This window comes from Paenisporosarcina sp. HGH0030, from assembly GCF_000411295.1.
GTDB lineage: Bacteria > Bacillota > Bacilli > Bacillales_A > Planococcaceae > Paenisporosarcina.
The window spans coordinates 1-57,184 of the sequence record NZ_KE150422.1; the positions used below are offsets into that span (position 1 = coordinate 1).

Below are 57,184 nucleotides of genomic sequence, written 5' to 3' on the forward strand. Positions count from 1 at the left end.
TTGGTATTAGCCCCGGTTTCCCGGAGTTATCCCAATCTACAAGGTAGGTTGCCCACGTGTTACTCACCCGTCCGCCGCTAAAATCAGAAGAAGCAAGCTTCTTCATCATTCCGCTCGACTTGCATGTATTAGGCACGCCGCCAGCGTTCGTCCTGAGCCAGGATCAAACTCTCCATAATAGGTGAGTCGATTAGCTCGACTTTGTTGCTGGCGTCAAATTAATGACGTTCTTTATTGCTCCGGTCGCAAGCGACCATCGCAGAAATTCATTCTCGCGCTAAGCGCTCGTAATGAATTTTGTTGACGTTTTGCTGTTCAGTTTTCAAGGTTCATTTCGTTGGTCACTCTCGCGACAGCAACTTTTATATCTTAGCAAATCCAGATTGTCATGTCAACAAAAAGTTTTGCTTTTTCTTTTTTTGTTTGCCGCTTGTTTTGGCGACTTTATTAATATACCTTCATTCGAAATCAAAGTCAATAACTATTTTGAAATATTTTTCTTCGCTTCCGAAGGACAAGTATTAATATACAACCTCTTGATTTATAAATCAAGAGGTTTTTTACTAAAAAGTTTAAATATCTTCTTAAAGTCCACTACAAACAGCACTATACCTGCAATAACGATGATTCCTCCGATGATCTGAGTCGTGATTAAATATTCATCAAAGATATAAAATGCTAAAATTGCTGCACCCACAGGCTCAAATAAAATTGCGATTGATATAACATTTGTTGAAACATATTTTAAAGACCAATTAAATAATGTATGTCCCAGTAGATTCGGTACGATTGCTAATAAGATAAACCATAACCAATCATCAGCTGGATAAGGTCCAAATGATTCTCCTTTAATTAATACATAGAAAAATAGCGTAATCGTACTAATTCCATACACCACAAATGTATATGTAACGAGAGACAGTCTTTGACGTACATCCTGGCCGAATAAAAGATAGGCAGTAACAAGTGCACAAGCGATGAGCGCCAATACATCTCCATATAATGCACTCCCACTGATTCGGAAGTCTCCCCAGCTTATTAAAATCGAGCCTCCTAATGCAATGACTCCAGATACGATGGTTTTTAATGATAAGCGTTCTTTAAAAAAGAAGTATGTACCCGCGAAAGCAAAAATAGGTTGTAACGTCACTAGAACCGTTGAGCTGGCCACCGATGTGTAATTTAGTGATTCAAACCATAAGATAAAGTGAAATGCCAAAAAGATTCCGGCAACTAACGAAAATGTCCAATCTCTCTTTGTTAATTGTTTAATTTCTGACGTGTATTTCCAAAAGAAAATGGGTGCCATGATCAATACTGAAAATAACATACGATAAAATGCTATGACCCCTGCATCCGCATTTGCAAGTTTAACAAATATTGCCGACAAGGCAACTGCGAGAACGCCAACAGCAATTGGAATTAAAGGGTGAATTGTTGGTTTTTCCATTAAGTTCACTTCTCTCTGTACCCTTTGAAACAATTGATAATACTATTCGATTAAAGGTACTATATAGATAATCCTTCATATTGTTTCATGTCTTATCCAGCATTGCAAGTTCGTTTTTATCTTATTAAATAGGAGGATGCTTATGGGCTCAATAATTGTTGACGGATTTATACATACTGAAATATTGATGAAATTAGGATTAGCCGCATTATTAAGTTTAATTATTGGTCTTGAGAGGGAACTTAAAAAGAAACCAGTTGGTTTGAAGACAAGTTTGGTTATTGCCACTTTCAGCTGTCTTCTTACATACATCTCTATTGAGTCAGCTTATATGGCAGATGCTAGAGACGGTGTGAATATAACCATGGACCCTTTAAGGCTGGCAGCCCAAATCGTTAGTGGAATTGGTTTTCTAGGAGCGGGTGTAATACTACGAAAAGGTAACGACAGTATTACCGGATTAACAACAGCTGCAATGATTTGGGGTGCTGGTGCTATCGGTATTGCTGTCGGAGCAGGTTTTTATGTAGAGGCGACGAGTTGTGTACTGATTGTTTTGGTTGGGATTGAGGTTCTTCCTCCACTTCTTTCTAAAATTGGTCCTAAGCGTCTTCGAATGAAGGAAGTATATATGAAGGTTCTCCTTTCTGAATCGGGTTCGATCGAACATTTGGTTTCTTTTCTTAAATCAGAAGAGATGGTCATTGAAAGTCTTCGTATCAAAGATATCCCACTTTCCGATCAACGACTGAAGCATGAAATTGAATTACGTTTTTCCACTTTACCAAAGCATAATTCGTTAACTATTTATGACAGTGTCCATTCTCTTTCATACATTGATCGAGTCGAACTAGAAATTTTATCCTAATAGGAGGATTATATGAAAGAATTTTTCGGATTACTTAAAGAAGGAAATAAACCTTCATTGTTAGCGGCTATCGTCAATTCAGTAATCGCAATACTAAAAGGTGTAGCATTCTTCTTCACAGGAAATGTAGCTATGTTTGCAGAAATGATGCACTCTATTGGGGATGCTGCAAACCAATTCTTTGTTTTCATCGGTTCAGCTCTTTCCAAGAAAGCTCCTACATCTCGTTTTCCAAATGGTTTCGGAAGAGTCGTCAATTTAGTTTGTCTAGGAGCAGTTCTAATTGTTGGGATATTGTCTTATGAGACTGTTATAGAAGGATGGCATCATATACAACATCCAGCTAAATCAGGTGGTTTATTCATTACTCTCGGTGTATTAGCTATTGCAATCATATTAGAAACTTTCGTACTTTATAAAGCGGCAAAAGAAGTACTACACGAAGCTGGTGTGCCTAAGGCAACAGGATTGGCACCTTTAACACTCGCTTTTAGTCATTTAAATCGAGCGAAACCCGCAACAAAATTAGTCTTTATGGAAGATTTAGTGGCAACAAGCGGAGGAGTTCTGGCATTTATCGCAGTGTTAATCGCTCATTTCACAGGCTTTTTACAAGCAGAAGGTATCGCTTCCATCATGATTGGTTTAATGATGTTCTACGTTGTTGGTCGCGTTTTCCTGGAAAATGCACGTGGAGCAATCGGGGAAACGGACGAACAAATGTTGAACCATATTGCGCATCTCGTATTTGAACATAAAGACGTTAAAGATATTCAAAAGCTTGCAGTAATTAAAGAAGGCGAGTTTTTACATGTTGAACTAGTTGCTGAAGTGGACCCTTCAATCTCTTTTGCAGAGGCTGATGACATTCGAGATCATCTTGTAGATTTAATTCTTCATCAACAAGGTGTTCAAGATGTAACTATTTCATTCGATGAAGACGATGGGGTCACTCACTGGAAGCATGTCAGTAATCGACCGGAAATTTTACCTCCACAATGATTTATATGAAGAAAGCCCCGTTCAATGTTGCTCATTGAACGGGGCTTTCCTATTGTAAACGACTATCTAGAGTTTTTAGTAATTCCACGCCCTGAACGACAAGTTTATTGCTGATCGGTGCATCTTTATTGGTCGGTTTTTGGAATTGATTCATTACTCCTCCGCCAACTCCAAAAAGGGCATCTTTTTCGTCATCAATGCCATACTGATAACAATGTCTTAATAAGAAAGGAACTCCACATTCCAATTTGGCCGATGCCTGTTCAAAATCTCCACTTTTCACAGTTACCGGAATTCGTAAGACATCGTAATATGGTGTCTTTTGAAAAACATAATCAAAATAGGCATGGTCGTAATCCCAACCTCCACCTACCGTAAATCCATGACTTGTTAAAAACTCTTCTAGGTGACCTTTTTCAAAACGTCTTCCTTCTATTGAAGAATTAAGTTCTATCAAATAAAAAACCTCCCGTCTTCTATTAGAATGGACAGGAGGAGTATGGTTTTATTCGTAACTGGAAAAGAAAACATCAATCACGAGTGCAGTTTACTTCATTTATTAAAGTGAAGCTTTTAAAATGGCGCGTACATCGCCTGCTTCTAATGGTACGAAGTTTCCGAATGGACCGTAAACCATAGCTTTTTCAACCATAGATTCAATTTTAGAATCGTCGATGTTATAGTCGGCAAGTGTCTCGGGTGCTCCTAGTGAAGTCCAAAAAGCACGCAAGTTATCGATTCCTTCATTTGCTATTTCATCAACCGTCTTGCCTTCAGGCTCTACGCCAAATACATAAACCGCCAATCTGGCAAAACGTTCTGGATCAACTTTGATATTATGACGCATCCAATGTGGGAATAGAATTGCTAGTCCACCTGCATGGGGAATATCATAAATTGCTGATACTGCATGCTCAATATTGTGAGTTGCCCAGTCTCCTTGGTACCCCATTTGCAACATGCCGTTTAAAGCAATTGTTCCGGAGAAAAGAATGGTTTCACGATGTTCATACGAGTGTAAATTGTTCAGTAGTTTTGGTGCAGTTTCCATAATGGCACGCAATACGCCTTCACACATTTCATCTTGAACCGGTGTACTCGTAGCGTTATTGAAATATTGCTCAAAAATATGAGACATCATATCCACAATTCCATAAACAGTTTGATCTTGCGGAACTGAGAAAGTGTATGTAGGATCTAATATAGAGAATTTAGGGTATACCAATGGGCTACCCCATCCGTATTTTTCCTGTGTCTCTTCATTAGTAATAACCGATCCCGCATTCATTTCAGAACCAGTTGCAGCCAATGTCAATACTGTACCAAAAGGCAATGCCGTTTCAGGTACTGCTTTACGACTGACAAAGTCCCAAGCATCCCCATCATATTTTGCACCAGCAGCAATTAGCTTCGTACAATCAATGACAGAGCCGCCCCCTACCGCAAGTAAAACGTCGATATTTTCGTTCTTACAAATTTCTACGCCTCTTCGGACGCTTGAGATTCGTGGATTCGGGTCCACTCCACTCAATTCAAATACTTCCAAATCCGCCGCTTTTAAAGTGGTCATTACTTCTTCATAGAGACCATTTTTCTTAATACTTCCGCCACCATAAACGAGCAGTACTTTTTTGCCGTATGTAGGTAATTCTTGTTTGATCTGTTCAAGTTGGCCTTTACCAAAAATCAATTTAACAGGGTTATAAAATGAAAATGCATTCATTTTTATCACGCTCCTCTATTGAGTATTATGTACATAATCGCCCGTGAAATCAAAGGAAAAAGTCTAAAATAAATAAAAAAACGCCTTGTCCCTAAAGAGACAAGACGCGTTTATTTTTATACCCAGCCACGGAAGCGAGAAGCTTCTGCAGTTTTACGAACACCAACCATATATGCTGCTAATCGCATATTGATGTTGCGTGTTGTTGAAACAGTGTAAACATTTTCAAATGCGTCCACCATTTTTTTATAAAGTTTTTCGTTTACTTCTTCTTCTGTCCAGTAATAACCTTGATTATTTTGAACCCATTCAAAATAAGATACTGTAACACCACCTGCGCTAGCAAGTACGTCAGGAACAAGTAAAATGCCTCGATCAGTTAGTATTTTTGTAGCTTCAGTAGTAGTCGGGCCATTTGCAGCTTCTACTACGATGCTCGCACGAATGTTGTGTGCATTTTCAGAAGTAATTTGATTTTCAATTGCTGCCGGTACTAAAATATCGCAATCTAATTCAAGTAATTCTTTATTAGAGATTGTATTTTCGAACAATGTTGTTACCGTTCCAAAACTATCACGGCGATCCAGTAAATAATCAATATCTAAACCATTCGGATCATGTAAAGCTCCGTATGCATCTGAGATTCCGATTACTTTAGCTCCTGCATCACTCATAAACTTAGCTAAGAAACTACCAGCATTACCGAAACCTTGAATGACCACACGTGCCCCATTCATATCGATGCCGCGTTTTTTTGCAGCTTCTTCCACACAGATTGTTACACCTTGGGCAGTAGCGCGTTCACGTCCTTGAGAACCTCCAAGAACAATTGGTTTACCAGTAATGAAACCTGGTGAGTTAAATTCATCAATACGGCTATATTCATCCATCATCCAAGCCATAATTTGTGAATTTGTAAATACATCTGGAGCTGGAATATCTTTAGTTGGTCCCACAAATTGACTAATCGCGCGAACATAGCCACGACTAAGTTTTTCAATTTCGTTCATTGACATTTTTCGAGGGTCGCAAATAATTCCGCCCTTACCACCACCATAAGGTAAATCAACGATTCCGCATTTCAATGTCATCCACATTGATAATGCTTTCACTTCATCTTCAGAAACCTCCGGGTGGAAACGTACGCCACCTTTAGTAGGTCCTACAGCGTCGTTATGTTGAGCACGATAACCCGTGAATACTTTTACTTTACCATCATCCATTTTAATTGGAATACGCACTTCAAGCATACGCAATGGTTCTTTTAAAAGTTCAAACATTCCTTCATCATATCCAAGTTTGTTAAGAGCGTCCTGAATAACATCTTGTGTTGATGTGAACAGGTTTAGATTTTCAGCCATTTTTTAGTTTCGCCTCTTTATTCATAATGATTACGTCGCAATCATTGTAACATAATTATTTTTATTTTTTAACACTAAATATTATTTATTGAATACTTTTTGAATTTTTTCGATTGCCCAGTCCAATTCTTCTTTTGTAATAACCAATGGAGGAGCAAAACGAATGACCGTATCATGCGTTTCTTTACATAAAAGTCCAAGCTCTTTCAATTCCTCACAATAAGGACGAGCTTCTGTATTTAGTTCCATTCCGATAAATAATCCGCGACCACGTACTTCTTTAATAGAAGAATGTTCGATTTTTGACAGTGCATCTTTGAAATAGTTTCCTAGTTCTTCAGAGCGTTCTGCTAACTTCTCTTCTGTCAATACGTTCAAAGAAGCAATCGATACTGCACAAGCCATTGGGTTCCCACCAAAAGTTGAACCATGAGATCCAGGGTTAAATACTTCAAGAATTTCTTTGTTGGCTACTACGCAAGAGATTGGGAATACTCCTCCTCCAAGTGCTTTACCCAAAATGTACATATCTGGATCAACATCTTCCCATTCACATGCGAACATTTTACCAGTACGGCATAGTCCTGCTTGAATTTCATCTGCAATAAATAGGACGTTGTTTTCGCGACAAAGTTCACGAGCAGCTTTCATGAATCCGGCTGGAGGAATGACAATGCCTGCTTCCCCTTGAATTGGTTCAATCAAGAATGCCGCTGTATTCGGCGTGATTGCTGATTTTAACGATTCAATGTCTCCGTAAGGAATCAAATTGATACCTGGAAGCATTGGTCCGAAGCCACGTTTGTAATCAGGATCTGAAGATAAAGAAACTGCCGCCATCGTACGTCCGTGGAAGTTTCCGTTACAAGCAATGACTTCTGCTTGGTTTTCAGCAATACCTTTTACATCATAAGCCCATCGACGAGCTGCCTTAATAGCTGTTTCAACAGCTTCAGCCCCTGTATTCATAGGAAGTGCCATATCTTTTCCAGATAACTCACAAATCATTTCATACCAAGGTCCTAACTGATCGTTATGGAATGCACGTGACGTCAAAGTTACACGGTCAGCTTGATCTTTAAGCGCTTGGATAATTTTCGGGTGACGATGCCCTTGGTTTACTGCCGAATAAGCAGATAACATATCCATGTATTTGTTACCTTCTGGATCCTTAACCCATACACCTTGTGCTTCAGAAATAACAATCGGAAGTGGATGATAGTTTGGCGCACCAAATTTTTCTGTTTGCGCAATAACGTTTTGTGAAACTGTCATAATGTTTCGCCTCCTCAATTTTCAAAAAAAAGCAGACGCATCTTCTGATGTGCCTGCCTATATTTAATGTCGCTTTTCTTAATGTCTAGCTTCGAAGCCCAGCTCGTACCTAAACTTAGGCCTACAGGATGTAGGTCATGAAGGCGTTGCCGCAAAATAACTTTTTCCTGCATTTTGCGACGAGTAATCGCAGGAGCAGGACGCGGCATTCTTAGCCTTCCTTCCGAAACTTATTCGAAAGCAAGCTTTCGATTCGAGCCTTCTCGAGCTACTTTAGGGTTTCCCGCTAGCCGTAATGTCTAGTTCCGCAGGGCAGGCTGCGCCTAAGCTTCAAGCCCTCATTCGGAAACAGGTTTCCGATTCGGTCTTTCCAGCGCCGGCGTCAGCCATTCTACGAGCTTCCCGCTAGGCTTAATGTCTAGCTTCGAAGCCCAGCTCGCACCTAAGCTTCAGACTCTCAAGCGAAAGCAAGCTTTCGATTCGAGCCTTCCAGCGCCGGTGTCGAGCTAGCATGGGCTTCTACGCTTTTCTTATAACATTTCAGATGTTGTTTTTGCTTGTAAGTGTAAAGTCAGGTAGTCAGGACCGCCTGCTTTAGAGTCTGTACCTGACATGTTGAATCCACCGAATGGTTGGTATCCAACGATAGCGCCAGTACATCCGCGGTTGAAGTACAAGTTACCCACATGGAAGTCTTCACGTGCTTTTTCTTGGTTCATACGGTTGTTTGTAATTACCGCACCAGTTAAGCCGTATTCTGTGTTGTTTGCAATTTCAAGAGCTTCGTCGAAATCTTTAGCTTTACAGATACCTACAACTGGTCCAAAGATTTCTTCTTGCATGATGCGAGCTTTAGGATCTAAGTCAGCGATTACAGTTGGTTGAATGAAGAATCCTTTAGAATCGTCACCAGTACCACCAGAAACTAGACGACCTTCACCTTTACCAATTTCAATGTAGCTCATGATTTTTTTGAATGCAGCGCCATCGATAACTGGACCTACGAAATGCTCATCTTGATCTGGAACACCAACTGATAGAGCCTTAGTTAATTCTTCAACGCGGTTTACTACTTGATCGTATACATCTTCAACGATTACAGCGCGTGAACATGCTGAACATTTTTGTCCACTGAAACCGAATGCAGATTTCACGATTGATTGAGCAGCTAATTCTAAATCAGCTTCTTTATCAACAACGATTGTGTCTTTACCGCCCATTTCAGCGATTACACGTTTAATCCAAATTTGACCTTCAGTTAATTTAGAAGAACGTTCGAAGATACGAAGACCAACGTCACGTGAACCAGTGAAACTGATTAAACGTGTGCGTGGGTGATCAACCATAAAGTCCCCAACTTCAGCACCAGAACCTGGAATGAAGTTTACCACTCCTGCAGGCATACCTGCTTCTTCTAATACTTCCATAAATTTATATGCAACAACTGGTGTTGTAGAAGCAGGCTTCAGTAATACTGTGTTACCAGTAACCATTGCCGCAACTGCAGTACCCGCCATGATAGCGAATGGGAAGTTCCAAGGAGAAATAACAACTGCCACACCCATTGGAATGTAGTCATAACGGTTATACTCACCTGGACGGCTTTCAACTGGTTGACCATCTTTCAAACGAAGCATTTGACGACCGTAGTATTCTAGGAAATCGATTGCTTCAGCTGCTTCAACGTCAGCTTCAACCCATGTTTTACCAGCTTCTTTAGAAAGTAATGCAGAGAATTCAAATTTACGACGACGCATAATTGCTGCCGCTTTGAATAATACATCAGCACGAATTTCAGGTTTTACTTTTTTCCATGTATTGAATGTAGCATCAGCGATATCCATAGCTTTAGAAGCTAATTCTTGGTTTGCTTTAGATACAGAACCTACAACTTCAGTTTTGTTAGCTGGATTGTAAGAAACAATTTTGTCTTCAGTTGTAATGCGTTCGCCACCAATGATAAGTGGGAAGTCTTGACCCATATAACCTGCTACTGTTTTATAACCATCTTGGATGGCTTTTTTGTTTTCTTCTTTAGTGAAATCTGTAAATGCTTCATGTTTATAAGGAATCATGTGAATCCTCCTATTTTTTATTTTAGTGCAAAATTAATTTGCGCTTTTATTTCGTTTACATCTATAATAATGCAAAAGATTGTTGCGTTTTTCAAGTGATATTTCTTATTTTCGTAAAAAACTTTAGGAGTGAGCCTCCCGTGAACGATAAAGATCTTCAATTATTGCCGTTTTACCGTTTTGCAAGTGATCATATTTCAGTGGGAATCCACGCAATTGACCGGAATGGGCGGACCATTTTATACAACGAAAAAATGAAAAACATTGAAGGCCTTGATTTACAGGATGTCGCTGACCGCTCCCTTCTTGAATTATTTCAATTCGACCAACAGGAAAGTACCCTTTTGAAAGTTCTGCAAAGCGGCGAACACGTGTTGAATGTCAAACAAACCTATTGGAATCGCAATGGCCATGAAATTACAACCATCAACGATACCCATCCTGTTTTTGATAATGGAGAATTAATCGGGGCTGTTGAGCTAGCACGTGACGTTACCACATTGGAACGCTTAGTTTATCAACCTTTGCGCCGATATGGGGAACCAATAACATTTTCAGTAATTACGGCTGTTTCCGAATCGATGAAACACGTTATCTCAACCGCCAAAAAAGCGGCGATGGCACGTTTATCTGTCTTGCTTGTTGGTGAAGCTGGAACCGGAAAAGACTTGGTCGCTGAAGGCATTCATTATGAATTATCGCCACCTTTGTCCCATTTTTATACGTTATATTGCCACAACTCCGATCCGACGATTCTCAATAAATTAAGAGAAGACATGATTGCGCTTGAAGCGAGCACGATATTTTGTGAACGAATTGACCTTTTGACTTTGGGTATGCAACAACAACTACTGGAAATGGTTAATGACTCTACGCTAGGGGACCACTTATTTTTAGCAAGTGTAGGGGCAGACCCTGTGGATTTGATTGCTTCGGGAGAATTATTAAAAGAGCTTTATTACTTCTTCGCCTCCATGACGATTGTCGTCCCTCCCTTGCGTGAACGACGAGAAGATATTGATCCATTTATACACGATTATTTTGCACGACATCGGGTTCGCTTCGGTTCAGCAATCATTGGCCTGACAGAAGAAGTACGTGACATTTTTCATTCGTACGACTGGCCAGGTAATTTAAAAGAAGTGGAAATCTTACTGGATGAGATCGCTTCGATGCTTACTGTAGAAGAAATGGTGACGTTCGAAATGTTGCCTCTGCATTTCAAATTAAAAATGCAGGAATTGCGGGAACCTCTTAAACGAGCAGAAGATTTCGTTGTCCAATCTGATCGTGAGTTACTGCCACTGGAAGATTATTTACGTGAAGCGGAAATGTACTATTTGCAGAAAGTGATGGGCATGTTTGAAGGAAATGTCACAAAAGCTGCAGTTGCTTTAGGAATGAGCAGGCAGAACCTGCAATATCGTTTAAGGAAGATAAGAAAATAACATATGCAACCCTACTGTAAACGGTGTTTAAACGCATTATTAATAGAAAAAGCGAGCCGGCTCACAAGGAGTTGGCTCGCTTTCTACTTTTCTCATTGACCGGATTGTTTGATCCAATCTTGTAATTTGTCTTTTAAAGAGTTGAAACCTTCTGCATCATGCTCGTCAACGCGTGCTTGCAATGATTTTTTCGGTTTGTCTTCTTTACGTAAAACCGGTGGGCGTTCTTGTAATGCACGGATAGAAAGGCTGATTTTGCCTGCTTCTTCGTCCACTTCAAGTACTTTCACTTCGATTTCTTGCCCAACAGACAAGAATTCGCTTACGTCTTTCACATAACCATATGTGATTTCCGAAATATGCACTAATCCTTGGGTTTCTTCGTCTAATGCTACAAACGCGCCATATGGCTGTACGCCTGTTACTTTTCCTGAGATTACTTCCCCAACTTCGTACTTCTTAGTCATAATAATCGCTCCTAGTCTTGGATATATACCTATCTACCTTAAGGCCATAGAAGATTATACCATAAACAAGAGTTTTACTCAAAAGACTCACTGCATCGGCATGAAGTGAACGCGCCATCCTTCACTCGTCTTACGCAGTTGGAATCCTTTCTGTTTTTCATTATCCGTTCGATACTCTGCTTTTAAATTATAATAAATCACTTGATCATGATCATAATCATCTTCCAATACTTCTGGTTGATATTCTACTGATTCGTATAGAGTTTTCCAATCCATCACGTCGGCAGAACGAGAGTAATCACCTATATATTCTTCCCGGGTAGGTCTTGAATAGCTCTCGTCATCCAACAGCAATGCATATTGGGTTTCAGCATCTCCGGAATAAAGTGCTTCCAGATAAATTCCCGCAATAATATCTGGATTTTCCCATTTAATGATGTCGTAGTCATATGCTTTTTGGAATTCTTTGTAAATTTTTTGAACTCTTTTCGTGTAATGCAAATTAATCGGTTCAAAATAGTGCTCATTTATAACTGAAATGCCTAAATCGAGTTGCCATACACCTTCTCGGTTTTTCACAACCGGTATTAACTTATGAGTTTCCTTCGTTCGGACTTCAACATTGCCAAAATATTCATCATTTTGATAGGTGGTTAATCGGTCATCATACGTAAGTGTAATTTCTTCTTCTGGAAGGATATTTTCATCCCCTAGAAAGGCATGTAAATCCGTTACCGATTCCATGCCTTGGAATGGAAGTGCTAAATCCAACATAACTTTTGGGATATCTAATTGCTGGGCATAGGAAAATAACAGCACAGAATCAATCGGTGACAAATTCGATAAGGCATACTCAGGATTATTAGAACCTGGATTTTTCAGATAGGCATGAATTTTTTGCTGTAATTCCGAATTTGGCCACTCAACAATTTCCACATAATCTGATGATTCATCAGCAGGCATTAACTTAGCGAGTTCACCCGTTTCTGCAAGCGAGAATGCTTCCATCAATCTATTGAAATCAAGAAATTTGTAAGTTTCGTTCACTTCCCAATTATTCGCACTGAGGGAATCTACTACGGGTTTCATGAAATATTTCATTGGTGAAGTCCCAGGGTAATTAAGTAAATATTTCCATGCAGCTTGGTATTCCTCTTTAATTTTCCCTTCTTCAAAAACGGCATTCTGATGAGATCCAAAAATCAATGTATAGGCAAGGTCTTCATAATAAGATTTTATTACGGTGTACAATCCACCTGGTTGCTTGACACCCATCAGGGAATATTCCATTGACTCAATAATTGACGCAGATTCTTGTGGACTGTAAACCAACTCCCCAGCATTTGTGAAAGGTGCCATTGCTTTCATATGCAATAAATTCAAGGCAGGCTGAGCGATTCCTCCTTCAAGTCCGAGAAATAATTCATTCATTTGATATTCCGTTACATACTCTTTTTGATTTGCAGCCACTTTAATTTTAATACCTTCATGTGAAGAATTCGAAATCATCTGCTGAACTGGTTCAGGCAAATCTTTTTGTTTGCTATACAAATAGCCCACGTCAAGTTTCTCGTTCATTTTGGCAGTATTCAAAACTTCCTTATGTTCGACCAAAATCTGGTCATAGACCATTTTCAATTCGTCCATTTTCTTGCTTAATTCATCCACAAACCGCATACTCATTTCTTCATTCAATTGATCTCCAACTTGCAGGGTTTCCACCATTTCTGAAGGCAGTCGTAAATACTTAATCGTTTCTCCATAGGCTACTTTCAAGGAAACTGTCGAGTTCTTTATAGTATCAGGATGTGTGATACGAGCAAATTCACTATCCGCAAACTTTACAAAGCCCAGTTGATCGTATTGTTCACTCGTCATGCCAAGCATTTTCTGTCTTTTCTCACGTTCCTTTTGATAATCTTTTTTGAGTTCTTCTATTTCCTTCTGATCATATTCGGCTGCCGCGTTGTTCTTTTGATCATCATGATCATTCATGAATGAAGCGCTCAAAATTCCGATTAAGAAAACACTTGCCAAGCTGACAGCCCAAACACTGACTCTTTGCCATTTCGATGGTTTAACCGCATTCACGACAGGCACTTCATGTTGTTTTTGATTTTCTGCTTCTATTTTGCTTAATACATCGTCCGCATTAAATTTAGATGGAACGCGATTATAAGATTTGTTAAGTAATTTCATTTGTTGCTCAAATTGCTTATCGTCCATATTCGGCCCCTCCTTTTAATGCAAGTGCGGATTTGAGTTGTTCTTTTGCTCTTAGCAACCGTGTCTTAACCGTTGCCAGTGGAATGTTCATGACATCACCGATTTGGTCATATGTGAGTTCCTGAAAATAAAATAATACGATGGGAATTCGATATTTTTCATCAAGCATCTGAATGGCCGCATGCAATTCTCTGTCTTCTTCAAAGACCAGAATTTTCGATTCTGCAGATCTTACACTCGTTCCGAAGTTTTCGTTATCCTGGGCTTTATCTTCTTTATCTTTTTCTCGTTGTTCTTTTCGATAATAATCTCTCGCTGCATTTAACGTAATTTTGTATAACCATGTCGTAAATCGGTCACGCTGAAATTGATGGAGGAATCTATACAGTTTAATAAATACTTCCTGGGTCACATCTTGCACATCATCTGCTTTGACACCACACTGGTAGGCAAATTTCTCAACGGTCCTATGATGAAGATTCATTAAATCACCGTAGGCCGCCCTGTCTCCTTTTTGTGCCCTTTCAATTAAAACCAGTTCGTTCATGAGGCCCCCTCACTCTCTATGTATTACCTGTTATACGAACGTTTTCCTTAAATTGTTTCAAAAAATTATATTAATTTCAAAGGCTCTCGTGTAGAATTAGAAAAATCTTTAAAGATTGAAGGAGTTGGAGTACATGGCAAAGCGCGATCATTTTGCATCTAAGATTGGCTTCGTCCTTGCAGCTGCAGGGAGTGCAATAGGGCTGGGGGCAATATGGAAGTTTCCATATATGGCAGGAACAAACGGTGGAAGCGTATTTGTCTTGATGTTTATCATCAGTACATTGTTAATTGGTTTACCAATTCTACTTGCAGAATTCGTCATTGGACGTAAAGGACAAGCTGATGCAATTACAGGACTAAAAAAGCTGGCACCGGGCAAGAAATGGTATTTAATTGGTTGGTCAGGGTTCTTTTTTTCATTTATTATTTTGTCATTCTACAGTGTTGTGGGTGGATGGATTTTATCCTATTTAGGAAGAGCTTTACTGTTCAGCCTTAATAATACTGGAGAAAGTTCTTACGCGAACTTATTCAATAGCATCATCTCGAACCCCTGGGAAGTATTGATTGGTCAAGCCGTCTTTATGTTATTGACGATTATGATTGTACAAGGTGGGATTGAGGCAGGGATTGAACGTGCCAGCCGAATTATGATGCCAGCACTATTAATCTTCTTTGTTGTTCTGGTTATTCGTTCATTGACACTGGAGGGCGCAATGGAAGGTGTTAAATTTATGTTCGTGCCAGATTGGTCTTACTTTAATGCACAAACCTTGCTGTTGGCATTGGGTCAAGCGTTCTTCTCCCTTAGTGTCGGTGTAGCTGGAATGATGACATATGCCTCTTACTTGCCTAAGGAACAAAAATTAGGGAATTCTGCTGTTAGTGTTTCCATGTTAAATATCGGCATTTCACTAATGGCGGGTCTGGTTATATTCCCAGCCGTTTTTGCATTAGGATATTCGCCTAACGAAGGGCCGGGACTAGTTTTTATCATTTTACCTGCAGTCTTTGAACAAATTCCTTTCGGTGCTTTCTTTATGCTGTTGTTCTTTATTTTGATGTTATTTGCAACTTTGACGTCTTCCATTGCGATGCTTGAGACCGTCGTGTCCATGGGGATTAAAAATGCATATGATAAACGGAAACGCTCTTCATGGATTTATGGATTGCTTATTTTCCTTGTGGGTATTCCAAGTGCGCTATCGTTTGGGGTATTTTCGGATGTGAAGATATTCGGAAAATCTTTCTTCGATTTTGCTGACTTCCTGACAAATAACTTTGGTTTACCTTTAGGGGCTTTAATGATTTCGATTTTTGCAGGTTACGTTTTGAAGAAACAAGAAACGTTTGAGGAATTGAATATGTCTTCTTTAGCTTTTAACATTTGGCGCTTCGTTGTTCGATACCTTGCCCCAATTGCGATTATTTTGATTTTCCTAAATGCCATGTTTTCAGCCTTTAAAGGTTGAGAACTGTCTGTAAAACGACTTATTTCACAAAATCTATATCTATGAGGTATGATAAGATAGTTGCAAGCATACGATGTATGATGGAAAGGAGTGCATGAAGATGAAACAAGAATTTCACACTCAACTTCGCTTATTGCGTGAAGAACGTAATATGTCTTTAGAAGATTTATCATTAAAAACACGAGTTGGTGCGGGGAAATTAGAACAATATGAAGCTGGTACAGAAGTCCCTTCCGTACAGACCATTTTGAAATTATCCAACGCACTCGAAGTTCCAGCCTCTAATTTGTTGGATGGACTTCAAGTTAGTTCATAAAACATGAAAAGAGCTTACACCAAAATTGGTGTAAGCTCTTTTTTGTGAATGGGGCTTAGACGATGCATTTCGCCTCGTATTTTACCGCTATTAATTTATAGGCAATTTGAACACATTGGTCAATAGGGATCCATTGTTCATATGAATGTTCATAAACTTCTTGAATGCGTTTTGCCAGTTCAGTTGGATGGTCGATTCCTTGAAGGGCAGCCACTACATCAGCTGTTTCTGTATCATATGCATCAGTACCCATTTTGAAAGGATCCCATAACTGAAGCAATTTCACTGCCTTGCGATTCATTTCAATATTTTCCATCATTTTTCACCTATTTACTTTTCTTTAATAAAAGCTATGATAACATATTAATAAAAAAAGGAAAGAAGGAATTGCTTTGACTTCGTTTGAACAAGTAATCGATAGACGCAGTACTCGCTCAGTAAAATGGGATTTAATGGAGATAATATATGGGATTGAAGATGCTTCGGATATTTTGCCAATGTGGGTAGCAGACATGGATTTTGCAGCTCCTCAAGCCGTCATTGATGCACTTCAAGAACGACTCAAACACCCGATCTTTGGCTACTCCTACATGTGTGAAGGATGTAGAACTGCCGTGCAAAATTGGCTTCTTCAACGTCACGGATGGCAAACACAAAGTGAATGGATGCTTTTTCATCATGGTGTAGTTCCTGCCATAGCGACGGTTATTGAAACATTTACTCAAAAAGGAGACAGCATCCTGATCTCATCTCCTGTCTATCCCCCGTTTTTCTCAATTCCCGAAAAACAAGGAAGACAACTTGTTGAGAATTTCCTAATTGAAAAAAATGGCGTTTATGAATTTGATTTGGATAGTTTTGAAAACCAGTTGGCTCAAGGCGTGAAACTTTACATTTTATGTAATCCCCACAATCCTGGTGGTATGGTGTGGTCAAAAGAAACTTTAGAAGAAATCGTTCGGTTGTGTGCTAAATATGATACCTTGATTTTATCTGATGAAATACATAGTGACCTGGTTTTTGCCCCACATCGACATATTCCACTTGTCACGGTTGCAAATGGTGAAGAACATCGTATTATTACTTGTGTTGCTCCCACAAAAACCTTTAACTTGGCTGGTATACAAGCTGCCGTCATGATTGTGACAGACGAAGAGAAACGGGAACAACTAAAAGAAAACGCGCTTGCTCATGGACAAATGGAATTGAGTCCATTTGCGGCAACTGCTTTAACAGCCGCTTACGAACATGGTGAACCTTGGTTAGAAGAATTGCTGACTGTCTTTTCTTCACATATGGACTATGCCATTGCTGAAATAACCAAAGCTGTTCCTGCCGTGAAAATTGCTAAGCCGAATGGAACATACCTGTTATGGATCGATACTCGCGATACCGGTCTATCTGAAAAAGAGATAATGAATTTACTGTTGACCAAAGGAAAGCTTGCTTTGGAGCCTGGTTCTAAATATGGACAAGCCGGAACAGGCTTTTTCAGAATGAATGTCGCTTGTCCTCGCTCGATTCTTGAAGATGGGGTTGCCCGTTTTATAAAGGCTTTAACTTAAACTAAATTTAACTACTCTGTTAAAACTGTTTGTTTTTTTGACGTACATTTGCGCTGGCCGCACGTTCCGCATGAGCCAACAAGTATGAAAATCACATCCTTGTTGGTCTCCCATGAAAGTTAACACATAGCAATATTAATAAGAAAAAGGCTAAACCAATTGAATTGGTTTAGCCTTTTATTTATTGTTGTTCTTTTTGATTTTCTGATTGACGTTCACGTAAAATACGTTCTTCTAATTCCTTCGTCTTTAGTTCTTGTTTTTTTGAAAGCTTAATAATCCATCGAAAAGTGAGGACGCAAATGATTGCAAAAATCAAGAATTGAAAGGCCGCTGGGATATAGGCAGACTTATCTTCTGGAAAGTATAGAAAGTTGAAAATCCATACATTCATTTGGATCACTTCCTAACTTATTTTTGAAGAACTTCGATTGATTCGATTTTGATGTCTTCAAGTGGTTTGTCGCTTGAATTCCTTTTAACCTTAGTCATCGCGTCCACAACATCCATACCTTCAATAACTTGTCCAAAAACTGTGTGTTTGTTATCTAACCAAGGTGTACCACCATTAGTTGCATATGCTTCAACGATTTCTTCAGGGTATCCCGCTTTTTTCATTTGGCTCAACATGCTTGAGTCCATATCGCTTTTTTGAACGATAAAGAATTGACTACCGTTTGTTCCAGGACCAGCATTGGCCATTGATAATGCACCACGTAAGTTAAATGCTTTATCCGAGAACTCATCTTCAAATTTAGGTCCGTAAATGCTTTCTCCACCCATACCAGTTCCAGTAGGATCGCCACCTTGAATCATGAAATCAGAAATAATTCGGTGGAAAATGATGCCATCATAATATCCATTTTCGGCATGAGTAATAAAGTTTTCTACTGTTTTAGGAGCGATTTCAGGGAAAAGTTTAATTTTAATCGCACCCATAGTTGTGTTCATTACGACTAATGCTTCGTTTGAAGCAACTTCTGTTGATAATTGTGGATACATTGCACTCTCTCCTTCAGTTGTTGTAGTAGTTTGTTGCGTTTCTTTTTTTGGTTTTTCTGTCTTTTCTTGTTCGACACTTTCATTTGTGCCGCATCCTGCTAACAGGACAATCAAACTAATTAATAACAGCCATCCTCGTTTTTTCATGTTCATTTCACCCTAAATTAGTCTATCATATTCTGTTAACAATTTCAGTAAATAAGTCGCACCACTTCCTTCGTAAAGCGAAATGTTATATAATTAATCTATATGGGACACTAAAATGTTCAAAAATTGAAAGAAGGAGATTAATTGGCCAATCAAAAAAGAAATTTCTATATTATCTGGATCTCAAATTTTTTAGTTGCAGGAACCGCAACAATGATTATGCCTTTCCTGTCACTTTATATAGACACAATGGGTAACTTTTCGGATGCATACGTACAAAAATGGGCTGGATTTGTTTTCGGCATCACCTTCGTCTCAGCCTTCCTCATGTCACCAATATGGGGGCGCATCGCAGATCGATTCGGTTATAAGCCAATTTTAATCATTACGGGGTTTGGTATATCTATTAGTATTCTACTCATGGGGTTTGTACACTCAGTTGAAGCTTTCTTCCTACTACGATTGTTCATGGGTGTAGTGACCGGATTTATTCCAACCTCATTGGCTTTCATCAGTTCGCAAACAGCCAAAGAAGTAGCAGGGAAAACACTTGGAACTCTTCAAATGGGAAGTGTTTCTGGTACGTTATTCGGTCCTGTTCTTGGTGGATTACTTGCTGATTCATTCGGTTTTCAGTACACATTTGTCATTACTTCCGCAGTTATAGCTTTTGCAGCCATTCTGGTTATGTTTGGCATAAGCGAAACGAAAAAAATTGCTACAGTCAATGCACATGTTTACTCAAGAAAAACCGTAATGTCAGGCATCATTCATCATAGACTGGTGCTTAATGTCATGATTATCACTGCATTAATTCAAATTGGGAACTTTAGCATCCAGCCGCTTCTTTCACTTTACGTATCAAGTTTATCCGATTCTTCAGATGTAGCATTACTTGCGGGCATCACGTTTAGTGCCGCAGGAATCGGAAACTTATTATTTGCACGTAAATGGGGGCAACTGGGGGATTCAATCGGCTATGAGAAAGTGTTAAGCATGTTGCTTATACTGGCTTTCCTGTTTATCATTCCTCAGGCTTTTGTAACCGAACTTTGGCAATTGATTGGGTTGCGTCTATTATTCGGGATTGCCGTAGGTGGACTGGTTCCAATTACTACTGCTCTCGTCAGACGTGAATCACCAATAGAGATTCAAGGCGAAATGATGGGATACAATACGAGTTTCCGATTTTTCGGGAATATAATCGGTCCGATGTTCGGAGGACTGGTTAGTGGATATATTGGGATATCTTCTGTCTTTTTCGTGACAGGCGCATTATTCCTTGTATCTTACTTAGTTTTGACATCGACACGGAAAAAACCAGAACAAGATTTTGAAAAGGTGTTACTCAATGAAGAAGCACATCAACAAGCCTAGCGTTTCTCTATCATGAGGAACGCTTCAGACTGTAGACAAAGAAAAATATGAGTGAATATAACTGAAAAAGAGCCTATGCAAGAAAATGTTAATTTCCATTGCGGCGACGCGTTTCGCGGGCACGGCTTTTGTCGCCGCCTCCACTCCAATCAACGGATTTCGCTTCTTTTTGCTTATCTCTTCATATTATTTCATTAGTTAGATGGTCGGCTATTTCTGAAGACTCCTGCGGAAAAACGAAATAAGCTAGACCCCACAGGCTCAGCTGTCATTGACAGCTGAGCCGAGGAGGCTAGCGTTTCGTCCGCGGAAAGCGAAAGAAATAGCCGACCATAAAATTTTTCGATAGAGTGCAAATAAGAACTCAATTTTTATACTTTTTTATTAATTATTATTCTTTTGTCAACAAGCTTAGCGTTTCTCTATCATGAGGAACGCTTTTTTTTTTGAATTTTTTAAGGCGTTTCTTCCTATTTATCATTGGTGGTAAAGTTAGGAGCAAACTCACTGAGTTGGCAAGAGTATCCCATGCAAACACTACATATGTACGTTATAATTGACTTTATAGTGAGAATTTGTGATTTTTCAAAAAAGGAGGATTAACTTGTCTTTTGTCTATCTTATTTTCATCCCAATGCTTGCCGCACTAGTGATTCCTTTTTTATATAAAAAAGTTCCTGGCATTCATACCGGTTGGTTTGTTTTAGCAGTACCAGCCATATTATTTGGTCTTTATACGACCTTTCTCTCAAAGGTTAAGAATGGAGAATCATTTACATCCACTTTTGACTGGATCCCTTCTTTGAACATATCTGTTACATCATACATAGACGGTTTGAGTTTGTTATTCTCTTTGCTCATTACAGGTATCGGTACATTGGTTGTGCTTTACTCAATATTCTACTTGGATAAAACACGTGAGCAATTACACAATTTCTACGTTTATTTGCTGCTTTTCATGACAGCAATGCTGGGCGTTGTTCAATCAGATCATCTAATAAGTTTGTACTTTTTCTGGGAATTGACATCAATTTCTTCATTTTTATTAATTGGGTATTGGTATAAACGAGATCGTTCGCGCTTTGGTGCATTAAAATCCATGATGATTACAGTATTTGGCGGATTGATGATGCTGGGTGGTTTCGTTCTTCTCTCAATTATGGGTGACACTTACTCAATCAGAGAATTGATTGCTTCGGCTCCAGAGCTCGCTAATCACGAATGGTTTGTATGGTCGCTTATTCTCGTATTACTTGGTGCTTTTACCAAGTCTGCACAGTTTCCATTCTACATTTGGTTACCGGATGCAATGGAAGCCCCAACTCCCGTCAGTGCTTACTTACACTCAGCCACAATGGTTAAAGCTGGCCTTTATTTAGTTGCTCGTTTCACGCCGATTTACGCAAGTTCTGAATGGTGGATTTGGCTTGTGACTGGAATAGGATTATTAACCTTGTTATGGGGATCATTCTTCGCTTTGAAACAAACAGACCTAAAAGGCATTTTGGCATTCTCCACAGTAAGCCAACTCGGACTGATTATGTCTTTACTTGGAGCAGGAGCGATTTCATTACACACAGGAATTGAAGATGATAATTCCATCTTTAAATATGCTGCTTTTGCGGCCATTTTCCATTTAGTGAATCACGCCACATTTAAAGGCAGTCTGTTCATGATTGCGGGCATCGTCGACCATGAGACAGGTACACGAGATATTCGAAAACTTGGTGGCCTAATGAGTTTAATGCCAATCAGTTTCACCATTGCTCTTATTGGAAGTTTTTCAATGGCTGGCCTCCCTCCATTTAACGGTTTCTTGAGTAAGGAGATGTTCCTTTCTGGAATGCTCTCCATTCCAGAGTTTGATTTTTTTGCTTTTGATACTTGGGGGATGTTGTTCCCTATCATTGCATGGATTGCAAGTGTGTTCACATTTGTGTATAGCTTTTATTTTGTATTCCGCACGTTTACCGGGAAACACAAACCAGACCTTTTACCAAAACAAGCACATGAAGCACCTATTGGTATGCTCATTTCACCAGCTATTTTAGGGTCACTTGTAGTAGCTATATTCTTCATCCCTAATCTCATTGGTGACGTTCTGGTAAAACCAGCTGTCGTGGCAATACAACCATTTCTTTACTCTGTCCCAGAAGATGTAGACATTCACATCGCAGCTTGGCATGGGCCGAATGCTGAATTATGGATGACAATTGGCATTGTAGCTTTGGGTTATCTTCTTTATGCAACATTGTCCAAATGGCAACCACTGTACAATAAGTTCCCACAAGGTTTCACTTTAAATCGCCTGTATGACTTCATGATGTTTTTAAGTGAAGTTGGGACAAACCGTCTGTCAAGAATTTATATGACTGGTTTCATACGCTCATATTTAGTGTATATGTTTACGGGAATTGTACTTCTGACAATTGGTACCGTTTTCATTAAGGATGCTTTTGAGGTCAGTTTTGCCACTGTGGCACCGATACATTTTTACGAATTGGTTATCGTCCTTGTATTGATCGCTGGGACATTGACCATTTTGTTTGCTAAGTCCCGACTGACCTCCATCATAGCGTTGGGTGCAGTAGGCTATTCTGTTGCTCTATTCTTTGTCATCTTTAATGCGCCAGACCTGGCACTAACCCAATTAGTCATTGAAACAGTTTCCGTTGCCCTGTTCCTATTAGCTTTTTATCATTTACCAAAATTAAATCGACACGAAAACCGGATGAAATTCCGACTGGCTAATGCACTGGTTGCAATCGGGGTAGGCGTTACTGTTACCATTGTTGCACTATCTGCCCATTCACAAAAACTTGTTAGTTCCATTTCATCTTATTATGAAAAAACGGTCTATACAGAAGCCGGTGGCGGAAATATTGTAAATGTAATTTTAGTTGACTATCGTGGATTTGATACTTTATTTGAAATTGCGGTTCTCGCAATCGCGTCCCTTGGAATTATTGCGATGATTAGATTGAGACTGACGAAAAAGAAAGAGGTGAATCGAATTGAAGACCAATGATGTCATTTTACAAACAACTACAAAGATCATCTTCTTTATCATTTTTCTCTTTTCGATTCACATTTTCTTTGCTGGTCATTATACACCCGGTGGTGGGTTTGTAGGCGGTTTATTGACTGCAAGTGGTATCGTTTTGCTACTGCTTGCTTTTGATTTGAAAACCGTCACCACTGCTTTGCCGATCAACTATACAGTAATGACCGCAATCGGATTACTATTGGCATTAAGCACAGCTGCAGGATCTATTTTCTTCAATGTTCCGTTCTTTACACATGCCTTTGATTATTTCGAACTTCCATTGTTGGGAAAACAATCGTTACATACGGCCATGTTGTTTGATACTGGTGTATATTTAGTAGTCGTCGGTGTTACGATGACCATAATTCAATCGATTGGAGCTGATGATTGATGGAAATTATCATGTGTTTTGTCATCGGTTTTCTATTTATGGCCGCAGTTTATTTAATGCTATCTAAAAGTCTGTTGCGTATTATCATCGGTACCGGCTTACTCAGTCACGGGGCGCATTTACTGATTTTGACCATGGGTGGACTTGGAGGTTCCGCTCCTCCAGTTGTCTCCCCTGGCGTGACAGATTATGCAGATCCTTTGCCTCAAGCACTTATCCTGACTGCTATTGTCATTAGTTTCGGTGTGACTGCATTTTTCTTGGTACTTGCATACCGAGCTTATCAGGAATTAGGCACTGATAATATGAATTTAATGAGAGGAACTGAAGATCATGATTAATTTGCTTTTGTTCCCCATCTTGCTTCCTTTTTTCTTTGCCATGATTTTAATGCTTTTTCCAAAGAAAATACTTGCACAACGAGTAGTCGCTTCTGTTGCACTTGTCTTGACCTTTGGGGTAACTCTTGTACTTCTTTTTAAAGTGAAAACAGATGGTATTCAAGCCATAACACTCGGTAGCTGGCCTGCGCCATTTGGAATCACAATGGTTTCGGATATGTTATCCGTTTTGCTCGTCCTGTCTTCCACATTGATCACCCTTTTTGTTGTATGGTATAGCTTTTCATCAATCGGAAAGGATCGAGAATCCTATTTCTACTACCCTGGAATTTTGTTCATGTTAACGGGTGTGAATGGCGCATTTACCACAGGCGACATTTTCAACATGTTCGTATTTTTCGAAGTATTACTTATGTCTTCCTATTTGTTAATTGTACTCGGTGGAGAAAAAGAACAATTACGAGAATCCATAAAGTACATTTTGGTGAATGTCATTTCATCTGCTTTATTCGTTGTCACTGTCGCTTATTTGTATTCGGTCATCGGCACCTTGAATATGGCAGATATTTCAGTGAAAATCGCACAAATCGATCAACCGGGAATCATCACGGTCATCGCTGTATTATTCCTACTTGTATTTGGATTGAAAGGTGCAATATTTCCACTTTTCTTTTGGTTGCCTAGCTCATATGCAGCACCACCAATTCCGGTATTGGCCTTATTCGGGGCATTACTGACCAAAGTAGGCGTATACGCCATCATGCGTACATACACTCTGTTTTTCACGTTTGATCAAGGTTTTACACACGAAATGCTGATGATACTTTCAATCCTGACGATCATTGCCGGATGTATTGGTGCATTAGCTTACTTTGATGTAAAGAAAATCATCATATATAACATAATTATTGCTGTAGGAGTCATTTTATTTGGTGCATCCCAAATGAACGAAGCATCTCTAATGGGCTCTGTATTTTATTTGATCCATGACATATTGATTAAAGGGGCTTTGTTCTTATTAATTGGTGTCATCATTGCTATAACTGGCACATCTGATTTAAGAAAAATGGGTGGACTGATTAAAACTTATCCGATGCTTGGATGGACTTACTTAATAGCGGCATTTAGCTTAGCCGGTATACCACCTTTGAGTGGATTTATAGGAAAATTGCTTATTGTACAAGGTGGATTTGAAGCAGGGAATTTGTGGGGAAGTATCTTGATTTTACTTTCAAGTTTAATTGTTTTATTATCTGTTGTCCGTATCTTCATTTATGCATTCTGGGGTGAACCGGCTCATATACAACCTCTTACAAAACAGCATTATCGCGGATTATTTATGCCTGCAGTCATTTTAGTAGGAATCAGTGTTTTATATGGTGTAGGCTCAGAGTGGTTGGTTCCTTATATGAGTGATGCTGCAAATGTAATGCTAGAACCCGCTCTCTATATAAAAGCTGTTTTAGGGGGTGCGTAAGATGGCTTTTCAAATCATGCTAAACTTTTTTATTGCCTTTCTTTGGATGTTTTTGTCCGTCTCGTTTAATGCTTCCACGTTTATCGTCGGATTTTTATTAGGGATGCTCATGCTATGGATTATGAAGGGTTTTTTTCCGGGACGTTTCTATATGAATCGCGTGTGGGCTGTTATTAAATTGATTATTCTATTTTTAAAAGAATTGATCATGGCTAATATTCAGGTTTTGGTGTTAATTATTCAACCCAAGATGCCAATCAAACCTGCCATTTTTGCACTTCCAATTGTTTTAGAAAAGGATTGGGAAATCACGCTTTTGGCAAGCTTAATAACTCTGACACCTGGTACCCTTGTTATCGACGTATCTGAGGATTCCAAAATTTTATATATCCATGCATTGCATTATGATGATGCTGATGAAGCAATCGATTCGATTAAAAACACATTTGAAAAAGCCATACAGGAGGTGAGCCGCTAATGATGGTATTCTTTTGGGTCATAGTCGTACTGATTAGCCTGTCCATGTTGGCTTTTATCTATAGATTAATTGTCGGTCCTACTGTTCCTGATAGAGTTGTAGCGCTGGATTCATTGGGTGTTGCACTAATTTCAATGATAGGGATATTTTCTATTCTCGTTGATACCAGCTTTTTCCTTGAAATCATTTTGCTGCTCGCTATATTAGCATTTATAGGCACAGTGGCTTTCTCTAAGTTTTTAGAGAAAGGAGAGATTATCCAACGTGATAACGATCATCGCTAATATTCTTATCGTATCTAGTATTGTTTTTGGGGTAATTTTCATTCTTGTCACCGCAATTGGCTTGATTCGCCTGCCTGATGTATATTCCCGTACCCATGCTGCTTCCAAAAGCGCTACGCTCGGGGTGATGTTCATCCTGCTAGGTGTATTCCTCCACTTTTGGTTAATTGAAGGCCATATTAATACACGTATTCTGCTAGGCATTGTATTTTTATTTATCACAGGTCCAGTTGGTGGACATGTCATCGGCCGCTCTGCCTATTTATCAGGAGTTAAACTTTGGGATAAATCAGTGAAAGATGAATTGGCTCCCGTTGTAGCTGAACGAAGAAAAAAACATGAACAAAGAAATGCTTAAAGCGCCCAGAAAGGCTGGCGCTTGGATCTAAGCAATAAGAAATGTATAAAGCACAAGGTAATAATAAAACGCTTTTGCTCCTCCCCTTCTGGGACAGCAAAAGCGTTTTTTTAATAGCCGTATGGATAATATGGATAGTATGGATAATATGGATATTGATATGGGTATTGGTAATACGGATAAGGTTGATAATAAGGTTGATTAAAGAGTGATTGACCAAGCAAACTTCCTGCCAAACCTCCTAAAAATGGACCTCCAAAAAAGCCTAGCCCTCCAAAACCCCTGCCAAATCCTCCAAATCCTCCACCAAAATGCCTGCGATTCATATGTCCCCTCCTCTCTTTCCTAACGTATGAGAAAAAGAAAGTGTGACATATGTACATAGCCTATTAGCTAGAACTCCAAATAAAATCAGGTTCTTTCTAATATTAAGACCTTTAACAATGATATTCTGCTTCGATTAGGTCCAAATAGCTTTTGGTCTAATCTGTCCTGCCCAAAACTAGCAGTGAAGGAACGAGTGAATTTTCACTTTTCCAACTATGCACTACTCCAATTCACAAAAAAAGCGACCAGTTTATAAAAATTGGCCACTTTTCTATAGAATATTATGCTTTCTTAATTTACTTCTTAGAGCACTATATTAAGAATTTTCTTCTGTATTTTCCAAGCTCATCCGTTCAATAAGGGTCGCTAAGGAACGAACCATCGCACCAGTTCCACCTTTTGGTCCTAGATCGTGAGCAGCACTTGCATCTGATGTACCTGCGATATCCAAATGGATCCAAGGGGTATTTTCAACGAATTCACCAACAAATCCTCCCCCGAAAATCATGTGCCCGTCGCGTCCCGGTGAATTGTTTAAATCGGCTACATCACTTTTCCGAATTCGTTTCTTGTCACTCTCAGTTAATGGCAAACGCCAAACAAACTCACCTGTTTCAACAGTAGCTTCCAAGAATGTTTCAAAGAATGTTTCGTCGTTTGTCAATGCACCCGTTTTATCTTTCCCCAGTGCGATAATTACGCCACCCGTCAACGTTGCAACATCTACAATGTAGTTAGCTCCTTGTTGTTTTGCGTATGTGACGGAGTCTGCTAACACAAGGCGTCCTTCAGCATCCGTATTCAGGATTTCAATCGTTTTTCCACTTAAAGAAGTAATAACATCATCAGGTTTGAACGCATTACCTGAAATCATATTATCCGTTGAAGCAATGACTGCTATGACGTTTTTGTTCGGGCGTGTTTCCCCGATTATGCGCATTGCACCTAAAACAGCTGCAGCCCCCCCCATGTCACCTTTCATGCCTACTAAGCCATCCTTAGGTTTAATGGAATAACCACCTGTATCGTAAGTAATCCCTTTCCCTACTAGGCCTACGACATCGTTCCACTCTTCATTTGCACGGTATTTCATAACCATTAATCTTGGTTCTTCTGTTGATCCTTGGTTAACAGCCAAAATCGCACCCATACCGAGTTCTTCCATTTCTGCTTTTCCAAGTTCTTCATATTCAAAATCATACGTTTCTGCCAATTCTCTTGCGTATTCTGCCATATTCCTAGCGGTCAAAACGTTTGAAGGCATATTAACGAGAGTACGTGCTTCATTTACTGCTTCTGCATACACTTGTCCCACTTCAAAGTAAGCTAAAATTTCTTGTTCATCCGAATTGGTCAGCAATTCAACATGGTCTAGGTATGCGTCAACTTCATTTGAAGAAGTCTTGTAATTTGGCACTTTATAAAGTCCCATTCCGATGCCTTCTGCAGATAGGTAAGCCGCATCTTCAATTTCGATATCCTCATTGATAAACGAATCCAACCAAATGGAGACATTTGATGTTTTGGAAGCAACAAGTTCTTTTCCGATTGTTCCAAAAATTTCACGTAAATCATCTTGCTTCAGTGTTTTACGATCACCAAGCCCTACAAAGAAAACACGTAAAAGTTTGCCATCTTGAAGTGTTGGTAATTTAGTCAATTTCTTGCGATCAGTCGAGACATCGCCAGTTTTCAACCATTTTTCTAAGGATGAACCGTAGAAAGAAACAAAGTCAGACCATCCTTGTGTGTTTTCAGGATGTTTATAAGTACCTACGATTAATACTTCAGTTTGTACATCATTAAAATTAATACCTGCAACGTCTACTCTCACAAAAAACCCCTCCATCTATTTACATTCGACTTCTATTATATACGAATATGTTACGCTTTTCGAATTATCTGTCATCTACTAAGATTACGCGTTTTAGAGCCCTATAGATGTGGTATACTTTACTAAACAATTCAACACGAAAGGGTGGACCACTATGGACATTCTTACAAATATTCCACTCCTCGCAGCCTTATTCGGAATCATATTTGCTCAATTCGTAAAAATCCCAATCACCTATTTAGTAACCAAGAAAGTCGATTGGAAACTTTTCACTTCAACCGGTGGTATGCCAAGTTCTCATTCAGCAGCTGTAACAGCTTTGACAACAGCGGTTGCTTTTGAAACCGGTCTCGGTTCACCTTTATTCGCTGTATCCGCCATTTTTGCAATCATCGTTATGTTTGATGCTTCAGGAGTTCGTTTCCAGGCAGGTCAGCAGGCAATCATTATTAACCAAATGCGTATTGACTTTCAGATTTTTGTTAATCAATCTAAAGAATGGGCACATAAAAAAGATGAAGAAAAGATTGAAGAGCTGAAAACACTACTTGGACACAAACCGAGCGAGGTTTTTATGGGCGCTTTAACAGGAATTTTCATTTCCATAATCATTTATGTATTTCTCGTATAAAAGAAGCAGTGGATCTCCTTTGAGAGCTCCACTGCTTTTCTGTTAAAACATTTGATATCCATTTTTACGTAACATTTTGATGACAATTCCTGCAATGATCGCACCAACCAAGCCACTAGATAAAACTAAAATATCCGCGAAATGAAGTGCCATTAATTTTTCCCCAAGTGCTTGAAATGCCATAACAGGCGCTGTGAAATACTCGAAAAAATCCACTTCATCGATAATCAAGATAACGACTATTGGATAAACAATTGCCATTAACCATGTCATGCGAAGTAACATATTGAGTAAAAAACCAATCCCAAAAAACATTACTAGAAATATTAATACGGATAACATAACCGTTACAAGTGTAAAATTACCGTCCATTGAATTGTTCCCTCCATGCGTTCCTTTCAACAGTTTACATGATTGGTATGTTCCTTTCAATATCCATGTGAGTTGTTCAACGGACTGTAACATGTTGAAGCACATAAGAAGCTTAAGGGATCGTCCATATTACTCATTAATGCCAACAAAAAAGGTTCTTTTCGAATTATTTACGAAAAGAACCTTCAGAGTCTACTTTTTCCTTCCAGAACCTGCACAACACGAACACGTTTCAGAACCACCAAGACGTAATTGGAAATATCCATTTCCTTTACAATATGGGCATTGATTGGCTTTAACATCCTTTTTGTAAGTTGTCATATTGACCATCTCCTTTTAATTCTTAATATTCTGATAATATAACATACAGGAAATCCTCTGTAAACCATACATCATCTAAATGTAAACGAATACATTAAATATTATCTCTATTTTGCTTAATTTTACTCCTCTTTTCTCATTCTTTCAAAACCATAAGCTCCTTCAACTGCTTCATCCTATATATGCATTACCCGCCCATTAATTACTTAAGTTTCAGCCTTCTATTTTCTAGAGAATCCTCATTACTCATTTAAATCCTTCAAATATTTCCGGTTTGTTAGAAAACCAACTCGGTTAGATTGAAAAAACCCATCTGGATAATCCAGATGGGCGAAATTTAATCTATTATTAAAGAACGTTAAATTTACCTTTTTTCACAACTAGTGAAGGACCGCCAATCATGAAAAGAGAACGGTTATCAATTACTTTTTTCATAAATGATGCCTTTGTGCCTGTAATTTTTTTACCGAAAACTACACCGATTGCGTCATGTTCACCAAGTGAACAAACACTACCTTTTAAATCAGGTACGAATGTTTCTGTTTGTTCTCCATTGATTAAAGCGATAAGGTTTTTCGCCACTGTCACACCTTGTTGCATTGCAATTTGTGCTGTTGGTGGGTAAGGACGGTTTACTTCTTCATTAATCAACAATGCGCAGTCACCAACGATAAATACATCATCATGACCTGGAGCACGCATATCTTTTTCAACTTTAACGCGGGCACGCATGTTTTCAATGCCTGTTTGTTCGATTAAACGGTTTCCGCGAACGCCTGCAGCCCAAACGACTGTACCAGCTTTCACAAATTCAAACTCGTCTTCACCTTTTTTAATTTTCACACCTTCAGGAGTTGCTTCAACAACTGGTGTTCCAATTGAGAATTCAATTCCTTTTGCTTGTAGGTGACCAACTGCATATTCAACCAATTCTGGATCAAATCCTGGTAATACCATTGGTGCAGCTTCTACACAAACAACACGTACTTTTTCATGTGGTACATCGAACTCTTTGCAAAGTTCAGGAACTCTGTTACCAAGTTCACCTAGGAACTCAATACCGGTAAACCCAGCACCACCAACAACGATTGTTAAGCGGCTATCATCTTTTACGTCTTCCATTGACCAAGTAGCGAATTGATATTCGATATGCTCACGGATTTGACGAGCTGCTTTTACATTCGCAATCGATAAAGCGTATTTATCTAAACCTGGAATCCCGAAAGTTTCGCCTTCGAATCCAAGACCGATTACTAGGTAGTCATAAGAAAACACACCGTTATCAGTTGTTACTTGTTTCCCAGGAATATCGATTCCTTCTACAGATGCTTTCACAAATTTTACTTTATCTGATTTAATTACATCTGCAATGTCATAACGTACTTGATCTGGTCTTAATGTTCCTGCTGAAGCCTCATGTAACCATGTAGATTCATAATGATAATCATTTTGGTTAATTAATGTAATATCTGCTACGTCAGGTCCAATGTTTTTTTGTAAGTTGACTACTGTTGCTAAACCGCCATAGCCGGCGCCTAATACTAAAATTGTCGGTCTTTTCACGAAGATCGAAACCACCTTTAAATAGTTTTATATTTATTCGTTTAGTCAAAGAAAAAAGAAGTATTTACATACTTCAAGTAGACTAAAGCGAATTTGTCTCTTTTTTCGACAAATGTACTATCCTCTATAATATACCTCTTAGGTTTTGATTTCAATATAATCCTGCCAAGAGTAAAAGGTTTGAATTTACAGAAAAAGACCAAAAATTGGTTGTCTTAACAATTTTCTGGTGTTCCTGTTTTGCTCGCTGTTCGGAATGATGAACCGCAACCACAAGACGCAATGGCATTTGGGTTTTCAATAGTGAACCCTCCACCCATCAACGATTGCTTATAGTCAATTACGGTACCATTTATGATGGCTGCATCTTCACTCGATACCAGGATGGTCAAGCCATGCTGTTCCAGTGTAATGTCTGAATCTTTCTTGTCGTGTTCAAAACCCATCCCATATGAAAGACCACTACAACCACCGCCATGAACGGCTACCCGTAAAAAGGAACCTTGCTCGTCATTATGACTCATCATTTCTTTAACCTGGTAAGCTGCAGCTTCTGATAATTCGACAACATGTGTCATCCGTTACACCTTCCTTCTATCATTTATGATACCAATTTTGCTCAAACACATACAACTAGAACAACTTAATTTGACTATCGATATAACCAACGTTTTGGGTATAATGAAAAAAAGATAAGTATAAAAAAGGAGCCTCTTAAGGCCCCAAATTGTTCAGCATAAAAATCAACTAGCATTATCAGCTCGTATTGTATAACTACAAGTGACAGTGCAATGCAATTTCACTTTTAGGAATTAAAACACTTGTTCAACTTCCACAACACCTGGAACTTCTTCCAAAAGAGCTCTTTCAATACCTGCTTTTAGTGTTATTGTAGAACTTGGGCAGCTACCACATGCACCAAGAAGACGAAGTTTGACTATGCCATCTTCGATATCGACAAGCTCACAATCTCCACCATCGCGGAGTAAAAATGGACGTAATTTATCTAATACTTCTTGAACTTGTTCTGTCATTGTATCAGTCATTTATTTCGACCCCTTTCCTTATAATTATTATAATGTGAAGAGAAGAAAAAATCCATCAGTACATACGAAACGGAGAAAATTATCATGGAGAAAAAATTAGTTTCAATTGAAATTTATGGTGCAGATGTCGTTTGTGCCAGCTGTGTAAACGCACCTACATCCAAAGATACGTACGAATGGTTGCAAGCGGCAATCGATCGTAAATACCCTAATCATCCTTATGAAATAACCTATATTGACATTGAAAAACCAGTGGATAATGAACGACAACAAGAAATTGCCACTCAAGTATTGGAAGAAGAATACTTTTTCCCACTCGTTTTAGTTGCTGGAGAAGTGGTTGGCGAGGGCTATATCCAACTGCAACCCGTTTTTGTTGAACTAGAAAAACATGGTTTTATCAGTAAATAAACAAAAAATGAGACCTGAAAGTTATATTTCACTTCCAGGTCTCTTTCTATTCATCATCCGTTATGCCACTTGTACATCCATAGCACACCAGATTTTAGTAAACGTGCGATACGTCCAGTGACTGTACGGTCTGCCAAGTAAGCAAAACCTTGTTTTTTCCCTAAAGAACCCAAGAATCCTTTTAGTTTGATTTCAGGCATCGTTTCAGGCAGCTCTTTACCTTTCCAACGTGCTTGAAGCACTTCAACAATTTGTTCCGCTTGTTCTTCCGCAACTTGTGCACTTGGCGAATATGGCAACGCTGCACAGTCACCTACCACATAAACATGTTCATCTTCGGGTAAGTTATGGTATTGAGACAACACAACACGCCCAATTGAATCAGTTTCCGTATTCATGTTTCTCACAGGAGCGACAGGTTGAATACCTGCTGTCCACACCACTGCATCCACTTCAATCGTCTCTTCATGGTTATGCAAAACAGTTGGCTCCACTTTTGTGATATTAGAATTACTGACGACTTCGACATTGTGGGTATCAAACCATTTTTTCACGAAATTACTTAATCGTTCCGGGAAGTCACGTAAAATACGTGGGCTTCGATCGAACAATTTAATTCCTAAATCCGGACGTGATTCGCGTAATTCGCTGGCAAGTTCGATTCCACTTAATCCTGCTCCGACAATCCCGACAACAGATCCAGATGGCAATCCACATAGTTTGTTAAATGTTTCACGTGAACGACCTATCGTTTGAATGCTTAACGTGAATTCGTCTGCACCAGGCACACCATGGTACTTGTCTTCACAACCTAATCCAATTACTACATCATCATATGGGATTTGTATGTCATTAGAAAGCACGACCATTTTTTCTTCACGGTTGATTTCTACGACCTCGCCATAGACCATTTTCAAACGTTCATGTTCTGGATAGGATACTCGGACTTCCTGGTCAGGAACAGTACCTGCTGCCAATGCATAAAACTCTGTTTTCAAACTATGGAATGGTGTACGGTCCACTAATGTAATTTGTACATCTTCAGGTAAATTATTATTTGGCAGTAAACGAAGCAACATACGCATGTTGCCGTATCCACCACCCAGTAAAACTAAGTTTTTCATAAAAAAATCTCCCTTGAGCATTTTATATACAGTCTATCTCTTTACGTTGTAAGTATAAATCATTGTGAGAAGTTTCACAATAAGACACTCGGATTGACGAACGAAAAAAAAAAGAGTAGCATGGCGATGTAGCGAGGTGAAGAACGTGTTTAATCCAATGGTAGAATTTTGTGTCAGTAATTTAGCGAATGGTTCGCAAAAAACGTTTGAACAATTAGAACGAGACCCAAATTTAGACGTTCTGGAATACGGGTGTTTAAGTTATTGTACAAAATGTGCTGAATCTTTTTTTGCAGTTGTTAATGGTGATGTCGTAGAAGCTGATTCGCCAGATGAGCTTACTAAGAAGATTTATGAATATATAGATGAAAATCCACTTTTTTAATACTCAGGAGCTGCGTAGATGCAGCTCCTTTTTTATATGCATTCCACTAAATTTTCAAGAGTTACAGTTGGACGTTCTGGTTTCAGCAATGCTTCTTCCGTAGAAGTCACACCCGTATTGACGTGAATCGTGTCAATTCCAAAATTTATTCCCGCCATAATATCGGTATCATAATTGTCTCCAATCATCACCATATCCTCTTTTGAATACTGATGTTCAAGCTGAATCATTTCAAGCATATGACCATGCGGCTTTCCTATATAAATAGGTTCAACTCCAGTAGAACTTTGAATCAACGCTGTAAACGCACCATTACCTGGCATCAAGCCTCTTTCATTTGGGAAAGCACGATCACTGTTTGTAGATATAAACGTTGCTCCTTGTCTGATGTCCAGACTGGCCTGTGCAATTTTCTCATATGTGATATCCCGGTCGATTCCCATCACAAACACTTCTTTCGAAGAAGGCACTATACACACTCCTTTCTCAAGAAGTGATTCCCTCAATCCACTTTCCCCAATCATTGAAACTTCTTTTCCAGGGTAGTGAAGTGCAATGTACTTCGCTGCCGCCAAAGCAGAAGTCATAATATGACTGCGCTTTGCTATAATCCCAAAGCCTGCAAGCTTCGATAGCACTTGGTCCGGTGTCTGAGAAGCATTATTAGTCACAAAAAAAGGTTCTATTCCTTGGTGTTGTAAATGGTGAACAAATTGTACTGTTTCTTTTATCGGCTGTTTACCACGATAGACTGTTCCATCCAGGTCAATGCAATAACATTTATAAGTTTTCATGCTTAATCCTCTGGTAAAAATGCAGACACTGGCCCAAGTTCATGCGTTAAATAATGCTCAATACTCGCTGGAAATTGTCTTAACTCCTGGAAATTTGATTGCAATATAGTTTGCACTTCCTTATGATTAACGCTCATAAAATCTCGCACCAGCATTTTACGAAGTCCAATTACTTCTTTTAGAGGTGCGTCCATCTCAACAGATATCACTTTTTCGTCAGTCAATATGTCAATGATGTCATCATAGCTGCCTGGGTCTCTCATAATGAAGCCGTCTATCATGGAATTCCCAACATCAATCATGGACTCGATAATGTTTTGAGCAATTCGCTCCAATGCCAATTTTTCAAATTCATTCATAGAAGAATTCACTGATGTCTCCAGCATTTCCATAAGTGTTGTCATATACTTCAATGTATGATTAATTTTTTTTCGGTCTACAAAATACATAAGGTTCCCTCACTTTATCAGTTCTAAGTTGATTGTCTTTTCCATCCTATAGTACCATAATTGCTAGGAGTGGAAGGAGAACTGCCAAATGGAACGATTTTTCTTATATGATGATGTGGAAGATACAAAAACGAGATTTGTTAGCTTTACAGGTGAGTCTCAACGATATGATTTAGCAATTTTGCAAAGTAGCCGTTTTTTCGGAAAAGTACTCGTAATGGATATTCAATATAATCGTTTTGCTATATTGGGCTCTGATGATTTAGAAGAAGAAGGTTATTTGGAACATGTCTATAACCGCAACGAAGAAGAAGCCGCAGAACTACGCGATTATTTGCAGGAATTATTAGGCTAAGCATTCATTGTTGATTTTATAAAAAGCAGGAATCTTTGCCCCTTTCCGCGGACGAACTATCTTTGCACCTAGCAAGCCCCAAAGAATATGGTCAAAGGTAGTTTTGATCATATTCTTTGCGACGAGTAACCGCAGGAGTAGCACTTTTGAAGAATGAGACACACATCGATAACGTTTAACTGAGTCTTAGGATAAGAAAAAACCTCGATTAGGATGATGGAACATCCAAATCGAGGTTTTCTGTTTGTGGTGTTTCTTCTATTGCAGCTAAAATTGCTACCGGTTTTGCTGGTCCAGATTTTTTTAATATGAAGTACGCACATCCAAAATTACAGTATTCATACAAATAATCCTGTAACGTACTGACTTTCGTATCATAAGTCGCTTTTTGATTTTTATCATCAAAGAAACCTTTCAGGCGAAGTTGTCCATAACCCCAGTCGCCCAAAATGTAATCATATTTATTTAAAATTTCACTATAACGATCTTGAAAAGCCTCTTCTTTAAATGCTTCCCGATAATCTATCAGAATTTCATATTCCCATCGATCGATTGTAATCATCAATTCACGCTCCATCAACTTGTTGTGAGAGTTAATTGCTCGTCACCAAGACGCTGTTTTTCTTTTGCTGCTGCATTTACCTGTTCATCCGCATGGTAACTGCTACGAACCAATGGTCCCGCTTCACAGTGTGAGAAACCTTTGGACATCGCAATTTTACGTAGTTCTCCAAATTCGAGCGGTGAATAATATTTTTGAACTGCAATATGTTTTTTAGATGGCTGTAGGTACTGCCCAATTGTCATAATATCCACATTGTTTGCTCGCAGATCATCCATTACTTCAATAATCTCTTCTTTTGTTTCACCTAGACCCACCATAAGAGAAGATTTTGTTGGAATATCAGGTTGCATTTCTTTTGAACGACGTAAAAATTCTAGTGAACGATCGTACTTTGCTCGTGCACGAACTCTCGGTGTTAAACGACGAACTGTTTCTATATTATGGTTTAAAATATCAGGTTTTGCATCCATCAGCATTTGTAGATTTTCCTCTATCCCACCCATATCAGAAGGCAAAACTTCGATCGTTGTGAATGGGTTTTTGCGACGAATGGCACGCACAGTTTCTGCGAATACAGCAGAACCACCGTCTTTTAAATCATCTCGCGCAACCGCGGTTACGACGACATGTTTTAGATTCATCATGACAACTGAATCTGCTACACGTTCTGGCTCTGCTAAATCAAGTTCATTCGGTAAACCCGTCTTAACTGCACAGAAACGACATGCACGTGTACAAATTGCACCTAAAATCATGAACGTTGCTGTACGTCGAGTACCCCAGCATTCGTGAATGTTTGGGCATTTCGCTTCTTCACATACAGTATTTAAATTGTTTTCACGCATCATTTTCTTAAGACCTTTATAATTGTCATTCGTATTTAATTTAATCTTTAACCAAGCTGGTTTTCGAATATGTGTTTGTTTAGTTGTCATGATTGTAACCCCATTCTTTTCAGACTATGTAGGCAAGTAACTCACTGTTGTCAATGTACCATATTCGAACACGTCCCACAACCTTCTCTGGAATCAAAAAATAAAGCTTCTCTGTGTAAGAGGAGCTTTATTTTTGCTTTTAATTTTGAACCAGCATGCATCTTAACTTACCGTGATACCTCTCCCTCTGGTCTCTTTGTACGAACTCATTCAGGTGGTGGTGAAGTTGGGGCTGCTGGGGGCTGTAATGGTACTTCTACTGAAGGTTGAGTATTTCCTTCACCTTTTGTATAGATCTGAGGAACCTGTCCTCGGATGATTCCTAGTGCAACAGGTATTTTTCGTTTAATTTTCGTCGATTTAGTTGCCAGCGGCACAATGACTTGTACAGTGACCTCAATAACAATGCTCACGTCAACCATTGCATTGTTAATTCCAAACTCCGTGATTTCGTATTTTACGTCTGATTGCACATTGCCGATCACATGGAATCTTATAGGAATTTTTGGTCCCAGATTACCAAGAAGCGGGATATTCGTTGCTTGACCAAGCGGTACATAAAACACAATTCCACCGTTATCTTCCATTGCCTGTGGATCATACTCGATGTCATCTAAATAAGGTAAATTATCCAAGTTCCCTTCTTCAGCCTGCTCCAAGTGGGTTTGCACCAATTGACTAGTTTCCGCCTGTACCCGATTGATGATATCCGTCTTGAACTTCGTCGTTACCATATTGGGTTGGTCCGTTGGTATTTCTTCAATTATATCATTTACATCCATCACATCAGCAGTGCGTGAGTTGATTGCTTTACTTACGACAAGTGAGGCAATTTTATTGGATTGAACTTCTGCATAATCTAAGTAAATTGGAGTCAGGCGAACGTTGACGAGATAAAACATTAAAGCAACGGAGATCACGATAAAAACAAATAGCAAAGGAACAATGTTATTCCCTTTCCAATAAACTGACCTTTTTGATATTTTACGTAATCGCACAAAAAAAGCCTCCTAGGTCATGTTACGACCAGGAAGCCTCAATTATTCCTATATTCGTTCTTTTGACCATATGCAATTAGAATGTCACGAATGAATTCTGGCATAAAGTAAGTCTTTGGCAATTCTTTGAATGCTGGAAAGAAATAACCAAATGTGAACATATCAAGAGTTGCCAATCGAACCTTGACTGTAGGTTCAATGAGACGCCCACGTATAAACAAATCATCCTCAACTACTTTAAATTGATGGGTAATCATTTTACCCATCACTACCCCACGAAAGCCCAGTCCTTTAATTTCAAGATTTGGCCAGCTTTCATTTAACGACAAGTTGTAAATATCTTTTAATTGTTCTCCAGTCAGTTCAATGACACAAGGGTTGATTGGATGAGGCATCATTTGGTGAATATCAAAATGTGATATTTCTCCTCTATGTAAGTCCGTTAAGAACAAGCCTGCATTGAACAGGGCACATTCGGTGTTACAAAATGTGGTTAATGCGTTCCCAAAATAAGTCGACAAAGCGGAATCCTTGAACCATTCTTTTGGAAGATGTTCCTTTTGGTAAAACGCTGGAACTGATAAAAGGTTTTTGCCCACATTGACCAAATTATTTAGAAATCCTTCTTCGTCGACACTTTCTTGCAATTCATTTGTATCGTACAAAAGTGCATGTTTCTTTATAACTTCTTTCTTTTCCAAATCGTATTCTAGAGTCACATGCCCTACGTAATATCCAAACTTGCCAGCGGCTGCTAACAGGGAACGATTGACCAGCTTTCCTTCATGTAAAATGTGGTGCGTGTGTGCCCCAAAAATGACATCAATTTCGGGAAATTGCTCTGCCATTTCTTCATCTGCTTGAATCCCCAAATGAGACATACAAATGATGACGTCAGTTTCACCTTTTAGTTGCTCAATATGGGCTTTTAAAGCTACAAATGCATCCGTTACTCGCCATCCGAGCTGTTCATAAAACTGAGTGTATTCAGCAGTTAGGGCTGTCACACCTATCTTTGTACCATGCATCGTTGTAAGAAAAGTGGTTGGCAATAACCAATTTGGAACTTCCCCATTTTGATTAAACAAGTTTCCTACCACGACTTTAAATTGTGCATCTTCATAAAGATTTTCTAATTCATCGTATGACAAAGTTATACCTTCATTGTTACCTATAGTAGCAACATCATATAGAGCTTCATTTAAGAGATTCACATTTCCTTTGCCTAGTGTTCCTTCCGTGAAAATATGGGAACGGTCGATATGATCTCCCAAGTCTATCGTGAAACTCGATTCGCCTTCTTCAACATGCCATTTTTTTCGTGCTGTCACGAGCTCATGAATACGTGGCCAATGCTGAAAATGACTATGTAAATCATTAGTATGATAAAAATGAATGGTTTCAATCATTTGGCCAACTCCTTATCCCATCAGTCCTGCAGCAATCGAGCGAACACCAAGTAATAATAAAATTATACGCAGAGCAAATACCAATGTTTCCGATTGGATACGTTGATTTAAGTTTGCTCCTATTTTGGCTCCAATATAAGCAGCCGGTACGACTGGAATTGTATATAACCATGGAACATTCCCCAGCGAAATATGGCTGGCTGAGTTAACCAAAGCGGATAAGAACACCATGAACATGGAAGTTCCGACCGCAACGTGTGGTGGGAATAAGAATAGTAAAATCATGGCTGGTACAATTATGGACCCACCACCTATCCCAAACAATCCAGAAGCGAAACCAATTCCGCAGGTCAATAACAGTGCGAACCATACAGGATATCCGTATATGTAATTTTGTCCGTTAGCATCTGTGAAAGTCTTTTGCTTACCGTGTTTCACAAACCACTCTACAGGCTTTAAATATTTCCGAACCATTAATATGGTCGAAATAATAATCATTAAAATGCCAAAATACAAATTAAATGAAGGCAAATCCAAACCTTTGTTCACCCAAGCTCCTAAAATCGTTCCTGGAACACTTCCAGCAAAAAAGATCAGACCACTGCGGTAATCAACTGTTTTGGATTTCATATAGGTCAATGTAGAGGCTAGTCCCGTAAAAATCATCATAATAACAGAAAGTCCAACGACATTCTGAGGAGTAATTCCTGGAATCAATCCAAGTGTTCCACCAATATAAAGAGTCGCAGGCACCAGAATGATCCCTCCACCTAAACCAACCAATGCACCCACGATGCCAGATATCAATCCCACAATTACCAATAAAACATATTCCATTAACAATCTCCTTCAAACATTTCTAGTTGCTTTAATGCCAGTCCTTCATACTGAATTGGGAAAAAATATTTGCAAGAATTATTTTTTGAAGGAGAAAAACATGAATATACGAATCTATCCTTGTGGAATTTTTCTTGAAAATCTTTCCTTTATCATATCCTTAGATTACATAGCTTTCAAACATTCACACTCAAAAAGAATATCAACAAACGCTTAAAACCTTGCATTATTATAAACTATAAAAATTTATTCGTTTTGAGTTAAAGCACCCGTTAGTTGAAGAACAGAACTCTAACGTATTTTAAAGCAAGATCTTGAACCAATAAAAATATCAACCAGCCACATACTCCTAAACCAATGGATATAAATAAATGAACGGAGTTTTGTAGGGCTATATAAACGATTACTAACAAAACAGCAGTTGCAGGAAATCCCCAAAGTACCCCTAATGCAAACTTGCTTAACGTTGCTGTTTGTTCCCCTTGGACATACAGCCATGTAATGCTTAGTAAACTTACTAAAGGAAGAGCAGCTATTATTCCTCCATATGAAGGAAATCTTCTTGAAATCTCCGTAACAACACCAATAACGATTGCTGAAGCAATAATTTTCGTTATTACATACATTGTTTTGCACGCTCACTTAAGATTTTTAGGGCTTGTTCTATTAAATTCTTTTCATTGTCATCAAGTTGATTCAACACTTGTTCTAATTTTTCTTCATCTAAACTAGTATTTCTATGTAAAACTTCTTTACCATAACCCGTTAGACAAAGAATTACTTTTCTTTCATCAAGAGGATCTCTCCCCTTTATTAAATAGTTCTTTTCAATCATTCTTTTAATGTGTTCCGAGGCAGTATTATGGGAAACCTGTATGTATGAAGCAATTTCATTTACTCCTATCTCATCCTTTTTATCTACAAGTTGAAGAATACGGACCACTTGATGAGAGATTTTTTCTTTATGGAGATAATGTAAATGAAAATAAATATCTGTCCAATATTGATTTATTAGTGAAACTTTACTGTTCACAAATACCACTCCTTTATATCGTTAATTACGATTGTATCGTATAGTACGATATAAAGTAAAGAGTTTGTTTTTGGTCCTACAAATCGGGATCTCTTATTAAACTAAACTGCCCCGTTAGTTAAAGAAGAAAAAGGCCTTACTCCTTATTGAAGTAAAGCACCCGTGAGTTGAAGAAGACTTATTTTAGAGTTGACACAAACTGTGACATGAAAAATGACGGGTTTCCCCGTCTAATTTAGCTTATCTAGTTTGTCAGAAATAGAACGTAGTATTTTGTTCTTTTCCTGCTGTATTTTTAAGAATTTAATCATAAACCAAATCACAAATACAACTGGTGCTATGTAAAACAAGATAGTTATGATTGGTAAAAAAGCCAAAACTGAATCATAGCTCATTTATAAGCCTCCGCTAATTTTGGTAATTATATCATAATTAGTAATGTGTTTACTATTTATTAGGTAGTGAACAAAAAGGCTTCACTCCTTCTTGAAGTAAAGCACCCTTTAGTTGAAGAAGAAAGAAGTTATAACTGTTCAAAAACAGTGATGAAAAGTTGTTCGTCATATTCTTCAAATACCTCAATTACAATATTTCTGTTAGGATAGTTCAGTTTAAATGTCATTGACCAAAAATGTTTAAGAACTTCCCCTAATGCCCTTAATTGAATTTCTTCTTCATCATCTTTCCTGTTAATGTGAAAGAAATCGTTGAGTTCATATAGATTCATTATTTTTTCTATTTCAGTTTTGTTACCTTGGCAACCTTCCATCCAACTGTTAAACAGTCCTTCTTCATATTTATCTTTTAATATTAAACAGTCTTCTTTTTCAAGAAGTTCAGGAGAAAAGAATTTAGCAAACGCCAAAGCAGTATGTAAATCAGCTTTTAGATTAACGTAATTCCACCAACTAAATGAATTTGGATTTGCTAATTTCCATTCTTGGTATTCCTTGATTAAATCATCTTCGAATAGGTTCATCTTTCTCTCCCTCAATTACGTTTAATTTTGTTCATCTTCAACTAACCTGCCCCGTTAGTTTAATAAGACGGAAAATCTCGTTCCTAATTAGACTAACAACTGAACCCATAGAACTTCCTTATTATTAATTAGTTCATTTTTAATTGTATTCTCTTTCCATTAATGTTTATTCAACAAAAAAAGTTTACTTCCTGCTTATGGAAGTAAACTGCTTCGTTAGTTCAATAAGAAAAAAGGCTTCACTCCTTATTGAAGTAAAGCATCCGTTAGTTGAAGAATTATTTTTTTATTGTGAGTAGAGTTTTCTCGGCTATTTCAATGTCATCCATATCAAACATACTAATATTGATTGTTTGGTCTAATTCCTTGTTTCTTGATTCCTCACCAACCCAACAAGTATATAATTCACAATAGTCTCCTCGCTCAAGATGACTATCCAGAATTTCAAGTAAAGCTTTCAAATATTGTTGTTCTTTTTTGTAATTGTGCAGTTTTAATTTTCATGGGGTTTCAATAAGAAAAATGAGCTGCCTAAGCAACAGGTCTCTTATTTTCTATTAATTCGAAAAAAATTGTAACCAAACAATAACTTTTGCAGTCTAATTTAGTGGGGAGTGATCGAAATGAAGAAAGGAATTGCAATATTTATCAGTATTATAATATTAGGCGGCTGTAGTTCGGGTGAAATGAACAATGGCGATTCGGCAACACCAGACAATGAACTAAGTAGAGATGCTATATCAAACGATGTTCCTCAGCAATTAAAGGAAATTGACAATGGAAAAATGGATAACGCCATTCTATATTGGAGTAAATCTTATTTGGACTTATTGGACTCGAGTTTTTTTGAAAACCGAAGTCGTGAATCCTTTTATCTAAAGTCTCATCGAGTTTATCGTCCAGGTGAACAGATTGAAATTGATGCTGATTCCTTACCACGAGATGGCAGATATGAAGTTAATTTATTTAAATTTAACAGTACTGATAAATTGTTCGAGACAATCATAGAAGAAACAGTTAACCGAAATGACCCTGATTTCAGTGTTCAGATCCCAGAAGGGGAAAATGTCACCTATTATCTTGAACAAATAGCTTTAAACACAAAAAATAAAGTTCTCAAGCAAGAATTTCAGCGTCTTTTTGTCCCATACAACGAGGTAAATGCAAAAATTGATATTGATAAGACCTTGTATTCTTCGGGAGATACTATGAAGGTTACTTTGACAAATTTGGGTACGGTTGAATTAGGAACTGGATATGGGGCCCATTTTGAGAAATGGGATGGCGAACGCTGGAATCCATATGATTTTGAACAAATTGTTTATTTAATAGCAATTAGGTTAAGAACAGGAAAATCTTTTTCCCAAGATGTTGTACTTAAGGGATTCGAAACAGGAACCTACCGTGTTATTGAAAAGATACCTGGTGATCATAAAATTTCTGTAGCCTTCAAAGTTGAATAAAAAGTAGTAAAACAGGCTGGCTTTGAATATAAAGCTTGCCTTCTTTTGTGAATAAACTTATATAAGTTGTTTTCAACTAACCTGCCCCCTCAGTCTGACTCCAACGACCTCGGTGCTTCACAGACTGTCGCACCCAATGTGGGCAGCACTTATGGGAGAATTCTGCTATGACTGCCGCAGCCTCCCCTTTATTCTAAGGAGAATGGAATTGGTTTCTGTTCTACCTTTCAATTCAATATAATCCTTCTGAAAGCTCAGAGTTTTTTAATTTTCATGGGAGTTCAATAAAAAAAAAGTCTTTACTCCTTATTGAAGTAAAGCACCCGTTAGTTAAAGAAGAAGAATTCTACTTTTCAAAGAGTTGATCTACTTTTTTCTCATCTGCTATTTGCTTTTGTATAAGATTTTTTAATTCTTCTTCACTTGTAAATTCGCTCAATTCTTTGCCGTACCAGTCTTGTAATTCTTCTTTAGTTATTTTATATTGCTGGTCTTCAAAATTAAAAGTAATCCACTCTGCATTTTCAACCAAAGTAAATAGGAATGTAGCATTGTATATTACCGTTTCTTTATATTCCTTTTCTATCATAGATTCTTCAATGTCTTCGTATTTCAAAGTCATTCCATAAGGTTCTACTTTTGTTTCAAGTGAAACTTCCTTGAAATCCTCACCGTGTTTCAATTTATTTATAATATTTATTACTGCACTATTATCTCCAATAAAAGAACCATCATATTGAAAAACATTCGCATTTTTATCGCCATTTACATTATTATTTGGATTGCATCCATTTAGAAAAAGTAATATTGACAGTGAATATAAAAAATATATTGTCATTTTTTTCATTTTCATCTCCCTTTCAACTGCTTATTTTAAAATAGAAATTTAAAACCCCTATTAAACTAAACTGCCCCGTTAGTTCAATAAGAAAAAAGAGCTGCATAGCAGCCCAAGAATCTTCAACTAAACTCGTTAGATACAATTAAGATCCTGTGGAGGACAAGAAATACATCCCAATAAGGATAAACATAATTACCAATATTCCTATTAGTAGACGTTTCAATAAAATTCCCCCAAACTATTTTACTACCTTACTACTTATAGTTTTATATTCAATAAACTAATCGTTTATTCCTTGTTCAACTAAACTGCCCCGTTAGTTCAGCCCAATGATCTTTAACTAAAGCCCCCGTAGTTTTATACAAACCGCCTAGGATGACCATCATGCTAAACTCCACTAGAAAAGCTAATGCTCTCAGTATTAGACCAACAGGGTTTTTCGTCTTCATTCTATTTCCTCCAATATTATTGACCCATCCATCATTACTCATTTGGATTTGCAGTGACTCCAAGAACAGTAGCTCGAATCATAGGCATGTTGTTTAATTTAGCTAAGTCTGAGGCTTCCCCAGTTACAACTGCCCCTATTACATGTATGTTTTTTGCATTTAGAGTTGAAGAATCTCCTTTCAGCTGCTTATAAATCCGTTCGAATTCTCCATGATATTTTCCATCCTCCAAACTTACACCCATTTCAACATCGCCTAAAAACATTTGTTCACTTAACGACGGATTTTCAGGATCTTCTGGCATTTCATCAAAACCATATATTTCTGTAGCTAGTTCAGGTGAAGCTTCAGTTTGGAACTCTCCACCATTAACTGCTTCAACTGTATTATCGTTTAATCTTTCTATATCTGTTTTTGAGTAAGTATCCACCCAATACCATTTGAGAGTAATACCTTCAGGCATTAATTCTCTTACTTCTTGAGGTGAATATTTTTGATCAAATGATAATGCCAATTCTACTAGAGTGTCATCTGCAACATTATTTAGACTTGCTAAGTCATCACTTAGTTTAGGGTACTCTACATCCGGATGATAAAATTTCATCATTCTTTGTTTTGTCACCCGATCATAAAATTTCATTTCACCATCGTTTTTATCTTGTATTTGTATGGGTGAATGGTCTCCTGTTAGCCGGCTTACTCCACCAAAGAGGCTATAAGTAACTACACGATCACTCCAGTTTACCGGGATTCCTTCAATCTCTTTGTATCGATTAAAGGTTAAAATACCTTCAAACAAGCCATTCCCCTCATTTTGGGCCCCTAATTCCTCAACATTAGGATTCGTTATCCGACTAAACAACTGAATGTCACGCATAGCATTTTCCTGACTCCATCTCATTATAGAAAGCCATGTAAAACCTAAAGTCACACTTAGAAAAAATATAACCAAAATAGAGATAACAATGTTCCGAAGGATTGTTCTTCTTTTAGCCCTTTTAACTAATTTGGAAATGCTGCTAGTCGATTTCCCTTCAAAAAGTTCATTAAGCTCCATTTCCTCTTTACTTTCTTTGTAATCGGTCATGTTTTTCTTGCTCCCTCCTATATAGTTCTTTAAAGGTCTTTCTTGCACGAAATAGATATGTCTTTAAGGTTCCTGAATTCAAATCCAACATCTCAGCAATTTCTTCATAACTTAAATCCAGCTCGTATTTTAGCAATATTAACTGTTTATGTAGGGGAGTTAGCTGATCAAGTATGACTTGTATTTCTTTTTTCGTCTCAGATTGATGAACATATTCTTCTGGCAGATGAGTATCGTCCACAAACTCAAAGTTTTCAAAAGATACAAGTATATGTTTTTGCTGCTTGCGACATAAATCATAATATAGATTAATCGCTACCCTGAATAACCAGCTAAACGACTTGTTAGGATCGACAGAATCGATGTATAAAATAAATTTATATAAGGCTTCTTGTAAGATATCTTCAGCATCTCGGGGGTTTGCACCTATTTTAATTAAATACTTGAAAATAATTCCTGATTTTTCTTGTAAGACTACGTACAGTTCTTCTTTCTGATTCAATAACTCCCCTCCTTTCCACTTATAAGACTCCATTGATTTTAAAAAGTTAACACCCTTTTTCACTTTTTTAAATGGTTCCAGAAAAAAGTGTGATTCTTATATAGAATCACACTTCTAAAAATAATTCTTATAATAAATCCTTATTCAACTAACCTGCCCCGTTAGTTGAACAAGACTTATTGTAGTGTTGACCTATTATGTGAAGTGAATAAAAAAGACGTCTAGTAGTATAGAACGTCTCTCTTTCAAAAATTATTTGGGTAAGGGACTTAAATGCTCGTGAATTAAAAGCCAGACATCGGATTCTTTGACGAAGACATTTGTGGCCCTTCCATGGCCGCTTGCATATTTATCATTGACAAAGCCTTCATAGAAATAGGTATAAGTACAAGTTGCTGAGTTACTTCCTGTGAATAGCCAGTGCACCTCTTGTGCTTCGTAGTTTTCATTTTTAACAATTGACCATGCCTTTTCAAAATATGTCTGTATTTCTTCGTGAGTTGTACAATTTCGATCTGAGAAGAAATAAACAGCATTAGGATGAAGAAATTTTTTAACTTCATCAAATTTATGAGTGTTTGTTGCCTGGATGTAATTGTGTAATACCTTCAATTTATACCCTCCTATCGTCTCTTATAAAGAAAATTGTAACAATTTATTAGGAGATTGGAAGTTGTTAATTCACAGTTTGACCATACTACGCTTCTTCAACTAAACTGCCCAGTAAGTTCAAAAGAAAAAGGGCTGTTTAAACAGCCCGATGATCTTTAACTAAAGCACCCGTTAGTAAAATTTGGGTACAATAAAAGTATGGAAAGGTGATGATATTATGGAAATTAATATTGTGCCTAAATTTATTGATGATGCTGCAAGTCCAGTAGCACAACCAGTTGGAAGTACTCGATTAACACCCTTAAGATCATTCAATAATAAAACTCAACCTAAATAGCGATGATATAAAGTTCTAGCTTCGGCAATGTCTTTTGTTCCGTGGATTAATACCCGGCCATCCTTAAAAATAACAAGGCGGTGATTACCGATTGAAAAAGAAAGTAAATATGGATTTTGTGAGACCTTTCTTCCTTGTCCCGAAAGGACGTTAGCCAAACTCTCTAAATTTCTATCCATAGGTTCAGGTGGTCGGATTTGAACCGTATCCCTTCCACATAATGCGACGGTTTTTGTTTGATTTGAAAAAGCTAAATGCGGATACGTACGGTGTGTACCGCAAGATAAACAACTTTCTTTCTTCATCTTATCTACGCTAATTGCTGCATGATGATTTTTCCATAAATCAAATGAAACGAGCTTTTTTCTTAAAGCTTGATAATCTTCTACTAAAATTTTTAATGCCTCTGTTGTTTGAAAGGAGACGACCATTTGAACAGCTGGGCTAATTATTCCGACAGTGTCACAAGTAACCCCCTCCATTGGCACAGTTTGTAACAAACAATGTAAACAAGGGGTTTCCCCTGGTAGGATCGTATATGTAATCCCATAGCTTCCAACGCATGCCCCATAAATCCAGGGAATTTGATACTTCTGGGAAATGTCATTAATTATCATCCGAATATCAAAATTATCAGTTGCATCCATGATTAAATCCACATCTTTAACAAGCATTACTAGTTCCTCTACAGAGACATCCATTACGTGGGAAATAATATCTACCTCTGAATTTATGTGCGCTAAACGTTCTCTCGCTGCAATTGCTTTTGGAATGCGTTGCTTCGCATCATTTTCGGTATACAATTGCTGACGTTGGAGATTACTCCACTCCACATAGTCACGATCAACAATCGTCAGCTTGCCAACACCTGCACGCACAAGCACTTCTGCACTTCCCGTTCCAAGTGCACCCGCACCGATTACTAACACATGTTTTTCCCCTATTTTTGATTGTCCTTCTACTCCAATTGGAACGAAGAGTTCTTGTCGTGAATACCGTTCACTCAACTCATACTCATTCCTTCCGTAGGGCTACTAGCAGTTGCATAACGCTTTTTCGGAATCCGTCCTGCTTCAAATCCTAGTCGACCCGCTTCAATCGCAAGTTTCATTGCCTTCGCCATTTTCACTGGGTCATTAGCTCCTGAAACTGCAGTATTTAGTAACACCCCATCCGCACCTAATTCCATGGCAATGGCTGCGTCAGATGGAGTCCCTATTCCAGCATCGATAATAACTGGTACACTTGCTTGCTCAATAATAAAGCTGAGGTTTAATGGATTAATAATCCCTTGGCCGGAACCAATTGGTGATGCACCTGGCATAATGGCATGACACCCCAATTCTTCTAGTCGTTTAGCTAGGAGAACATCGTCAGACGTATATGGTAGGACCGTAAATCCCTCTTTTAACAGTTCCTCTGATGCCTTTAATGTTTCTATTGGGTCCGGTAATAATGTTTTTTGGCAACCAATTATTTCAACCTTAATCATGTCGCAAAGACCTGAAGCTTTAGCTAATTTAGCAATACGAACCGCTTCTGCTGCTGTACTTGCACCTGCTGTATTTGGAAGTAATATGTACTTATTAAGGTCTAGCTTTTCTAAAAAATTTGGTTGGCTCGGCTCGAATACATTCATCCTACGAACAGAGAACGTTAATATCTCTGTTCCTGACACTTCTACTGCTTCCTTTTGAACATCAAAGTCCGGATATTTCCCTGTACCTAATAGTAATCTTGACATGAATTCATATGATCCAATTTTTAACATCGTCATCCGCCTCCTACAAAATGTACTAACTCAACTTTATCCCCATCACATAGTATGGTTTCTTGATGCGATCCTTTTTCCAATATCGTGTTATTCCATTCAACGATTACAACCTTCTTTTCTAATTCGAAATGCTGCAACAGGTTAGATATTGTTTCCACTGTATTTGGAACTTCTATTTTGTCTCCGTTAATCACTAATTTCATTCTTTCACCCCACACTTAAACTAATTGCTTTACCAAACGATCTACCCGAAAAGGTGCCAAGTTTACCGATGTGGACTTTCCTTCAACCAAGTCGGAGATAATCTCACCAGTTATTGGAGAAAGTAATATTCCATTTCTAAAATGGCCTGTTGCGATGAATAACCCTTTATAAACAGGATGTTCCCCCAAGTACGGGTATCCGTCAGCGGTTTGTGGTCGAATTCCAGCCCAGGTCTGCTCCAATTCTGCCTCCAAAATGGACGGCATCAATTTTTTAGCATTTTCCATCAGAAAGGATATCCCCTCAATCGTAACTTTTGGGTTAAAAGTTCTTGGTTTAACGGTAGCACCAACGATTATTCTTCCACCTTTTTTGGGGACGAGGTAGCAACCATGCGAAAATATCGTACTAGTTAGCAATGGACGATGTGTTACGATAGAAAAACATTCACCTTTTACGGGATGGGTTTCTAACTGTATACCTGTTTTTGAAAGTAACTTCTTACTCCAAGCCCCACCTGCCACTATGACATTTTCACTGGTAAAATCACCTTCACTCGTCACAACGCCTGTAACTCTCTCTTTCGTGAACTGAAAGTCATAAACTTCCACGTATTCCTTTATTACCACACCAAGTACTGCTGCAGACTTTAATAACCCTAAAGTTAACTGGGGAGCTTCTACATGCCCATCTTTATCAAGAAGCATAGCTCCAATAATATCTTGAGATAATGCAGGCTCTTTTTCTCTTACCTCTTCACCTGTAAGCCAATCAGCTTGATCTCCACTTTGTCTCTGGATTGCAATGAATCTCTTGTATTCCTGTTGTTCCTGTTCATTAATGGCAACCTTTAGCATGCCTTTATTTATGAGTTCAATATCTATTCCACTGGTCCCTTTTATTTCATCTGCTAATCTTGTAAACATCGCTCTGCTTTTTCTAGCTAATTGAAAAAGTGGTCCCACTCCATCCAATTCTGCTTGAGCGGCCAACATTCCAGCAGCGGCTCCAGATGATTTACTAGCAAGTCGATCTTTTTCTAACAAAAGTACCTTAATCCCTCTTTTGGCAAGATTATAAGCGATGGCTCCCCCGATAACTCCACCGCCCACCACGATTGCGTCATACTGATATCTCATCATATCCCCCCTTTTTCCCTGGAAAATTATTAAGTCAATTGATAGACGTTAGCTTTTGATAATATTCCTTTGCTGCCTCTAACGGATTATCAGCTTCTAATATTCCTGACATCACAGCAATACCACTTGCCCCAGCTTCGATTACTTCCCTAACGTTTAGCGGTTTTATACCGCCTATTGCAAATACGGGAATAGTAACTGAATGAGAGACGGTGGCTAATTGCTCTAAACCCTTTGAAACTAATCCCGGCTTTGATTGTGTGGGGAAAACATGTCCGAAAATCACATAATCTGCATCTTGTTCTTGTGCAATATGAGCCTCATCAATTGAATGAACCGAACAACCAACTCTAAAACTTGGAAACTGTATTTTCACAATATCAGCTGGTATAGAATGATAGGCGAGTTGAACTCCTCCAACCTTTGACACATTGGCCACATCTAGTCGATCGTTGATAATTATTTTAGATAATGGGACTTTATTGTCCGTTAATAAACTCACTAATCTATAGATTTCTATGGCTGTTTTCGACTTCTCTCGAATATGGATGGCATCGATATATGGATGGATCGCCCCAGCTATTTCTGCTAATTGCTCTGGCTTCTGTCTTCCAGTTGATATAACATGTAGTTTTGCATGATCCATACTCTTAATCCCCTTTGGAAAAGCCTAAAGTTGATTGCCTTATAAACTAATGTAAATTAAATTAGAAAAACACAGTTTGCATCCACAATGGTGCAAGCTACTGACCTCCGAAAACTTCCACTCTCTTATCGGTGTAGAAAAACCACACTGGCGCTTAGAGTGGTTTGTTGTGATATGCATAAAACATAACTAACATTTCCTCTTCCCTACGCCAGCTACAATTTACTACGTGAAACTTACTACTTCTTTTTGAGCTGGCCATTTTTCTAATGTATGGGCCATCTCCCAAAATGAATATTCGTATTGGCTACTAATGATAAAATGTTCTTTCATCCGTTCGCGGTCCTCAGCAGTTACTGTTTCAGCAAGCTTGTCTAGTCTATTAATTTGTTCCTCGACTTTCGATCTAAACCATTCACCACCATATGCTGCAATCCATTCTTGGTAAATCGGTTCTTCAGGAGTACACGACTGAAGTCTCTCGCCTATTTCAAAATAAAGCCAATAACAAGGTAAAATGGCTGCGATAATATCGCCTAAATGTCCGTGATATGCTGCACGATACAAATGGGATGTGTAAGCATACGCAGTAGGCGAAGGCTTGAAACTTGCTTGTTCTTCTTCTGTTATTCCGAGTCGACGTGAAAAATTCTTATGCAGCGATAATTCCGCTTCATATGTGGCTTGTGCATGAGCTGCCATTTTACTCGTTGTTTCAAAATCATTAGCTCTAGCTGCACCCAAAGCTTGAACCTTTGCAAAGTGGGACAAGTAATATGCATCCTGCATAACGTAATAACGGAAACACTCTAAAGACAATGTCCCATCCCCAATTCCTGTAACGAACGGATGATGAAAGCTTGCTTCCCAAATGTGATCTGATTCTTCTCTTAAAAGCTTTGAAAATGTCATAAAGCAACCTCCAAAAAAGTTTTGCTCAACTGAATCGAATCACTTCCGCCAAATTTAGAGCAAATAAAAAACCACTCTCTTAACAAACATAAGAAAGTGGTTGTATTGGAAAAATAGTAAAAAAACATACTGCTCCGCAACTCCACTTCCCTACGCTGGTATAAACCAGATCAGGTTCTAAGGGTCTTAAAGCATTACTTTAATCTCAACCTTTATTTAATGAATAAATGATTTCCATTTATCAATTGCAAGGTCCCCCTAGTGGAAGATGTTACTATTCAGTTGTACATGAACATCATAACACGAATTAATTACTTATCAATCCAAAGATAAATGTAATGCATTTTTCTACGTAAACATGATAGCCAGTTTTTGAGTATACATGCACAAGTCACCACAGTAACGATCCAGATAAATCCCTCTGTATCCCGAAAAGAAAAAGTATTCGACAGTCGTTTTACGATGTAATCTTCAGTTCATATTCCGTTCACTTAACACGAATATACTCTAGTTATCATAAAAAAACGGAGGCGTAAAAGATGAATATTGCATGGAAAGAAATTAGGAAGAGTAAAGCAAAATTTATCATTTTAGGATCAATTATATTTCTTGTTAGTTTTTTAACGTTTATCATTTCTGGATTATCGAATGGTTTATCTCAAGATAATGCGGCTTTAATAAAAGATCTGCCGAATGGTCAATTCTATATGAATGAAGAAGCAAATGAAACCTATAATCTTTCGAAAATAGATGAAAAATTACAAGACAAAGCAATAAATAACCAGAAGGATGCAGCGGCACTTTCAATTCAGATGGGCTTTGTGAACGATGCAGACGACAAACAACATAGCGTTGCCTTTGTTACTTCAACTGATTCGAAGTTATTTGAAAAAGTTGGAGAAGGAGAAATCATATTAGATCGTTCATTAGAAGAAGACGGCATAAATGTCGGGGATACCATAACAAACAATCAGTTTAGCGGTGAGTTTAAAGTAAAAGGCTTTGTCGATCAAAAGAAATATAGCCACGCACCTGTTGCTTATATCAATATGGAAAACTACAAAGAAATCTACGGTGTGGAAGATATGCAATTGGTATTTGTACCTGGAAATGATAAGGAACAAGCAATTGACGGATTACAATCATTTTCAAATAAAGAATTTCTCAATACGATTCCAAGTTATAGCGCAGAACAGATGTCGCTCAATATGATTGTATGGTTTTTAGTCGTCATCAGCGGGATGTTGTTCGCGATATTCTTCTACATGATGAACGTTCAAAAAATTGGATTATACGGGATTTTGAAAGCGCTTGGGGTTAAAACAAGTCAATTATTTGGGATGATGTGGTCGCAGATGCTATTTATTACCGCAATTGCACTAACATTGTCAGTTGCATTGAGCCAAGCTTTCACAATGATTGCACCTGAAGGAATGCCTTTTAGTTTAACCATTCAAACAACGGTTCAATTATCACTCATATTCGTGTTCATCGGATTTATTGGCGCTACGCTATCGGGTATCCAAATTAAAAAAGTCGAGCCACTACAAGCGATTCAACAAGGAGAGGTTTAATATGACTGTATTCACAATTGATGATGTCAAAAAAACGTTTAAAAACGGGGAAGTAGAAGAGCAAGTATTAAAAGGAATCAATCTTTCTCTTCAACAAGGGGAAATAACAGCTTTAGTAGGAGCATCTGGTTCTGGGAAAAGTACGATACTTACAATAGCCGCCGGTCTTCAACGCGCAACGCATGGTCAGGTTCTATTCGATGGGAAAGATTTGTCTAAGATGAGTCAGGAGCAAATTCGAAAAATCCGGGCAAGTGAGTTCGGATTTGTCTTTCAATCCTCTCATCTTGTTCCTTTTCTCACTGTAGAAGAACAACTTATGCTGATGCTCGACGTTTCGGAAACAAAGATGAAAAAAAAGAAACAAAAAGAGGAAGTTGCACAAATACTTAAATTGGTTGATATGGAACACCGTAAGGATTCCTACCCTGCTTCATTGTCAGGTGGGGAAAAACAACGGGTGGCAATTGCACGCGCAATCATCCACAAACCTAAAATGCTTTTTGCGGATGAGCCCACTGCGAGTTTAGATTCGAAAAGATCGAAAGATGTGATGACGTTAATCAGAGAATTAACTAAAACGTTGAATATTACCACGTTAATGGTGACTCACGATGAAGAAATGCTTTCATATGCAGACCACATTATCTCAATGAAAGACGGCTTAATTCTTTGAAATCCACTTCTGCTTTTCAAGCTATGTTGAATCAATGAATCAATTAAAAGGAAAAAGGGTATCCCATAAGCACTCGGGATACCCTTTTTCCTTTTAGCAAACTATAATGAACAATATTGTTTTCAATGTAAAGACACCAAAGTAGAGATGACCAACACTGTCATTTTTTTATTCTATCAAAACCTTATCCTTCACGATTTGTACTAATTCTATAAACTCGCTAATTTCATAGGTTGGCTTAATTGCCGATACATTTTCTTTTCCATGTGGATTAAACCAGCAAGTATCGATTCCAAAATTGTTGCCACCTTGAATATCTGATGTAAGGGAATCCCCTACCATTAACACATTTCCTTTAGTAGAAATACCCAGTTTTTCAAAAGCATATTCGAAAATTTCCGCTTGTGGCTTTTGATAGCCGGTTTCCTCAGAAGAAATGATGGCTTCAAAAGTATCCTTCATGCATGAAATTGCTATTCTTGAATGTTGAACTTCTTGAAACCCATTCGTTAATACAGCAAGCCTACAATTAGAAAGATTATTGAGCATTTCCTGGACACCATCGATCAAATGTACTTCTTGCCCTAGGTTATCTAAATAGGATTGACCAAAGTCTTCCGCGCTTAATGTCAGTTGATGCTGCATAAATAAGCGCTTAAACCTTTCTACTTTAAGTTCAGAAAGTGAAATATGTCCTTGCTCCAAGTCAGACCATAGACCTTTACTGATCACATTATAGCTAGCTCTGTAATCTGTTAAACCATTCGGCAAACCAAATGCTGTAAATGAATTATTAAAAGCATTTTTCTCCGTCTCACTGAAGTCTAATAACGTGTCATCCAAATCAAATAATATTACATCATATTTCACGAGCTTCTCACCCTTTTTGTATTCAAATTTCACTACGACATACATTATCGTACCTATAATAAGCATAACAAAATCAAATTTCCATTTCAAAGAAGTTCCATAATCAATAAATCACGCCACCCTTGAAGATAACCTACAAAAAAAACTGTAGACACTTGTAATGTGTCTACAGCTTTTATCGTTCATAAAAATTTTCACTATTATCATACAGAATAATAGACGAATCACTCAAAAAGTGAGCACTACACAATTCGTTTATTACCCGATACTACCTTCCATTTCGAACTTAATCAAACGGTTCATCTCAACCGCATATTCCATCGGTAATTCTTTTGTAAACGGTTCAATGAAGCCCATAACGATCATTTCAGTTGCTTCTTCCTGTGAAATGCCGCGGCTCATCAAGTAGAACAATTGCTCTTCAGATACTTTTGAAACTTTCGCTTCATGTTCCAAAGATACATTGTCGTTTAGGATTTCGTTGTATGGAATCGTATCTGATGTCGACAGGTTATCCATGATCAATGTATCACACTCGATATTTGAACGGGCACCTGATGCTTTAGGACCGAATCGTACAACGCCTCGATAAGTCACTTTTCCGCCTTGTTTCGAAATTGATTTAGAAACAATTGTCGAAGACGTGTTTGGAGCCAAGTGAATCATTTTCGCACCTGCATCCTGATGTTGACCTTTACCAGCTAAAGCAATAGATAAGGTCATACCACGTGCACCTTCACCTTTTAAGATGACAGCAGGGTATTTCATTGTTAATTTAGAACCGATATTTCCATCAATCCATTCCATCGTAGCGTTTGCTTCACAAACTGCACGCTTCGTTACTAGGTTATACACATTGTTCGCCCAGTTTTGGATTGTTGTGTAACGGCAATATGCATCTTTTTTGATGATGATTTCTACAACCGCACTATGAAGTGAATTCGTCGTATAAACTGGAGCTGTACAGCCTTCTACATAATGTACGTGTGCACCTTCATCAACAATGATAAGTGTACGTTCGAATTGCCCCAT

Annotated in this window: 64 protein-coding genes, 1 rRNA gene and 1 riboswitch (1 of these 66 cut by a window edge); of the genes, 21 read left to right on the top strand and 44 right to left on the bottom strand. The window is 38.2% G+C overall.

Translation table 11 applies throughout. The features are described from left to right. Positions 1-179: ribosomal RNA gene (locus HMPREF1210_RS12055) — 16S ribosomal RNA — on the bottom strand; the annotation flags it as partial. Positions 180-541: 362 nt separating this feature from the next. Beyond that, complete coding sequence (locus HMPREF1210_RS12060) at positions 542-1,450, bottom strand: DMT family transporter (RefSeq protein ID WP_016428968.1); 909 nt, start codon at positions 1,448-1,450, stop codon at positions 542-544. A gap of 142 nt (positions 1,451-1,592) precedes the next feature. On the opposite strand from HMPREF1210_RS12060, the gene HMPREF1210_RS12065 reads away from it, so the two are divergent. Together HMPREF1210_RS12065 and HMPREF1210_RS12070 are read left to right on the top strand one after the other, a co-directional pair. Continuing rightward, entirely contained in the window at positions 1,593-2,318 is a 726-nt protein-coding gene (locus tag HMPREF1210_RS12065) for an MgtC/SapB family protein (protein WP_016428969.1), read from the top strand. Positions 2,319-2,330: 12 nt separating this feature from the next. Then, positions 2,331-3,320, top strand: coding sequence for a cation diffusion facilitator family transporter (locus HMPREF1210_RS12070; RefSeq protein ID WP_016428970.1), 990 nt, complete (start codon positions 2,331-2,333; stop codon positions 3,318-3,320). A gap of 49 nt (positions 3,321-3,369) precedes the next feature. On the opposite strand, the gene HMPREF1210_RS12075 is transcribed toward HMPREF1210_RS12070, so the two are convergent. From HMPREF1210_RS12075 to pruA, 5 genes are all read right to left on the bottom strand, one after another. Beyond that, a complete protein-coding gene (locus HMPREF1210_RS12075) occupies positions 3,370-3,777 on the bottom strand; it encodes a YugN family protein (protein ID WP_016428971.1) in 408 nt (135 codons plus the stop codon). 102 nt (positions 3,778-3,879) lie between these two features. Then, complete coding sequence (locus HMPREF1210_RS12080) at positions 3,880-5,043, bottom strand: iron-containing alcohol dehydrogenase (RefSeq protein ID WP_016428972.1); 1,164 nt, start codon at positions 5,041-5,043, stop codon at positions 3,880-3,882. 116 nt (positions 5,044-5,159) lie between these two features. Next, entirely contained in the window at positions 5,160-6,404 is a 1,245-nt protein-coding gene (locus HMPREF1210_RS12085; RefSeq protein WP_016428973.1) for a Glu/Leu/Phe/Val dehydrogenase, read from the bottom strand. 81 nt (positions 6,405-6,485) lie between these two features. Next, positions 6,486-7,679, bottom strand: a complete 1,194-nt coding sequence (locus HMPREF1210_RS12090) for an ornithine--oxo-acid transaminase (protein ID WP_016428974.1) — start codon at positions 7,677-7,679, stop codon at positions 6,486-6,488. A 530-nt stretch (positions 7,680-8,209) separates the two neighbouring features. After that, a complete protein-coding gene (gene pruA, locus HMPREF1210_RS12100; protein WP_016428976.1) occupies positions 8,210-9,754 on the bottom strand; it encodes an L-glutamate gamma-semialdehyde dehydrogenase in 1,545 nt (514 codons plus the stop codon). 140 nt (positions 9,755-9,894) lie between these two features. Between pruA and HMPREF1210_RS12105 the strand changes: the two genes are divergently transcribed. Beyond that, positions 9,895-11,202, top strand: a complete 1,308-nt coding sequence (locus HMPREF1210_RS12105) for a sigma 54-interacting transcriptional regulator (RefSeq protein ID WP_016428977.1) — start codon at positions 9,895-9,897, stop codon at positions 11,200-11,202. 92 nt (positions 11,203-11,294) lie between these two features. Here the strand turns inward: HMPREF1210_RS12105 and yugI are convergent, their stop codons facing one another. The 3 genes from yugI to HMPREF1210_RS12120 form a co-directional block, all read right to left on the bottom strand. Beyond that, positions 11,295-11,669, bottom strand: a complete 375-nt coding sequence (yugI, locus tag HMPREF1210_RS12110) for a S1 domain-containing post-transcriptional regulator GSP13 (RefSeq protein WP_016428978.1) — start codon at positions 11,667-11,669, stop codon at positions 11,295-11,297. 87 nt (positions 11,670-11,756) lie between these two features. Then, positions 11,757-13,895 carry a hypothetical protein gene (locus HMPREF1210_RS12115; RefSeq protein WP_016428979.1) on the bottom strand — a complete coding sequence of 713 codons (2,139 nt, stop codon included), beginning with the start codon at positions 13,893-13,895 and terminating at the stop codon, positions 11,757-11,759. Continuing rightward, positions 13,885-14,442, bottom strand: coding sequence for an RNA polymerase sigma factor (locus HMPREF1210_RS12120; RefSeq protein ID WP_016428980.1), 558 nt, complete (start codon positions 14,440-14,442; stop codon positions 13,885-13,887). Before HMPREF1210_RS12120 ends, HMPREF1210_RS12115 begins: the two co-directional genes overlap by 11 nt. Before the next feature lie 133 nt (positions 14,443-14,575). On the opposite strand from HMPREF1210_RS12120, the gene HMPREF1210_RS12125 reads away from it, so the two are divergent. After that, positions 14,576-15,916, top strand: a complete 1,341-nt coding sequence (locus HMPREF1210_RS12125) for a sodium-dependent transporter (RefSeq protein WP_016428981.1) — start codon at positions 14,576-14,578, stop codon at positions 15,914-15,916. A gap of 100 nt (positions 15,917-16,016) precedes the next feature. Then, a complete protein-coding gene (locus tag HMPREF1210_RS12130; protein ID WP_016428982.1) occupies positions 16,017-16,232 on the top strand; it encodes a helix-turn-helix domain-containing protein in 216 nt (71 codons plus the stop codon). Between the two features lie 55 nt (positions 16,233-16,287). On the opposite strand, the gene HMPREF1210_RS12135 is transcribed toward HMPREF1210_RS12130, so the two are convergent. After that, complete coding sequence (locus tag HMPREF1210_RS12135) at positions 16,288-16,548, bottom strand: DUF1871 family protein (RefSeq protein ID WP_036660084.1); 261 nt, start codon at positions 16,546-16,548, stop codon at positions 16,288-16,290. A 76-nt stretch (positions 16,549-16,624) separates the two neighbouring features. On the opposite strand from HMPREF1210_RS12135, the gene HMPREF1210_RS12140 reads away from it, so the two are divergent. After that, positions 16,625-17,797 (top strand): MalY/PatB family protein, encoded by a 1,173-nt coding sequence (locus tag HMPREF1210_RS12140; protein ID WP_016428984.1) that lies wholly within the window; start codon positions 16,625-16,627, stop codon positions 17,795-17,797. Between the two features lie 181 nt (positions 17,798-17,978). Here the strand turns inward: HMPREF1210_RS12140 and HMPREF1210_RS12145 are convergent, their stop codons facing one another. Next, positions 17,979-18,191, bottom strand: a complete 213-nt coding sequence (locus HMPREF1210_RS12145; protein WP_016428985.1) for a hypothetical protein — start codon at positions 18,189-18,191, stop codon at positions 17,979-17,981. A 17-nt stretch (positions 18,192-18,208) separates the two neighbouring features. After that, positions 18,209-18,946 carry a peptidylprolyl isomerase gene (locus HMPREF1210_RS12150; protein WP_231391156.1) on the bottom strand — a complete coding sequence of 246 codons (738 nt, stop codon included), beginning with the start codon at positions 18,944-18,946 and terminating at the stop codon, positions 18,209-18,211. A 144-nt stretch (positions 18,947-19,090) separates the two neighbouring features. Here HMPREF1210_RS12150 and HMPREF1210_RS12155 point away from each other — a divergent pair, with 144 nt between their 5' ends. The 8 genes from HMPREF1210_RS12155 to mnhG all read left to right on the top strand — a co-directional run bounded on the left by HMPREF1210_RS12155 (position 19,091) and on the right by mnhG (position 26,698). Continuing rightward, complete coding sequence (locus tag HMPREF1210_RS12155; RefSeq protein ID WP_016428987.1) at positions 19,091-20,323, top strand: MFS transporter; 1,233 nt, start codon at positions 19,091-19,093, stop codon at positions 20,321-20,323. A gap of 604 nt (positions 20,324-20,927) precedes the next feature. After that, entirely contained in the window at positions 20,928-23,351 is a 2,424-nt protein-coding gene (locus HMPREF1210_RS12160) for a Na+/H+ antiporter subunit A (RefSeq protein WP_016428988.1), read from the top strand. Next, complete coding sequence (locus HMPREF1210_RS12165; RefSeq protein ID WP_016428989.1) at positions 23,338-23,760, top strand: Na(+)/H(+) antiporter subunit B; 423 nt, start codon at positions 23,338-23,340, stop codon at positions 23,758-23,760. Before HMPREF1210_RS12160 ends, HMPREF1210_RS12165 begins: the two co-directional genes overlap by 14 nt. Next, the gene (locus HMPREF1210_RS12170; RefSeq protein ID WP_016428990.1) at positions 23,760-24,101 is read left to right on the top strand and encodes a Na(+)/H(+) antiporter subunit C; all 342 of its coding nucleotides are present in this window, start codon (positions 23,760-23,762) and stop codon (positions 24,099-24,101) included. Before HMPREF1210_RS12165 ends, HMPREF1210_RS12170 begins: the two co-directional genes overlap by 1 nt. After that, a complete protein-coding gene (locus tag HMPREF1210_RS12175; protein WP_016428991.1) occupies positions 24,094-25,578 on the top strand; it encodes a Na+/H+ antiporter subunit D in 1,485 nt (494 codons plus the stop codon). The genes HMPREF1210_RS12170 and HMPREF1210_RS12175 overlap by 8 nt, the downstream gene beginning before the upstream one ends. Before the next feature lies 1 nt (position 25,579). Beyond that, positions 25,580-26,056, top strand: coding sequence for a Na+/H+ antiporter subunit E (locus HMPREF1210_RS12180; protein ID WP_016428992.1), 477 nt, complete (start codon positions 25,580-25,582; stop codon positions 26,054-26,056). Beyond that, the gene (locus tag HMPREF1210_RS12185) at positions 26,056-26,340 is read left to right on the top strand and encodes a Na(+)/H(+) antiporter subunit F1 (RefSeq protein WP_016428993.1); all 285 of its coding nucleotides are present in this window, start codon (positions 26,056-26,058) and stop codon (positions 26,338-26,340) included. Before HMPREF1210_RS12180 ends, HMPREF1210_RS12185 begins: the two co-directional genes overlap by 1 nt. Further along, positions 26,321-26,698 carry a monovalent cation/H(+) antiporter subunit G gene (mnhG, locus tag HMPREF1210_RS12190; protein WP_016428994.1) on the top strand — a complete coding sequence of 126 codons (378 nt, stop codon included), beginning with the start codon at positions 26,321-26,323 and terminating at the stop codon, positions 26,696-26,698. The genes HMPREF1210_RS12185 and mnhG overlap by 20 nt, the downstream gene beginning before the upstream one ends. Before the next feature lie 110 nt (positions 26,699-26,808). On the opposite strand, the gene HMPREF1210_RS12195 is transcribed toward mnhG, so the two are convergent. Continuing rightward, positions 26,809-27,024 (bottom strand): hypothetical protein, encoded by a 216-nt coding sequence (locus HMPREF1210_RS12195; RefSeq protein WP_016428995.1) that lies wholly within the window; start codon positions 27,022-27,024, stop codon positions 26,809-26,811. Positions 27,025-27,341: 317 nt separating this feature from the next. Further along, positions 27,342-28,874 (bottom strand): leucyl aminopeptidase, encoded by a 1,533-nt coding sequence (locus HMPREF1210_RS12200; RefSeq protein WP_147640349.1) that lies wholly within the window; start codon positions 28,872-28,874, stop codon positions 27,342-27,344. 139 nt (positions 28,875-29,013) lie between these two features. On the opposite strand from HMPREF1210_RS12200, the gene HMPREF1210_RS12205 reads away from it, so the two are divergent. Beyond that, complete coding sequence (locus HMPREF1210_RS12205) at positions 29,014-29,490, top strand: divergent PAP2 family protein (RefSeq protein WP_016428997.1); 477 nt, start codon at positions 29,014-29,016, stop codon at positions 29,488-29,490. Positions 29,491-29,532: 42 nt separating this feature from the next. Here the strand turns inward: HMPREF1210_RS12205 and HMPREF1210_RS12210 are convergent, their stop codons facing one another. The 5 genes from HMPREF1210_RS12210 to HMPREF1210_RS12225 form a co-directional block, all read right to left on the bottom strand. Next, positions 29,533-29,862, bottom strand: coding sequence for a YuiB family protein (locus HMPREF1210_RS12210; protein WP_016428998.1), 330 nt, complete (start codon positions 29,860-29,862; stop codon positions 29,533-29,535). 192 nt (positions 29,863-30,054) lie between these two features. Next, positions 30,055-30,183: a YuiA family protein gene (locus tag HMPREF1210_RS18240; RefSeq protein WP_016428999.1), complete on the bottom strand. Its 129-nt coding sequence runs from the start codon at positions 30,181-30,183 to the stop codon at positions 30,055-30,057. Positions 30,184-30,531: 348 nt separating this feature from the next. Continuing rightward, on the bottom strand, positions 30,532-31,746 hold the full coding sequence (locus HMPREF1210_RS12215) for an NAD(P)/FAD-dependent oxidoreductase (protein WP_016429000.1): 1,215 nt from the start codon (positions 31,744-31,746) through the stop codon (positions 30,532-30,534). Positions 31,747-31,961: 215 nt separating this feature from the next. Continuing rightward, complete coding sequence (locus HMPREF1210_RS12220) at positions 31,962-32,324, bottom strand: iron-sulfur cluster assembly accessory protein (RefSeq protein WP_016429001.1); 363 nt, start codon at positions 32,322-32,324, stop codon at positions 31,962-31,964. A gap of 234 nt (positions 32,325-32,558) precedes the next feature. Next, positions 32,559-32,792 (bottom strand): NifU family protein, encoded by a 234-nt coding sequence (locus HMPREF1210_RS12225; RefSeq protein ID WP_016429002.1) that lies wholly within the window; start codon positions 32,790-32,792, stop codon positions 32,559-32,561. An 84-nt stretch (positions 32,793-32,876) separates the two neighbouring features. Between HMPREF1210_RS12225 and HMPREF1210_RS12230 the strand changes: the two genes are divergently transcribed. Then, positions 32,877-33,203 carry a YuzD family protein gene (locus tag HMPREF1210_RS12230; protein WP_016429003.1) on the top strand — a complete coding sequence of 109 codons (327 nt, stop codon included), beginning with the start codon at positions 32,877-32,879 and terminating at the stop codon, positions 33,201-33,203. 53 nt (positions 33,204-33,256) lie between these two features. On the opposite strand, the gene HMPREF1210_RS12235 is transcribed toward HMPREF1210_RS12230, so the two are convergent. Continuing rightward, the gene (locus HMPREF1210_RS12235) at positions 33,257-34,327 is read right to left on the bottom strand and encodes an NAD(P)/FAD-dependent oxidoreductase (RefSeq protein WP_016429004.1); all 1,071 of its coding nucleotides are present in this window, start codon (positions 34,325-34,327) and stop codon (positions 33,257-33,259) included. A gap of 157 nt (positions 34,328-34,484) precedes the next feature. Here HMPREF1210_RS12235 and HMPREF1210_RS12240 point away from each other — a divergent pair, with 157 nt between their 5' ends. After that, positions 34,485-34,712 carry a YuzB family protein gene (locus HMPREF1210_RS12240; RefSeq protein WP_036660166.1) on the top strand — a complete coding sequence of 76 codons (228 nt, stop codon included), beginning with the start codon at positions 34,485-34,487 and terminating at the stop codon, positions 34,710-34,712. Positions 34,713-34,744: 32 nt separating this feature from the next. On the opposite strand, the gene HMPREF1210_RS12245 is transcribed toward HMPREF1210_RS12240, so the two are convergent. Continuing rightward, complete coding sequence (locus tag HMPREF1210_RS12245) at positions 34,745-35,506, bottom strand: TIGR01457 family HAD-type hydrolase (protein WP_016429006.1); 762 nt, start codon at positions 35,504-35,506, stop codon at positions 34,745-34,747. 2 nt (positions 35,507-35,508) lie between these two features. Next, entirely contained in the window at positions 35,509-35,955 is a 447-nt protein-coding gene (locus HMPREF1210_RS12250; RefSeq protein ID WP_016429007.1) for a DUF86 domain-containing protein, read from the bottom strand. Positions 35,956-36,043: 88 nt separating this feature from the next. On the opposite strand from HMPREF1210_RS12250, the gene HMPREF1210_RS12255 reads away from it, so the two are divergent. Next, positions 36,044-36,310 carry a DUF3055 domain-containing protein gene (locus tag HMPREF1210_RS12255; RefSeq protein WP_016429008.1) on the top strand — a complete coding sequence of 89 codons (267 nt, stop codon included), beginning with the start codon at positions 36,044-36,046 and terminating at the stop codon, positions 36,308-36,310. Between the two features lie 208 nt (positions 36,311-36,518). On the opposite strand, the gene HMPREF1210_RS12260 is transcribed toward HMPREF1210_RS12255, so the two are convergent. From HMPREF1210_RS12260 to HMPREF1210_RS12295, 8 genes are all read right to left on the bottom strand, one after another. After that, entirely contained in the window at positions 36,519-36,872 is a 354-nt protein-coding gene (locus tag HMPREF1210_RS12260; RefSeq protein ID WP_016429009.1) for a YutD family protein, read from the bottom strand. Between the two features lie 14 nt (positions 36,873-36,886). Beyond that, positions 36,887-37,810, bottom strand: a complete 924-nt coding sequence (gene lipA, locus HMPREF1210_RS12265) for a lipoyl synthase (protein ID WP_016429010.1) — start codon at positions 37,808-37,810, stop codon at positions 36,887-36,889. Between the two features lie 206 nt (positions 37,811-38,016). Then, positions 38,017-38,808 (bottom strand): sporulation protein YunB, encoded by a 792-nt coding sequence (yunB, locus tag HMPREF1210_RS12270; protein WP_016429011.1) that lies wholly within the window; start codon positions 38,806-38,808, stop codon positions 38,017-38,019. Between the two features lie 38 nt (positions 38,809-38,846). Further along, complete coding sequence (locus tag HMPREF1210_RS12275; protein ID WP_016429012.1) at positions 38,847-40,217, bottom strand: bifunctional UDP-sugar hydrolase/5'-nucleotidase; 1,371 nt, start codon at positions 40,215-40,217, stop codon at positions 38,847-38,849. 12 nt (positions 40,218-40,229) lie between these two features. Beyond that, a complete protein-coding gene (locus tag HMPREF1210_RS12280) occupies positions 40,230-41,054 on the bottom strand; it encodes a sulfite exporter TauE/SafE family protein (RefSeq protein WP_016429013.1) in 825 nt (274 codons plus the stop codon). 272 nt (positions 41,055-41,326) lie between these two features. Further along, positions 41,327-41,680, bottom strand: coding sequence for a DUF3147 family protein (locus HMPREF1210_RS12285; RefSeq protein ID WP_016429014.1), 354 nt, complete (start codon positions 41,678-41,680; stop codon positions 41,327-41,329). Continuing rightward, positions 41,671-42,087 carry a MarR family winged helix-turn-helix transcriptional regulator gene (locus tag HMPREF1210_RS12290; RefSeq protein ID WP_016429015.1) on the bottom strand — a complete coding sequence of 139 codons (417 nt, stop codon included), beginning with the start codon at positions 42,085-42,087 and terminating at the stop codon, positions 41,671-41,673. Before HMPREF1210_RS12290 ends, HMPREF1210_RS12285 begins: the two co-directional genes overlap by 10 nt. Positions 42,088-42,610: 523 nt before the next feature. Next, entirely contained in the window at positions 42,611-43,066 is a 456-nt protein-coding gene (locus tag HMPREF1210_RS12295) for a hypothetical protein (RefSeq protein WP_016429017.1), read from the bottom strand. Positions 43,067-43,689: 623 nt separating this feature from the next. On the opposite strand from HMPREF1210_RS12295, the gene HMPREF1210_RS12305 reads away from it, so the two are divergent. Continuing rightward, positions 43,690-44,529, top strand: coding sequence for an immunoglobulin-like domain-containing protein (locus HMPREF1210_RS12305; protein WP_016429018.1), 840 nt, complete (start codon positions 43,690-43,692; stop codon positions 44,527-44,529). 346 nt (positions 44,530-44,875) lie between these two features. Here HMPREF1210_RS12305 and HMPREF1210_RS12310 read toward each other — a convergent pair whose 3' ends face one another. The 11 genes from HMPREF1210_RS12310 to tenA all read right to left on the bottom strand — a co-directional run bounded on the left by HMPREF1210_RS12310 (position 44,876) and on the right by tenA (position 53,032). Further along, positions 44,876-45,376, bottom strand: coding sequence for a DUF4825 domain-containing protein (locus HMPREF1210_RS12310; protein ID WP_016429019.1), 501 nt, complete (start codon positions 45,374-45,376; stop codon positions 44,876-44,878). Positions 45,377-45,669: 293 nt separating this feature from the next. Beyond that, positions 45,670-45,819 carry a hypothetical protein gene (locus tag HMPREF1210_RS18245; protein ID WP_016429020.1) on the bottom strand — a complete coding sequence of 50 codons (150 nt, stop codon included), beginning with the start codon at positions 45,817-45,819 and terminating at the stop codon, positions 45,670-45,672. Between the two features lie 34 nt (positions 45,820-45,853). Next, entirely contained in the window at positions 45,854-46,906 is a 1,053-nt protein-coding gene (locus HMPREF1210_RS12315) for an anti sigma factor C-terminal domain-containing protein (protein ID WP_016429021.1), read from the bottom strand. After that, on the bottom strand, positions 46,884-47,408 hold the full coding sequence (locus HMPREF1210_RS12320; RefSeq protein WP_016429022.1) for an RNA polymerase sigma factor: 525 nt from the start codon (positions 47,406-47,408) through the stop codon (positions 46,884-46,886). The genes HMPREF1210_RS12315 and HMPREF1210_RS12320 overlap by 23 nt, the downstream gene beginning before the upstream one ends. A gap of 252 nt (positions 47,409-47,660) precedes the next feature. Then, entirely contained in the window at positions 47,661-48,020 is a 360-nt protein-coding gene (locus tag HMPREF1210_RS12325; protein WP_016429023.1) for a nuclear transport factor 2 family protein, read from the bottom strand. A gap of 324 nt (positions 48,021-48,344) precedes the next feature. After that, positions 48,345-49,364, bottom strand: a complete 1,020-nt coding sequence (locus HMPREF1210_RS12330) for a thiazole biosynthesis adenylyltransferase ThiF (RefSeq protein WP_016429024.1) — start codon at positions 49,362-49,364, stop codon at positions 48,345-48,347. Continuing rightward, on the bottom strand, positions 49,361-50,128 hold the full coding sequence (locus HMPREF1210_RS12335) for a thiazole synthase (RefSeq protein ID WP_016429025.1): 768 nt from the start codon (positions 50,126-50,128) through the stop codon (positions 49,361-49,363). The genes HMPREF1210_RS12330 and HMPREF1210_RS12335 overlap by 4 nt, the downstream gene beginning before the upstream one ends. A gap of 2 nt (positions 50,129-50,130) precedes the next feature. Continuing rightward, positions 50,131-50,334, bottom strand: coding sequence for a sulfur carrier protein ThiS (gene thiS, locus HMPREF1210_RS12340; protein WP_036660091.1), 204 nt, complete (start codon positions 50,332-50,334; stop codon positions 50,131-50,133). A 15-nt stretch (positions 50,335-50,349) separates the two neighbouring features. Further along, on the bottom strand, positions 50,350-51,474 hold the full coding sequence (thiO, locus tag HMPREF1210_RS12345) for a glycine oxidase ThiO (RefSeq protein WP_016429026.1): 1,125 nt from the start codon (positions 51,472-51,474) through the stop codon (positions 50,350-50,352). A 34-nt stretch (positions 51,475-51,508) separates the two neighbouring features. Next, positions 51,509-52,120: a thiazole tautomerase TenI gene (gene tenI, locus HMPREF1210_RS12350; RefSeq protein WP_016429027.1), complete on the bottom strand. Its 612-nt coding sequence runs from the start codon at positions 52,118-52,120 to the stop codon at positions 51,509-51,511. 225 nt (positions 52,121-52,345) lie between these two features. Next, entirely contained in the window at positions 52,346-53,032 is a 687-nt protein-coding gene (tenA, locus tag HMPREF1210_RS12355; protein ID WP_016429028.1) for a thiaminase II, read from the bottom strand. 130 nt (positions 53,033-53,162) lie between these two features. Next, a riboswitch (TPP riboswitch) is annotated at positions 53,163-53,302 on the bottom strand. A gap of 269 nt (positions 53,303-53,571) precedes the next feature. Here tenA and HMPREF1210_RS12360 point away from each other — a divergent pair. Together HMPREF1210_RS12360 and HMPREF1210_RS12365 are read left to right on the top strand one after the other, a co-directional pair. Next, positions 53,572-54,606 carry an ABC transporter permease gene (locus HMPREF1210_RS12360; protein WP_016429029.1) on the top strand — a complete coding sequence of 345 codons (1,035 nt, stop codon included), beginning with the start codon at positions 53,572-53,574 and terminating at the stop codon, positions 54,604-54,606. A 1-nt stretch (position 54,607) separates the two neighbouring features. Continuing rightward, a complete protein-coding gene (locus HMPREF1210_RS12365; RefSeq protein WP_016429030.1) occupies positions 54,608-55,282 on the top strand; it encodes an ABC transporter ATP-binding protein in 675 nt (224 codons plus the stop codon). A gap of 168 nt (positions 55,283-55,450) precedes the next feature. Here the strand turns inward: HMPREF1210_RS12365 and HMPREF1210_RS12370 are convergent, their stop codons facing one another. Continuing rightward, positions 55,451-56,152 (bottom strand): YjjG family noncanonical pyrimidine nucleotidase, encoded by a 702-nt coding sequence (locus HMPREF1210_RS12370; RefSeq protein ID WP_036660177.1) that lies wholly within the window; start codon positions 56,150-56,152, stop codon positions 55,451-55,453. Between the two features lie 258 nt (positions 56,153-56,410). Continuing rightward, positions 56,411-57,184, bottom strand: partial view of a Fe-S cluster assembly protein SufB gene (sufB, locus tag HMPREF1210_RS12375; RefSeq protein WP_016429032.1) — the 3' portion only. Its footprint extends 624 nt past the window's final position; 774 of the gene's 1,398 nt are visible here — the last part of the coding sequence; the start codon falls outside the window, past its right edge; the stop codon is at positions 56,411-56,413.

Excerpts from the sequence above, each read along its gene's own strand:
- lipA (WP_016429010.1), bottom strand. The coding sequence starts at position 37,810 with ATGACAACTAAACAAACACATATTCGAAAACCAGCTTGGTTAAAGATT.
- HMPREF1210_RS12250 (WP_016429007.1), bottom strand. The coding sequence starts at position 35,955 with ATGTATTTTGTAGACCGAAAAAAAATTAATCATACATTGAAGTATATG.
- HMPREF1210_RS12310 (WP_016429019.1), bottom strand. The coding sequence starts at position 45,376 with ATGAAAAAAATGACAATATATTTTTTATATTCACTGTCAATATTACTT.
- HMPREF1210_RS18240 (WP_016428999.1), bottom strand. The coding sequence starts at position 30,183 with ATGACAACTTACAAAAAGGATGTTAAAGCCAATCAATGCCCATATTGT.
- HMPREF1210_RS12205 (WP_016428997.1), top strand. The coding sequence starts at position 29,014 with ATGGACATTCTTACAAATATTCCACTCCTCGCAGCCTTATTCGGAATC.
- HMPREF1210_RS12180 (WP_016428992.1), top strand. The coding sequence starts at position 25,580 with ATGGCTTTTCAAATCATGCTAAACTTTTTTATTGCCTTTCTTTGGATG.
- HMPREF1210_RS12185 (WP_016428993.1), top strand. The coding sequence starts at position 26,056 with ATGATGGTATTCTTTTGGGTCATAGTCGTACTGATTAGCCTGTCCATG.
- HMPREF1210_RS12090 (WP_016428974.1), bottom strand. The coding sequence starts at position 7,679 with ATGACAGTTTCACAAAACGTTATTGCGCAAACAGAAAAATTTGGTGCG.
- HMPREF1210_RS12130 (WP_016428982.1), top strand. The coding sequence starts at position 16,017 with ATGAAACAAGAATTTCACACTCAACTTCGCTTATTGCGTGAAGAACGT.
- HMPREF1210_RS12125 (WP_016428981.1), top strand. The coding sequence starts at position 14,576 with ATGGCAAAGCGCGATCATTTTGCATCTAAGATTGGCTTCGTCCTTGCA.
- HMPREF1210_RS12080 (WP_016428972.1), bottom strand. The coding sequence starts at position 5,043 with ATGAATGCATTTTCATTTTATAACCCTGTTAAATTGATTTTTGGTAAA.
- tenI (WP_016429027.1), bottom strand. The coding sequence starts at position 52,120 with ATGGATCATGCAAAACTACATGTTATATCAACTGGAAGACAGAAGCCA.
- HMPREF1210_RS12280 (WP_016429013.1), bottom strand. The coding sequence starts at position 41,054 with ATGGAATATGTTTTATTGGTAATTGTGGGATTGATATCTGGCATCGTG.
- HMPREF1210_RS12365 (WP_016429030.1), top strand. The coding sequence starts at position 54,608 with ATGACTGTATTCACAATTGATGATGTCAAAAAAACGTTTAAAAACGGG.
- HMPREF1210_RS12145 (WP_016428985.1), bottom strand. The coding sequence starts at position 18,191 with ATGAATGTATGGATTTTCAACTTTCTATACTTTCCAGAAGATAAGTCT.
- HMPREF1210_RS12240 (WP_036660166.1), top strand. The coding sequence starts at position 34,485 with ATGGTAGAATTTTGTGTCAGTAATTTAGCGAATGGTTCGCAAAAAACG.
- HMPREF1210_RS12245 (WP_016429006.1), bottom strand. The coding sequence starts at position 35,506 with ATGAAAACTTATAAATGTTATTGCATTGACCTGGATGGAACAGTCTAT.
- HMPREF1210_RS12285 (WP_016429014.1), bottom strand. The coding sequence starts at position 41,680 with ATGTATGTAATAACGAAAATTATTGCTTCAGCAATCGTTATTGGTGTT.
- tenA (WP_016429028.1), bottom strand. The coding sequence starts at position 53,032 with ATGACATTTTCAAAGCTTTTAAGAGAAGAATCAGATCACATTTGGGAA.
- HMPREF1210_RS12070 (WP_016428970.1), top strand. The coding sequence starts at position 2,331 with ATGAAAGAATTTTTCGGATTACTTAAAGAAGGAAATAAACCTTCATTG.
- HMPREF1210_RS12235 (WP_016429004.1), bottom strand. The coding sequence starts at position 34,327 with ATGAAAAACTTAGTTTTACTGGGTGGTGGATACGGCAACATGCGTATG.
- HMPREF1210_RS12135 (WP_036660084.1), bottom strand. The coding sequence starts at position 16,548 with ATGGAAAATATTGAAATGAATCGCAAGGCAGTGAAATTGCTTCAGTTA.
- thiS (WP_036660091.1), bottom strand. The coding sequence starts at position 50,334 with ATGAAATTAGTGATTAACGGAGACAAAATAGAAGTTCCAAATACAGTG.
- HMPREF1210_RS12225 (WP_016429002.1), bottom strand. The coding sequence starts at position 32,792 with ATGACTGATACAATGACAGAACAAGTTCAAGAAGTATTAGATAAATTA.
- HMPREF1210_RS12200 (WP_147640349.1), bottom strand. The coding sequence starts at position 28,874 with ATGGAGGGGTTTTTTGTGAGAGTAGACGTTGCAGGTATTAATTTTAAT.
- yugI (WP_016428978.1), bottom strand. The coding sequence starts at position 11,669 with ATGACTAAGAAGTACGAAGTTGGGGAAGTAATCTCAGGAAAAGTAACA.
- HMPREF1210_RS12065 (WP_016428969.1), top strand. The coding sequence starts at position 1,593 with ATGGGCTCAATAATTGTTGACGGATTTATACATACTGAAATATTGATG.
- HMPREF1210_RS12335 (WP_016429025.1), bottom strand. The coding sequence starts at position 50,128 with ATGTTAAAAATTGGATCATATGAATTCATGTCAAGATTACTATTAGGT.
- HMPREF1210_RS12115 (WP_016428979.1), bottom strand. The coding sequence starts at position 13,895 with ATGGACGATAAGCAATTTGAGCAACAAATGAAATTACTTAACAAATCT.
- HMPREF1210_RS12295 (WP_016429017.1), bottom strand. The coding sequence starts at position 43,066 with ATGAACCTATTCGAAGATGATTTAATCAAGGAATACCAAGAATGGAAA.
- HMPREF1210_RS12210 (WP_016428998.1), bottom strand. The coding sequence starts at position 29,862 with ATGGACGGTAATTTTACACTTGTAACGGTTATGTTATCCGTATTAATA.
- HMPREF1210_RS12315 (WP_016429021.1), bottom strand. The coding sequence starts at position 46,906 with ATGACCGATTACAAAGAAAGTAAAGAGGAAATGGAGCTTAATGAACTT.
- HMPREF1210_RS12175 (WP_016428991.1), top strand. The coding sequence starts at position 24,094 with ATGATTAATTTGCTTTTGTTCCCCATCTTGCTTCCTTTTTTCTTTGCC.
- HMPREF1210_RS12150 (WP_231391156.1), bottom strand. The coding sequence starts at position 18,946 with ATGAAAAAACGAGGATGGCTGTTATTAATTAGTTTGATTGTCCTGTTA.
- HMPREF1210_RS18245 (WP_016429020.1), bottom strand. The coding sequence starts at position 45,819 with ATGAAGACGAAAAACCCTGTTGGTCTAATACTGAGAGCATTAGCTTTT.
- HMPREF1210_RS12060 (WP_016428968.1), bottom strand. The coding sequence starts at position 1,450 with ATGGAAAAACCAACAATTCACCCTTTAATTCCAATTGCTGTTGGCGTT.
- HMPREF1210_RS12085 (WP_016428973.1), bottom strand. The coding sequence starts at position 6,404 with ATGGCTGAAAATCTAAACCTGTTCACATCAACACAAGATGTTATTCAG.
- thiO (WP_016429026.1), bottom strand. The coding sequence starts at position 51,474 with ATGAGATATCAGTATGACGCAATCGTGGTGGGCGGTGGAGTTATCGGG.
- HMPREF1210_RS12170 (WP_016428990.1), top strand. The coding sequence starts at position 23,760 with ATGGAAATTATCATGTGTTTTGTCATCGGTTTTCTATTTATGGCCGCA.
- HMPREF1210_RS12195 (WP_016428995.1), bottom strand. The coding sequence starts at position 27,024 with ATGAATCGCAGGCATTTTGGTGGAGGATTTGGAGGATTTGGCAGGGGT.
- HMPREF1210_RS12305 (WP_016429018.1), top strand. The coding sequence starts at position 43,690 with ATGAAGAAAGGAATTGCAATATTTATCAGTATTATAATATTAGGCGGC.
- HMPREF1210_RS12120 (WP_016428980.1), bottom strand. The coding sequence starts at position 14,442 with ATGAACGAACTGGTTTTAATTGAAAGGGCACAAAAAGGAGACAGGGCG.
- pruA (WP_016428976.1), bottom strand. The coding sequence starts at position 9,754 with ATGATTCCTTATAAACATGAAGCATTTACAGATTTCACTAAAGAAGAA.
- HMPREF1210_RS12360 (WP_016429029.1), top strand. The coding sequence starts at position 53,572 with ATGAATATTGCATGGAAAGAAATTAGGAAGAGTAAAGCAAAATTTATC.
- HMPREF1210_RS12220 (WP_016429001.1), bottom strand. The coding sequence starts at position 32,324 with ATGACACATGTTGTCGAATTATCAGAAGCTGCAGCTTACCAGGTTAAA.
- HMPREF1210_RS12275 (WP_016429012.1), bottom strand. The coding sequence starts at position 40,217 with ATGATTGAAACCATTCATTTTTATCATACTAATGATTTACATAGTCAT.
- HMPREF1210_RS12230 (WP_016429003.1), top strand. The coding sequence starts at position 32,877 with ATGGAGAAAAAATTAGTTTCAATTGAAATTTATGGTGCAGATGTCGTT.
- HMPREF1210_RS12255 (WP_016429008.1), top strand. The coding sequence starts at position 36,044 with ATGGAACGATTTTTCTTATATGATGATGTGGAAGATACAAAAACGAGA.
- HMPREF1210_RS12260 (WP_016429009.1), bottom strand. The coding sequence starts at position 36,872 with ATGATTACAATCGATCGATGGGAATATGAAATTCTGATAGATTATCGG.